This is a genomic window from Stenotrophomonas geniculata ATCC 19374 = JCM 13324 (assembly GCF_001431625.1).
GTDB lineage: Bacteria > Pseudomonadota > Gammaproteobacteria > Xanthomonadales > Xanthomonadaceae > Stenotrophomonas > Stenotrophomonas geniculata.
In genome coordinates this window covers 1-56,756 of the sequence record NZ_LLXT01000086.1, presented here as the reverse complement: position 1 = coordinate 56,756, position 56,756 = coordinate 1, and the positions used below count along the sequence as shown (strand labels likewise).

General features: G+C 61.2%; 52 protein-coding genes and 1 pseudogene (1 of these 53 running past the window's edge). 27 read left to right on the top strand and 26 right to left on the bottom strand.

Going from position 1 to position 56,756, the window contains the following annotated elements; translation table 11 throughout:
• From ARC63_RS06195 to ARC63_RS06165, 7 genes are all read right to left on the bottom strand, one after another.
• Positions 1-314, bottom strand: partial view of a DUF411 domain-containing protein gene (locus tag ARC63_RS06195; protein ID WP_012480214.1) — the 5' portion only. Its footprint begins 211 nt before the window's first position; only the first 314 of its 525 coding nucleotides appear in the window; it begins with the start codon at positions 312-314; the stop codon falls past the left edge of the window.
• A gap of 14 nt (positions 315-328) precedes the next feature.
• Positions 329-874, bottom strand: coding sequence for a nuclear transport factor 2 family protein (locus tag ARC63_RS06190; protein ID WP_223224792.1), 546 nt, complete (start codon positions 872-874; stop codon positions 329-331).
• Entirely contained in the window at positions 858-1,628 is a 771-nt protein-coding gene (locus tag ARC63_RS06185) for a c-type cytochrome (RefSeq protein WP_005413420.1), read from the bottom strand. Before ARC63_RS06185 ends, ARC63_RS06190 begins: the two co-directional genes overlap by 17 nt.
• Positions 1,629-1,640: 12 nt before the next feature.
• Complete coding sequence (locus ARC63_RS06180) at positions 1,641-2,909, bottom strand: copper-binding protein CopB (RefSeq protein ID WP_005413421.1); 1,269 nt, start codon at positions 2,907-2,909, stop codon at positions 1,641-1,643.
• The gene (locus ARC63_RS06175) at positions 2,906-4,774 is read right to left on the bottom strand and encodes a copper resistance system multicopper oxidase (RefSeq protein ID WP_012480217.1); all 1,869 of its coding nucleotides are present in this window, start codon (positions 4,772-4,774) and stop codon (positions 2,906-2,908) included. Before ARC63_RS06175 ends, ARC63_RS06180 begins: the two co-directional genes overlap by 4 nt.
• A 113-nt stretch (positions 4,775-4,887) precedes the next feature.
• Positions 4,888-5,307, bottom strand: a complete 420-nt coding sequence (gene copL / locus ARC63_RS22690) for a transcriptional regulator CopL (protein WP_012480218.1) — start codon at positions 5,305-5,307, stop codon at positions 4,888-4,890.
• Positions 5,308-5,481: 174 nt separating this feature from the next.
• Positions 5,482-5,832, bottom strand: a complete 351-nt coding sequence (locus ARC63_RS06165) for a helix-turn-helix domain-containing protein (RefSeq protein ID WP_043033515.1) — start codon at positions 5,830-5,832, stop codon at positions 5,482-5,484.
• Between the two features lie 121 nt (positions 5,833-5,953).
• On the opposite strand from ARC63_RS06165, the gene ARC63_RS06160 reads away from it, so the two are divergent.
• Positions 5,954-6,712, top strand: a complete 759-nt coding sequence (locus ARC63_RS06160) for a hypothetical protein (protein WP_231298593.1) — start codon at positions 5,954-5,956, stop codon at positions 6,710-6,712.
• A 20-nt stretch (positions 6,713-6,732) separates the two neighbouring features.
• On the opposite strand, the gene ARC63_RS06155 is transcribed toward ARC63_RS06160, so the two are convergent.
• On the bottom strand, positions 6,733-7,785 hold the full coding sequence (locus ARC63_RS06155; RefSeq protein ID WP_021201903.1) for a DNA-binding protein: 1,053 nt from the start codon (positions 7,783-7,785) through the stop codon (positions 6,733-6,735).
• Between the two features lie 274 nt (positions 7,786-8,059).
• Between ARC63_RS06155 and ARC63_RS06150 the strand changes: the two genes are divergently transcribed.
• Positions 8,060-9,640: an ATP-dependent nuclease gene (locus ARC63_RS06150; RefSeq protein WP_026070029.1), complete on the top strand. Its 1,581-nt coding sequence runs from the start codon at positions 8,060-8,062 to the stop codon at positions 9,638-9,640.
• Positions 9,618-10,715, top strand: a complete 1,098-nt coding sequence (locus tag ARC63_RS06145; protein WP_043033512.1) for a UvrD-helicase domain-containing protein — start codon at positions 9,618-9,620, stop codon at positions 10,713-10,715. Before ARC63_RS06150 ends, ARC63_RS06145 begins: the two co-directional genes overlap by 23 nt.
• Positions 10,716-10,730: 15 nt before the next feature.
• Here the strand turns inward: ARC63_RS06145 and ARC63_RS06140 are convergent, their stop codons facing one another.
• The 7 genes from ARC63_RS06140 to ARC63_RS06115 are packed head-to-tail and all read right to left on the bottom strand — an operon-like array spanning position 10,731 to position 19,436.
• Positions 10,731-11,006, bottom strand: coding sequence for a hypothetical protein (locus ARC63_RS06140; RefSeq protein WP_019184735.1), 276 nt, complete (start codon positions 11,004-11,006; stop codon positions 10,731-10,733).
• Complete coding sequence (locus tag ARC63_RS06135; protein WP_049402758.1) at positions 11,003-14,194, bottom strand: efflux RND transporter permease subunit; 3,192 nt, start codon at positions 14,192-14,194, stop codon at positions 11,003-11,005. Before ARC63_RS06135 ends, ARC63_RS06140 begins: the two co-directional genes overlap by 4 nt.
• 8 nt (positions 14,195-14,202) lie before the next feature.
• Positions 14,203-15,153 carry an efflux RND transporter periplasmic adaptor subunit gene (locus ARC63_RS06130; RefSeq protein WP_021201906.1) on the bottom strand — a complete coding sequence of 317 codons (951 nt, stop codon included), beginning with the start codon at positions 15,151-15,153 and terminating at the stop codon, positions 14,203-14,205.
• Complete coding sequence (locus tag ARC63_RS06125) at positions 15,150-16,427, bottom strand: TolC family protein (RefSeq protein WP_043033510.1); 1,278 nt, start codon at positions 16,425-16,427, stop codon at positions 15,150-15,152. Before ARC63_RS06125 ends, ARC63_RS06130 begins: the two co-directional genes overlap by 4 nt.
• Before the next feature lie 55 nt (positions 16,428-16,482).
• Positions 16,483-16,839 carry a hypothetical protein gene (locus tag ARC63_RS22685; RefSeq protein ID WP_012480228.1) on the bottom strand — a complete coding sequence of 119 codons (357 nt, stop codon included), beginning with the start codon at positions 16,837-16,839 and terminating at the stop codon, positions 16,483-16,485.
• Positions 16,836-17,453 (bottom strand): cation efflux transmembrane domain-containing protein, encoded by a 618-nt coding sequence (locus ARC63_RS06120; protein WP_005413376.1) that lies wholly within the window; start codon positions 17,451-17,453, stop codon positions 16,836-16,838. Before ARC63_RS06120 ends, ARC63_RS22685 begins: the two co-directional genes overlap by 4 nt.
• A 24-nt stretch (positions 17,454-17,477) precedes the next feature.
• Complete coding sequence (locus ARC63_RS06115) at positions 17,478-19,436, bottom strand: cytochrome c/FTR1 family iron permease (protein ID WP_043033508.1); 1,959 nt, start codon at positions 19,434-19,436, stop codon at positions 17,478-17,480.
• 90 nt (positions 19,437-19,526) lie between these two features.
• Between ARC63_RS06115 and ARC63_RS06110 the strand changes: the two genes are divergently transcribed.
• The 3 genes from ARC63_RS06110 to ARC63_RS06100 are packed head-to-tail and all read left to right on the top strand — an operon-like array spanning position 19,527 to position 24,226.
• Positions 19,527-19,940, top strand: coding sequence for a MerR family transcriptional regulator (locus tag ARC63_RS06110; protein WP_012480230.1), 414 nt, complete (start codon positions 19,527-19,529; stop codon positions 19,938-19,940).
• Positions 19,937-21,208, top strand: a complete 1,272-nt coding sequence (locus ARC63_RS06105) for a site-specific integrase (protein ID WP_005413373.1) — start codon at positions 19,937-19,939, stop codon at positions 21,206-21,208. Before ARC63_RS06110 ends, ARC63_RS06105 begins: the two co-directional genes overlap by 4 nt.
• Positions 21,209-21,232: 24 nt before the next feature.
• Positions 21,233-24,226 carry a Tn3 family transposase gene (locus ARC63_RS06100; RefSeq protein WP_043033507.1) on the top strand — a complete coding sequence of 998 codons (2,994 nt, stop codon included), beginning with the start codon at positions 21,233-21,235 and terminating at the stop codon, positions 24,224-24,226.
• 43 nt (positions 24,227-24,269) lie between these two features.
• Here the strand turns inward: ARC63_RS06100 and ARC63_RS06095 are convergent, their stop codons facing one another.
• Entirely contained in the window at positions 24,270-24,548 is a 279-nt protein-coding gene (locus ARC63_RS06095) for a hypothetical protein (protein WP_033835997.1), read from the bottom strand.
• Between the two features lie 94 nt (positions 24,549-24,642).
• Between ARC63_RS06095 and ARC63_RS06090 the strand changes: the two genes are divergently transcribed.
• Positions 24,643-24,888 carry a helix-turn-helix domain-containing protein gene (locus tag ARC63_RS06090; protein WP_043033505.1) on the top strand — a complete coding sequence of 82 codons (246 nt, stop codon included), beginning with the start codon at positions 24,643-24,645 and terminating at the stop codon, positions 24,886-24,888.
• A 470-nt stretch (positions 24,889-25,358) separates the two neighbouring features.
• A complete protein-coding gene (locus ARC63_RS23910) occupies positions 25,359-25,733 on the top strand; it encodes a helix-turn-helix domain-containing protein (protein WP_080334755.1) in 375 nt (124 codons plus the stop codon).
• Positions 25,734-25,856: 123 nt separating this feature from the next.
• On the opposite strand, the gene ARC63_RS06085 is transcribed toward ARC63_RS23910, so the two are convergent.
• A complete protein-coding gene (locus ARC63_RS06085; RefSeq protein ID WP_043033504.1) occupies positions 25,857-26,765 on the bottom strand; it encodes a DMT family transporter in 909 nt (302 codons plus the stop codon).
• Positions 26,766-26,862: 97 nt separating this feature from the next.
• Between ARC63_RS06085 and ARC63_RS23835 the strand changes: the two are divergent.
• Both ARC63_RS23835 and ARC63_RS23595 read left to right on the top strand, forming a co-directional pair.
• Positions 26,863-27,084, top strand: a pseudogene (locus tag ARC63_RS23835) (cupin domain-containing protein); the annotation flags it as partial.
• A gap of 108 nt (positions 27,085-27,192) precedes the next feature.
• Positions 27,193-27,666, top strand: coding sequence for a helix-turn-helix domain-containing protein (locus ARC63_RS23595; RefSeq protein WP_231298592.1), 474 nt, complete (start codon positions 27,193-27,195; stop codon positions 27,664-27,666).
• On the opposite strand, the gene ARC63_RS23905 is transcribed toward ARC63_RS23595, so the two are convergent.
• Positions 27,626-28,534, bottom strand: coding sequence for a LysR family transcriptional regulator (locus ARC63_RS23905; RefSeq protein ID WP_033835999.1), 909 nt, complete (start codon positions 28,532-28,534; stop codon positions 27,626-27,628). The two genes, ARC63_RS23595 and ARC63_RS23905, sit on opposite strands and share 41 nt — an antisense overlap.
• A 93-nt stretch (positions 28,535-28,627) precedes the next feature.
• Between ARC63_RS23905 and ARC63_RS06070 the strand changes: the two genes are divergently transcribed.
• The 3 genes from ARC63_RS06070 (at position 28,628) to ARC63_RS06060 (ending at position 30,851) form a co-directional block, all read left to right on the top strand.
• Positions 28,628-29,137 carry a lactoylglutathione lyase family protein gene (locus ARC63_RS06070; RefSeq protein ID WP_033836000.1) on the top strand — a complete coding sequence of 170 codons (510 nt, stop codon included), beginning with the start codon at positions 28,628-28,630 and terminating at the stop codon, positions 29,135-29,137.
• A 177-nt stretch (positions 29,138-29,314) separates the two neighbouring features.
• On the top strand, positions 29,315-29,842 hold the full coding sequence (locus ARC63_RS22675) for an SRPBCC family protein (protein WP_223224789.1): 528 nt from the start codon (positions 29,315-29,317) through the stop codon (positions 29,840-29,842).
• Between the two features lie 52 nt (positions 29,843-29,894).
• Entirely contained in the window at positions 29,895-30,851 is a 957-nt protein-coding gene (locus tag ARC63_RS06060; protein WP_269213927.1) for an NADH:flavin oxidoreductase/NADH oxidase, read from the top strand.
• Positions 30,852-31,228: 377 nt separating this feature from the next.
• Here the strand turns inward: ARC63_RS06060 and ARC63_RS06055 are convergent, their stop codons facing one another.
• Positions 31,229-31,582 carry a hypothetical protein gene (locus ARC63_RS06055; protein WP_043033501.1) on the bottom strand — a complete coding sequence of 118 codons (354 nt, stop codon included), beginning with the start codon at positions 31,580-31,582 and terminating at the stop codon, positions 31,229-31,231.
• Between the two features lie 26 nt (positions 31,583-31,608).
• On the opposite strand from ARC63_RS06055, the gene ARC63_RS06050 reads away from it, so the two are divergent.
• The gene (locus ARC63_RS06050; RefSeq protein WP_043033500.1) at positions 31,609-31,944 is read left to right on the top strand and encodes a hypothetical protein; all 336 of its coding nucleotides are present in this window, start codon (positions 31,609-31,611) and stop codon (positions 31,942-31,944) included.
• A 5-nt stretch (positions 31,945-31,949) separates the two neighbouring features.
• Positions 31,950-32,573: a TetR/AcrR family transcriptional regulator gene (locus ARC63_RS06045; protein ID WP_043033616.1), complete on the top strand. Its 624-nt coding sequence runs from the start codon at positions 31,950-31,952 to the stop codon at positions 32,571-32,573.
• A gap of 589 nt (positions 32,574-33,162) precedes the next feature.
• Here ARC63_RS06045 and ARC63_RS06035 read toward each other — a convergent pair.
• The 3 genes from ARC63_RS06035 to ARC63_RS06025 all read right to left on the bottom strand — a co-directional run bounded on the left by ARC63_RS06035 (position 33,163) and on the right by ARC63_RS06025 (position 36,154).
• A complete protein-coding gene (locus ARC63_RS06035) occupies positions 33,163-34,191 on the bottom strand; it encodes a hypothetical protein (RefSeq protein WP_049402763.1) in 1,029 nt (342 codons plus the stop codon).
• A gap of 234 nt (positions 34,192-34,425) precedes the next feature.
• Positions 34,426-35,031 (bottom strand): hypothetical protein, encoded by a 606-nt coding sequence (locus ARC63_RS06030; protein WP_033836002.1) that lies wholly within the window; start codon positions 35,029-35,031, stop codon positions 34,426-34,428.
• A 148-nt stretch (positions 35,032-35,179) separates the two neighbouring features.
• Entirely contained in the window at positions 35,180-36,154 is a 975-nt protein-coding gene (locus tag ARC63_RS06025) for a DNA-binding protein (protein ID WP_049402764.1), read from the bottom strand.
• Between the two features lie 104 nt (positions 36,155-36,258).
• On the opposite strand from ARC63_RS06025, the gene ARC63_RS06020 reads away from it, so the two are divergent.
• Positions 36,259-37,335 (top strand): site-specific integrase, encoded by a 1,077-nt coding sequence (locus ARC63_RS06020; RefSeq protein WP_043033496.1) that lies wholly within the window; start codon positions 36,259-36,261, stop codon positions 37,333-37,335.
• Between the two features lie 101 nt (positions 37,336-37,436).
• The gene (locus tag ARC63_RS06015) at positions 37,437-39,401 is read left to right on the top strand and encodes an AAA family ATPase (RefSeq protein ID WP_024956865.1); all 1,965 of its coding nucleotides are present in this window, start codon (positions 37,437-37,439) and stop codon (positions 39,399-39,401) included.
• A gap of 168 nt (positions 39,402-39,569) precedes the next feature.
• On the opposite strand, the gene ARC63_RS06010 is transcribed toward ARC63_RS06015, so the two are convergent.
• Complete coding sequence (locus tag ARC63_RS06010) at positions 39,570-40,271, bottom strand: adenylate/guanylate cyclase domain-containing protein (RefSeq protein WP_197621874.1); 702 nt, start codon at positions 40,269-40,271, stop codon at positions 39,570-39,572.
• 2 nt (positions 40,272-40,273) lie between these two features.
• Positions 40,274-41,194, bottom strand: coding sequence for a TIR domain-containing protein (locus ARC63_RS06005; protein ID WP_088428977.1), 921 nt, complete (start codon positions 41,192-41,194; stop codon positions 40,274-40,276).
• 133 nt (positions 41,195-41,327) lie between these two features.
• Here ARC63_RS06005 and ARC63_RS06000 point away from each other — a divergent pair, with 133 nt between their 5' ends.
• From ARC63_RS06000 to ARC63_RS05960, 9 genes are all read left to right on the top strand, one after another.
• Positions 41,328-42,860 (top strand): adenylate/guanylate cyclase domain-containing protein, encoded by a 1,533-nt coding sequence (locus tag ARC63_RS06000; RefSeq protein ID WP_043033494.1) that lies wholly within the window; start codon positions 41,328-41,330, stop codon positions 42,858-42,860.
• The gene (locus tag ARC63_RS23900) at positions 42,857-43,735 is read left to right on the top strand and encodes an E2 domain-containing protein (RefSeq protein WP_353949944.1); all 879 of its coding nucleotides are present in this window, start codon (positions 42,857-42,859) and stop codon (positions 43,733-43,735) included. The genes ARC63_RS06000 and ARC63_RS23900 overlap by 4 nt, the downstream gene beginning before the upstream one ends.
• Entirely contained in the window at positions 43,680-44,204 is a 525-nt protein-coding gene (locus tag ARC63_RS23895) for a Pycsar system effector family protein (RefSeq protein WP_474752781.1), read from the top strand. The genes ARC63_RS23900 and ARC63_RS23895 overlap by 56 nt, the downstream gene beginning before the upstream one ends.
• 916 nt (positions 44,205-45,120) lie before the next feature.
• Entirely contained in the window at positions 45,121-45,360 is a 240-nt protein-coding gene (locus ARC63_RS23135) for a hypothetical protein (RefSeq protein WP_126412177.1), read from the top strand.
• Positions 45,361-46,080: 720 nt separating this feature from the next.
• Positions 46,081-46,404 (top strand): hypothetical protein, encoded by a 324-nt coding sequence (locus ARC63_RS05980; RefSeq protein WP_024956858.1) that lies wholly within the window; start codon positions 46,081-46,083, stop codon positions 46,402-46,404.
• A 375-nt stretch (positions 46,405-46,779) separates the two neighbouring features.
• Entirely contained in the window at positions 46,780-47,496 is a 717-nt protein-coding gene (locus tag ARC63_RS05975) for a hypothetical protein (RefSeq protein WP_049401583.1), read from the top strand.
• Entirely contained in the window at positions 47,489-49,339 is a 1,851-nt protein-coding gene (locus ARC63_RS05970) for a hypothetical protein (RefSeq protein ID WP_024956856.1), read from the top strand. The genes ARC63_RS05975 and ARC63_RS05970 overlap by 8 nt, the downstream gene beginning before the upstream one ends.
• A 22-nt stretch (positions 49,340-49,361) precedes the next feature.
• Positions 49,362-50,408 carry an ATP-binding protein gene (locus tag ARC63_RS05965; RefSeq protein WP_158003723.1) on the top strand — a complete coding sequence of 349 codons (1,047 nt, stop codon included), beginning with the start codon at positions 49,362-49,364 and terminating at the stop codon, positions 50,406-50,408.
• An 826-nt stretch (positions 50,409-51,234) separates the two neighbouring features.
• A complete protein-coding gene (locus ARC63_RS05960) occupies positions 51,235-51,780 on the top strand; it encodes a hypothetical protein (RefSeq protein ID WP_126412179.1) in 546 nt (181 codons plus the stop codon).
• A 599-nt stretch (positions 51,781-52,379) separates the two neighbouring features.
• Here ARC63_RS05960 and ARC63_RS23130 read toward each other — a convergent pair.
• Together ARC63_RS23130 and ARC63_RS05945 are read right to left on the bottom strand one after the other, a co-directional pair.
• Positions 52,380-53,162 (bottom strand): DUF4145 domain-containing protein, encoded by a 783-nt coding sequence (locus tag ARC63_RS23130; protein ID WP_139042388.1) that lies wholly within the window; start codon positions 53,160-53,162, stop codon positions 52,380-52,382.
• A gap of 379 nt (positions 53,163-53,541) precedes the next feature.
• Complete coding sequence (locus ARC63_RS05945; protein WP_082587819.1) at positions 53,542-54,651, bottom strand: DUF4062 domain-containing protein; 1,110 nt, start codon at positions 54,649-54,651, stop codon at positions 53,542-53,544.
• Between the two features lie 992 nt (positions 54,652-55,643).
• On the opposite strand from ARC63_RS05945, the gene ARC63_RS05940 reads away from it, so the two are divergent.
• Positions 55,644-56,399, top strand: coding sequence for a tetratricopeptide repeat protein (locus ARC63_RS05940; protein WP_057502808.1), 756 nt, complete (start codon positions 55,644-55,646; stop codon positions 56,397-56,399).
• The last annotated feature ends 357 nt before the right edge of the window (positions 56,400-56,756 follow it).

Genomic DNA, 56,756 nt, shown 5'->3' with positions numbered 1-56,756 from the left:
GTGTGGCAGGAGCCCTTTGCATAGGGGACACCCAACCGCTCCTTGACCAGACCCAGGTCATCCATGTCGTGCACATCCACGGTGAATCCCGCCTTCTGCACGTGGTCGATCCAGACACCGCAGCACCCGCAGGTCGGGGTCTTGTGGACGGTCATGCGTGGCAGGGCTGCTGGAGTCGCGTCGGCTGATTGGACGACAACCTGTGCGGAGGGCGAGGTTGTGGGTTGCGCGGATGAAGCATCCTGGGTGCAAGCACCCAGACCAGCCACGGCAAGGACCACAAAAGTCAGACGGTGCAATGTGAGCGTAGTCATTTCAATCTCTCGACTCAGCGCTTGGTCCGCGAGGACCAGTGGATGTGGACGATCCGCCAGCCGTCCGCGGTCTCCTTCAGCACCATCGTCTCGTCGCTCTGGACGGTCAGTGGCTGGCCGTCCTTCTGGGCATGCAACTCGCTTTCGGTTCCGACCCACGCGAACTCGCCAGCGGCTCGTGCGCGCTGACGGAGCAGCTGGCGATGGGCGCCCTTGAGGAACGCCGCATCGCTGACTGCGTGATGGCCCATGTATTCCTCGCGGCTGCGTTCGGCGCCCCCGGACTCGAGGATGAGAACGTCGGCAGCGAGCAGGGCTTCGACCGTGGCCAGATCGCCGCTAGACAGGGCCCTGTTGAAACGCTCCGCTACGGCGACCGCGGCCTCTGCAGTGACTGGGACGTCGACGTCCGCAGATGCCGCGGCAGCGGGGTGATGTGCGTGCGGCTGTGTCGCCTGCGCCATTGCGGGGGACACGACGGCCAGTGCCAGTGCGAGGGTGAACGAGATTGCTGTTGCGTTCATTGCGTGGGCTCCAAGAAGATCAATGGGGGTGCGCATGGCCGTCATCGGCCACGGGCGTGTGTGGTGCAGGGTGCGACTCCACCTTGCCGTCGGGATGGCCGTGGCTCACCAACCCGACTTCCGTGTCGCTGGGTGTCGGGCCGTGGTGATCGTCGTCCACGCCCGGCGGGTGCGCATGCGGCATGGAGTTGTTGCCCGGCTCGAATAAGGCAGGGTGATCCTCGGCCTTTTCGTCGTCATGGTGGCCTTGCGTCTCGCCGCCGCCATGCGAATGGCCCTCGCTGCTGTCGACAAGTTCCTTGTACGCAGTCGCGTCCAGCGTGGGCAACTTCTGCAGGAAGGCCGACATGTTCCATATGAACTCATCGTCCATGCTGCCGCCCCAAGCGGGCATGCCGCTGGCCTTGATGCCGTGCTTGATCACCCAGAACGCCTCAGCTGGAGCGACCGGCTGTTTGCTTAGGTTCGGTGGCGCGGGGTACAGGCCCTTGCTCATCTCGGTGGCCGCCGCGTCTGGTGAAAGATGGCAGGTCACGCACATGGCGTTGTAGTTGCCCGCACCCTGGCGGATACGCTCAGGATCATCAAGGTTCGTGGGTAGCTGAAGCTTGGCGGCGCGCACCTCAATGGAACGCTCGCGCGCCGTTTCAAGTAGCGCATACACCGGGCGACTATGCGGATCGTCGGCGGCCACGTTGTACACGCCCAGAGAGAGCGTGGCGGTTGCGACCACCGCAACCAATGCCACGCCGGCACCGAGCCATACCCACATCTTTTTGTTGGATTTCATTGTCAGTTCCCCTTAGAACCAGGTACGAAGGCCGATGACCAAGCGCGTGTCTTCAAAGGACTCGCCATGCTCGCGTCGCATGTCTGCGGTATTGCCAAACGCGCGCTCGTACACCACGCCGATGTAGGGAGCGAACTTTCGGGTGAACTCATAGCGAAGTCGTAGCCCCGCCTCAGCGGCACTCAGACCCGAACCTATCCCGCGCAATGGATCGTTCTTGCCATAGGCGGTGACTTCCACCAGCGGCTGCAAGATCAGCCGGTTGGTTAGCAGCAATTCGTACTCGGCCTCGACATTGGCGGCAGTCTGGCCCCCTTCGCCGAGATAGGCTGTGGCGGACACTTCGAACTTCATCGGCGCCAAGCCCTGTACACCGATAGCGGCGAAGTTCTGCGATGCCCCAGGCTTGAAGTCATGACGCACACCGGCCACCACATCCCACCACGTGGAGATACTGCGGCCGTAAAGCACTTCCAGATCAGCCGACTCGGTCTGACCATCCGTGCGTTCGCCTTCACTGCGGAGCCAGACGCGATTGAGGTCCGTACCGATCCAGCCCTGGCCCTCCCAGCCCAGCCCGGTGCCCGGATCGGCATCCCAGGTTTCCAGGCGATTGAGCAGCACGTAGCTCTTGATCGAGTTGTCATGCACCGGATGCGCGTGTTCCGGCGCGATGGCCGCCTTGCGATCCGCGTCCGTCACCGCGGGAATCGGGGTGCGCGGCTGCGTTGGCGCTGCAGGCCCGTGTCCCATCTGACTGTGGTCCATGCCCTCCATCGATTGCATTCCCGCTTCTGGTGTAGCGGGCGCGGGCGAATCATGGCCCATCTGCGAATGGTCCATCCCCTGCATCGCAGGCGTGGCCGTGCCGGAGGTGTCGGCTGCAGCGGGCTGTGCCATCTGACTGTGATCCATGCCCTGCATCGACTGCGCCTGCGCTGTGGGCGCCGCAGGTGTGCTCGCGGGCGAGCCGTGCCCCATCTGCGAATGGTCCATGCCCTGCATGGCAGGCTCGGCTGCGTTAGCCTGCGGCTCGGCGTGGCCCATCGCCGCATGATCGATCGTCGCTTCGCTCGTCTTGGCCGGTGTTGCAGGCTTTTGGGCTGGCGCAGGTTTTGATGTCGGTGCCTGATGTGCAGAGTGATCCTGAGTCTGGGTCTGCGCGCCCTGCTCCATCTGCATGGAGCCGTGCTGCATAGATTGGGCGCTGGCCGCATTGGCCAGGGCCAGCGAGATAGCCGTCAGCGCAGTCAGGGTGGTATCGCGTCTATTGATGTTCATTCGTCGACCCTCACCGTGCGCATCATTCCGGCTTCCATGTGATAAAGCAGGTGGCAATGGAACGCCCAGCTGCCCAACGCATCGGCACGCACGCGATACGTGCGTCGGCTACCTGGCGGCATATCCACCGTGTGCTTGCGCACCATGAAGTTGCCGTTGTCGTCCTCCACGTCACTCCACATGCCGTGCAAATGGATGGGATGGGTCATCATCGTGTCGTTAACCAATACGATGCGCATACGCTCGCCGTAGTTCAGCCGCAGCGGCTCGACATCGGAAAACTTCTGACCGTTGAAGCCCCAGGAGAATTTCTCCATGTGTCCGGTCAGATGCAGCTCGATCTCGCGACCGGGGTCGCGTCCGTCAGGGTCTTCAAAGGTGCTCTTGAGCATGGAATACGTCAGCACATGACGGCCGTTATCGCGCAGGCCATTGCCCGGATCATCCAAGCGCGAACTCACGCTCATGGCTTGGTTGTCCAACAGGGGATTGTTGGTCTCGCTAGCAGGGTGTGATTGCATGCCCCCGTGCTGCATGCCTGCCATGGCACCATCGCCGGCGGCGGGCATCGCATGGCCTGCATGGGCCGAGGTCGCGTTACCGCTGACAGGTGGGGTCATGCCAGGCATGCCCATGGCCGCACCACAGCCGCCTTCCATGCCCTTGCTGCCGCCAGACATATCCATCGACCCATGATCCATGCCCATGTCTGCCATCGTCAGCAGCGGCCGGGGATCCACAGACGGAACGGGCGCGCGTAATCCTTCGCGCACAGCGAGCGTGCCGCTGATGTAGCCGGTGCGACCGGAGTCTTGGGCAAAGATGGTGAATGCGTCCTGCCCGGAGGGCTCCACGATCACATCGAAGGTTTCTGCTACCGCGATGCGGAACTCGTCGACGGAAACCGGATGGACATACAAGCCATCTGCCGCCACCACGGTCATCTTCAGCCCCGGAATACGCACATCGAAGTACGTCATGGCAGAGCCATTGATGAAACGCAGGCGCACCTTCTCGCCACTGCGGAACAAACCGGTCCAGTTGCCCAGTGAGGTCGTGCCGTTCATCAGGTAGGTGTAGGTGTTGGCGTTGACGTCGGACAGGTCCGTGGGCGTCATCCGCATCACGCCCCACATCTTGCGATCTTCCAACGTGGCCGACAGGCCGTTGCGCTTCACATCGCGCGCAAAATCGCCGACCGTGCGCTTGTAGTAATTGTCATGGCCCGGCATCTTCTTCAAACGATCGAACAGGGCCGTCGGGTCCAGGTCTGTCCAATCGCTCAGCATCACGACGTAGTCGCGATCGAAACTGAAGGGCTCCGGCTCCAATGGGTCGATGACGATCGGGCCATAGAGCCCGGCTTGTTCCTGGAACCCTGAGTGGCTGTGGTACCAGTAGGTTCCGCCCTGATGCAGGGTGAACCGGTAGTGGTAGGTCTCACCACGTCCGATACCGTCAAAGCTCAGACCCGGCACGCCGTCCATGTTGGCCGGCAAAATGATGCCGTGCCAATGGATGGAGGTGTCCGCGCCATGGATGGAGTTAGCGGGCAATGCATTAGAGACGCGCAAGTTGACCGTGGTGCCTTCCCGCCACCGCAGCAACGGCGCCGGAACGGACCCGTTGACCGTGATCGCGGTGCGGGTCTTGCCGGTGAAGTTCATCGGCGTCTCGCCAATGGTCAGGTCAAACTCAGTGCCCGATAGTACGTTGGGTTGTCCCGGCCCCTTGAGCGCCCAACTGGCTTTGGGCCAGAAACCTAATCCTGCGACTGCGCCTCCCAAGGCCAAGCCTTGGACAAATCGCCGCCGCGAAGGCAGCAGCGGTCCACCGCGTGGACCACGAAAATCATCATGCGACATGAAAATGCTCCAAGCGTCGTGTTGCCACCGGCGGGCGGTGGTACAGAGCGGGCGGCTGGCCTAAACAGGCATGCAAGCCACACCAACGGCGCCATTGCGGCGCCTAGGGACGCTTAGCCGATCGGTGGTCGGATCAGATGAGGCAAGGCAGGTGCCGCATGCCCTAGGGGCAGCGGCATGACATCCAGGCCCAAGGCCAGTTGCACCGAAACATGCAGGCGCGCAGGAAGTGCGCTCGCGCAAGCGTGTACGCAGGCGCACCGGCACGCAGAAGACTTGCAACAGTCGGGACCGGCATGGTCGCCATGCCCAGTGCCAGCCTTTTCAATCGATGTGGCATCGGGATGATGCTCAGCACTGTGATGGGCGAAGCAGTCTTCGTCGACTTGCACCGCGGCAGCCACTTCGCTGGCCTGCTCTTCCATGACCGGGTTCATACTGACGGACGCAAACGCCGACCACGCGCCGTTAAGCACGAGCATGGCGATCAGGAACAGTCGCAGTAGAAGTGAGGAGGCTGACACGGGCGACATGGTATATCACTTTAGACAAGGCGCGTGTGTATCGGTCGTGAACAAAATCTCAAGTAAGCCTGAGATGTCGCGACTTGTCAGTCGCACTAGCCGCGGACACTGCAGCTCCCTCCAGAAGCGCCCAAAGGGCGGGTTGAGGCGAAGAGTTGCCCATAGGGCGAGCGCTTGTTCGGTTTACTTCTCGGGCGTGGCCTCGATCAGCTTCACCAACTCGCGCTTCTGCTGCTTGCTTAGCGAGCCCCAGCGCAGGAGCAACTTGGCCAGCAGATCATCGTCGGTGTAAAGGAAGGCGGCGGGGATCCCCAACGCTTGGGCCAACCGCTCAGCAATCTCCAGCATGGGCTCGTGCTTGCCACGCTCGTACTGGTTGATTCGGGGGCTGGCCACGTGAGGATCCAGACCGGCCCGGATGCCCAACTCCTTCTGCGACAAACCCGTGTGCAGGCGGGCTTGTTTGAGGCGTCGAGCGAAGGTCGGTGTTGAGTCGACGGACAAAGTCACGCGCGCACCCCATGGAGACCCCATAAGGATGGCGGATGTACCCAGCCTTGCATACTAAGATATTCTTAGCTTTGAGGCAACCGGCGACACCGGTAGCGCCGCCCCCCCCCAGGAGCCACGCCGCTCCCTCATCCCCGGAAACCGCATGCCCGGAACCTCGTCAATGACGCCATCTGGGGTCGCCAGCATCGAGGAGTTGGGCCTTCGTGGCACCCTTTTCCTAGCCGCACTGTTAGCCGCGCAGCTACGACGCCTACCGGTGGCGCCCACACGCCGCTCCACCTTGCTGGTGCTGGACACGCTGCGAGACTTGGCCTTGATCCAAGTTCCCTGGCCAGCGGATCGATGGCAGATCCGCCCCGATGCCGAGGTCACGCCCATCGAAGATCCGCAATGTGCTTTCGCCTGGTCTACCCACGAGCGCAGGCACCTGCTCCCGGTGCTGGAAGACCAACTCGGCGATATGGCACACGATGTAGACTTGGCGGACGCGAAACTGGAGCTGTGGGATGAACTTGCACTCTGGGAGACCGAGCAGTTTCTGGAGCAGCAATTGCTCAAACATCACTTCGACCCAGGCTGGGCACGTGATGTGGGGTTCGTCTTTCAATCCGGACCGCGGGGCTTGCCGATCGCGCGGTGGCGTTACTGCTGCTGGGCGGCGGTACGCCAAGGTGCCTCGGTGGCGATGCGTCTTGGCGTGCACGACAGCGCCCATGTGCGGGAAGCCATCTTTCAGGAGGTCCAGAAGCGCCTGCGCTACCTGATGACCAGTTCGCCCGAGCAAGGCATGTTCAAGCCCTATCATTTGGCACCGGAGTCCTCAGTAGCCAAACTGTTTGTAGATTGGGTCGTCCCTATGGAATGGGCGTACTGGACAGGTGAGCGCCACCCCAGCCGCTAGCAGACAAACGAGCAGCCTCGTCAGTCGGCTCCCCCATCTTGCGCATGGCCGCGCCGAGTTTTCTTCACCGCATTTTGTGCTGGCGTCAGTTGATTCAGTAGAGGCTCTAGCGCTTCAAGACGTGCATTGGCACGCAACGCATCGGCTTCAGCGCTCTCGCGGCGCTCACGCTCCCGCGCAAGGGTGTCTTGAACTTGAGCTAGCTCGTTGCGCATGGTATCCAAGGTCTTGGCGTCAGTCTTCCAGCGCTCCTGCAGTGCCAAATAGTCCGTCGCGGTCTGGCGCAACGCCACGACCTCGCTGTGTTGGCCTTCGTGGGCCTGTCGTAGCTGGGCAAGCTCACGCTCAATCCGCCCGTGGCGCTCCAGCCATTGACCATTGTCGCGGTTCAGCACCAACAGCTCCTGATTCTTCGCGCCCAAGGCTTCATTGGCCTGACGTAAGGCTACTTGCAGCTCTTGGACCTGATGCTCGTGACGGCGAAGCTCTTGCTCACGCTGCTCTTTGGTTGAAGTGCGGTAGTGCTCAAGCGCTTCCCGGGCATGGGCATGCTTGTCCTCCAGAGAACGCGTATGCGCCTCATGATCAGCCAGCCGCACCGTCATGCCAGCGATGCGCTCGTTCAACTGGGCGATTTCCGCGATCCTGTCACCTAGATTCTGTTGAAGGAGGGCGTGAGCAGCTTGCTCTTGGTGCAGGCTTGCTTCGGTGCGCTGCAGCCGACTGCTCAAGGCGGCAGCCTCCTCTTGGGCACCGGAAAGCGCCTGTTGCCGACTGTGGAGCTCAGCCTGATGGCGCTCACGCTCCTGGGTGAGGATGGCCTCTGCTTCCTCCTGGAGCCGCGAGGCCAAGCGCGCAACCAAGTCCTGCAAAGCATCACTAACGGCTACCGTCCTCGCCGGACCGCCGCCTTCCTCTCCTTCCAGTTCACGCAAGTAGCGGTGGATCGTGGTCTTGGAGCCCGTGTTGCCCAAGGCCACTCGCACCGCGTCGACTGACGGCTTCTTGCGTTGGGCCAGCAGCGCGTCGCGCGCCTTCTGGACGTCACTCTTATAGAGTCCTGCGCGCGCCATCGTGCCACCTCACTTTATTTCGTAATGTATTACATACCATGTAATTACATACTATTAAAGCAGGTAGACGACCGCTCGTCGGCGAAAATAGTTATACGGGATAATATTGAATTATCCCGCGTAAGGCGGATTCTGACCCTTCCCGGCGTCCCAAGCAGTACGAAACCGCCCAGGGCCGGCGATCGCTGGGTAGTATGGCCCAGAGCGGAAAGGAGGCCAGCCAGGGTGCAGGCAGGCTCCGCCACCGAGCCCGTTGGCCATCATAGGACTGTGCATGCCGATCGAACGTATCGTCATCGACAACTTCAAGTCGTTTCGCCATCTGGACCTGCCCCTCAATGCCCACATGAACCTGGTGGTGGGCGACAACGAGGTCGGTAAATCCACCCTGCTGGAGGCCATCCACGCGGTGGTCACCGGCCAGCTGCATGGGCGCAATCTTGCCTACGAGCTCACGCCCTACCTGTTCCACCAGCCCACGGTGCAGGAGTACTTGGGAGCGCTTGCCACGGGCACGCCGGCCTCGCCGCCACGGATCTCCATCGAAGCCTATCTGGGCGCCGACGCCGCGCTGGCGTCGTTACGCGGCACCAACAACTCCCTGCGTCTGGATACCGCCGGCATCCGGCTGCTGGTCGAGCTCAACGACGACTACCGCGAGGAGTTCAACGCCTACCTGCAGCAGCACCAGGGCGCGGTCAGCCTGCCGGTGGAGTACTACACGGTGCGCTGGTACTCCTTCGCCAACAATGGCGTCACCGCCCGTAGTATTCCGTTCGACTCGACCATCATCGACACGCACGGCATCAAGACCTTGTCCGGTGCCGATCGCTATATCGCCGGCATCATCGAGCAGGCACTGACGCCTGCGCAGCGCGTCTCGCTGTCGCTGAGCTTCCGCCGCATGCGGCAGAGCTTTTCCGAAGAAGCGGATGTGGCAGCGATCAATGCCTACTTGACCGAGCACACCGGGGACATCAGCCACAGGGCATTGACGGTAGGCGTGGACACATCGCCGCGCTCAACGTGGGAAACCAGCCTGTCACCCTACCTGGATGAGCTCCCGTTCACCCAGGCCGGCAAGGGCGAGCAAAGCGCGGTGAAGATGAAGCTGGCGATGCACGCGGCCGGCGCGGCTCACGTGCTGCTGATCGAGGAGCCGGAGAACCATCTGTCCTATTCCAGCATGACCCAGCTGATCGACAAGATTGCGGCCCTCTCCACCGCCCAGCAGGTGATCATCGCCACCCACAGCAGCTTCGTGTTGAACAAGCTGGGCGTGGACAACGTGATCCTGTTCAGCGCGCAAGGCCAGATGAAGCTGGACCAGCTGCCCAGCGATACCCACGACTATTTCATGAAGCTGCCGGGCCACGACACGCTGCGGTTGATCCTGGCCAAGCAGGCGATCCTGGTGGAAGGCCCTTCCGACGAACTGATCGTGCAGCGTGCCTACAGTGACCATCACGGCGTGGCGCCGATGGCTCACGGCGTAGACATCATTTCGGTCAAGTCGTTGGCATTCAAACGCTTCTTGCAGATTGCCGATCGACTGAGGATTCAGGCCAAGGTGATCACCGACAACGACGGTGATATCGCAGTTGTGCAAGAGCGCTATGCCGAGCACATCAACGCGATCTATTACGATTCCGACGAGAGCGCCCCTTCGCTGGAAGAGCAGCTGATCAAAGCCAACTCGCTGGCCGAACTCAATACCGTGCTGGGCAAGGCCTTTGCCGATGAGGTGGCGCTGCTCAAGTACATGAAGGGCCATAAGACCGATACGGCCTTGGCGATTTTCAATAGCCCGCACTCGATCAGGTTCCCGGACTATGTCCAGCGTGCCATCACCTAACCGGGTCCTGCTCTCGGCAGCCGGCTCGGGCAAGACCACGTTGCTGGTCCGGCAGGCCTTGGAGCGACCTGAGCGCCGCATCGCGATTGTCACCTACACGCTGGAAAACCTGGAAGAGATCCGGCGCTCGTTTGAGGCCCACGCAGGCGCGGTCCCCGCGCATGTCACCTTGCACAGCTGGTATGGCTTTCTGCTGCGCCAGTGCATTCGCCCGTACCAGGCTGCGCTTTGCCCTGAGCCTCGCATCGAGACCATCCTGTTCGTAGAAGGTGTCACCAACAACCGCGCCCCACGCACCCAGGTGGCGCGCCACTACCTGGCGGGCAACCGGATGTATTCGGACCGAGCGGCCGATTTCGCTGTGCGCTGCGATGAGCTGACCCAAGGCCAGGTCGTGGCGCGATTGGCGGCGATGTACGACGAGCTCTACATCGACGAAGTCCAGGATCTGGCCGGCTTTGATCTGGATCTGGTCGAACGGCTGTTGAAGAGCGAGATTGCCATCACGTTGGTAGGCGATACGCGCCAAGCCACGTATGCGACCAACTATGCGCAAAGGTACAGCCAATACCGTGGTCCGAATCTGGCAGCGCTGTTTCAGATTTGGGAGGCCGACGGCTTATGCCGGCTGGATCACCGCCTCACCAGTCTGCGCTGCGTCCAGGCCCTGTGCGATATGGCTGACACGCTCTATCCGCAGATGCCGCGGACCCAATCAGGCAATGGCGAGGTCACCGGACACGATGGCATCTACCTCGTCGCTCCAGGGGATGTGGCCGCGTACATGCAGGAGTTCGCCCCCACCGTGCTCCGGCATGACCGGCGGCAGGCGTGCGACGGACTGCCGGCGGTGAACTTTGGGCAGTGCAAGGGCCGCACCTACAGTCGGGTCCTCATCTTTCCGAACGGGCCGTTGACGCAGTACCTGCGCACGGCCGATGCAGCGCGTATCACCGCGCCGCCGAAATACTACGTGGCCTTCACCCGGGCGCGGCAAAGCGTGGCCTTTGTGTATGCCGGCGCGTGCGCGTTGCCGGGTCATCAGCTCTATGCGCCTGCCAGCGCAGACGCATAGAGCCAGGGGCTGCGATCACATCTTCTTTAACGGCGCCGCGGTGGGCGGCGGCGGTACCGGGCCCGGGTCGTTGAAACACAGCATGATCTGATCGATGCCGAATTGATCGGCCAGGACCTGGGCAATCACAGCATGCACCAGGTCCAGGTCGACCGAGGGCGCCGCGACCGTGATGGTGGCCGCGATCGCACGGCCATGCTCACCGGCGACCAGGCGCAGGTCGTCCACCGCTTTCACGCCCGGGTCGGTAAACATCGCCGCACGGACCTGTTCCAGGTTGAGCTCGTTCATGGGGACTCCAAAGCAGTGCTACCGGCGCGGGGAGCTCGGTCGCGATGCAGCCAACGATAGAGCACCGGCAGCACCAACAAGGTCAATGCGGTGGATGAGACGATGCCGCCGATGACGACAGTGGCCAGCGGCCGCTGCACTTCCGAGCCAGCACCGACATTCAAGGCCATGGGTAGGAAGCCCAGCGAGGCTACCAGGGCGGTCATCAACACCGGTCGCAGGCGTCCAAGGGCGCCGTCGCGCACAGCGTCGTCTAGCGGATCGCCCTGTTCGCGCAGACGGCGGATGAAGGCGATCATGACCAGCCCGTTGAGTACGGCCACGCCCGACAGCGCGATGAAGCCCACGCCGGCAGAGATCGACAACGGAATCCCGCGCAGAGCCAGTGCCAGCACACCGCCGGTCAGCGCCAGCGGCACGCCACTGAACACAATGGCCGCATCCTTGGCCGAGCCGAAGGCCATGAATAGCAGAGCGAAGATCAACGCCAGTGTCACCGGAACGACCACGCCCAGGCGTTGGGTGGCCGAGATCAGCTGCTCGAAGGTGCCGCCGTAATCGATCCAGTAGCCCTCTGGAAGCGCGACATCCTGGCCGATGCGTGTGCGCAACTCGCCGACGAACCCGCCCAGATCGCGCTCGCGCACGTTGGCGGTGATCACCACGCGGCGCTTGCCGTTCTCGCGGTTGATCTGATTGGGCCCGCGCTCTACCTGGATCTTCGCCACTTCCCGCAGCGGCACCGTGCGAGGCCCCCCATTGGCGCCGGCGGCCAGACGGCTGGACTCATCGACACTGGTGCTTGCCGGCAGCGGAATGGGCAGATCTGCCAGCACAGCGGGGTCTTGGCGCTGCGCTTCGGGCAGGCGCACGACCAGGTCGAAGCGGCGGTCGCCCTCGATCAACTGGCCGGCAACACTGCCCCCAATGGCGGTGGCCACCGTTTCCTGCACATCGCCCGGGTTCAGGCCATACCGTGCCAATGCCGCCGGATCTGGCGTGATGGTCAGCAGCGGCAGGCCGGAGACCTGCTCGGCCTTGACGTCTTCGGCGCCGGGGACGCTACGCATGACCCGCTCGACCCGGCTGGCCAGGCGCGTCAACTGGTCAAGGTTGTCGCCGTAGACCTTGACCGCCACGTCCGAACGGACGCCGGAGATCAACTCGTTGGTGCGCATCTGGATGGGCTGGGTGAACTCGTAGTTGCTGCCCGGGATTTCCTTGGCCGCCGCCTCCAGCTCTTCCACCAGCTCGGCCTTGGGCTTGCGCGGGTCGGGCCACTGGTCGCGGGGCTTGAGCATCAGGAAGGTGTCGGCCATCGACGGCGGCATAGGATCGGTGGCCACCTCGGCGGTGCCGATCTTTGAGAAGATGTTGGCCACCTCCGGGAACTGGGCCAGGCGCTTCTCCAGCGTTTCCTGCATGGCCACCGACTGCTCCAAGCTGGTGCCGGGAATACGCATGGGCTGCAAGGTGATGTCGCCCTCATCCAGGCTCGGCACGAACTCCGAACCCAAGCGGGTGGCCAGCACGCCACAGCCCACCACCAGCACGGCCGCGCCGGCCAGCACCACCACGCGCCGACGCAGGGCCCAATCCAGCAGCGGCGTATAACGGGCACGCGACCAGCGCATCAGGCGGTTGTCGTGCTCAGCCACACGGCCGCGCAGGAAGCTGGCGATCGCCGCCGGCACGAAGGTCAGCGACAACACCATGGCGCCGGTCAGGGCCAGCACCACCGTGATCGCCATCGGGTGGAACATTTTTCCTTCTACCCCGGACAGCGAGAAGATCGGCAGGTAGACCGCGGCGATGATGCCCAGGCCAAACAGGCTGGGACGGATCACCTCGGCGGTGGCCGAGGCGGTCAGGTCATAGCGCTCTTCATCGTTGAGCTGGCGGCCTAGCGCGTGCTGCGCCTCGCCGAACCGGCGCAGACAGTTCTCGATGATGATCACCGCCCCGTCCACGATCAGGCCGAAGTCCAGCGCGCCCAGGCTCATCAGGTTGCCCGACACGCCGCCACGCACCATGCCGATGATGGTGAACAGCATCGCCAACGGGATCACCGCCGCGGTGATCAACGAGGCGCGCACATTGCCCAGCAGCAGGAACAGCACCACCACCACCAGCAGCGCGCCCTCGATCAGGTTCTTGGACACCGTGCCGATGGTGCGATCCACCAGCGCGGTGCGGTCATAGACGGCCTTGGCATGGACGCCGGCAGGCAGGCTGGCGTTGGCGGCATCCAGCTTGGCCGCGGCCGCCTGGGAGACTTCCCGGCTGTTGGCGCCGAACAACATGAAGGCGGTACCGACCACGACCTCGTGGCCATTCTGGGTGGCCGCGCCCGTGCGCAGCTCCTTGCCTTCGCCCACGCTAGCGACGTCGCGCACCCGAATGGGCACGCCATCGCGCCGGTCCAGCACGATGTTGCCGATTGCCTCCAGATTGGCTAGCTGGCCCGGCACGCGCACCAGGAACTGCTGTCCGTTGCGCTCGATGTAGCCGGCGCCGATGTTCTGGTTGTTGCGCATGACCGCGGCGACCACGTCGTTCAACGTGAAGCCCAGCGCCACCAACTGAGCTGGATCGGGAGTGATGTGGATCTGCCGCTCGAAGCCGCCGATGGTGTTGACCTCGGTGACGCCGGGCGTGGTGCGCAGCTGCGGCCGGATCACCCAGTCCTGCAGGGTGCGCAGGTCCGTGGCCGTGTACGGGGTGCCGTCGGGCTTGCGAGCGTTGGGCTCGGCCTCCACGGTGTACATGAAGATCTCGCCCAACCCGGTGGAGATCGGCCCCATTTCCGGGTCCAACCCTTCGGGAAGCTGGGAGGCGATCTGCTGCAGGCGCTCGGCGACCTGCTGGCGGGCAAAGTACAGGTCGGTGCCGTCCTTGAAGACGACGGTGACCTGCGAAAGCCCGTAGCGCGACAGCGAGCGGCTGTAGTCCAGCTTGGGCAGACCGGCCATGGCCGTTTCGATGGCAAAGGTGACCCGTTGTTCGGCCTCCAGCGGCGAGTAACCCGGGGCCTGGGTGTTGATCTGGACCTGGACGTTGGTGATGTCGGGTGTGGCGTCAATGGAAAGGTGACGGTAGCTCCACACGCCCAGCGCAACCAGCGCAGCGGTGAGCACTAGCGTCAGCCAGCGATGGCGGATGGACAGCCCAATGAGGCGTTCGAGCATGGCGGGCCTCATTCTTCTTCCACGGTGGACTTTTCGATGTCGGCCTTGATCAGGAAGCTTTGGGCCACCACCACCTGTTCACCGGCCTTGAGGCCTTCCAGCACTTCGGCGCGTTCGGCGTCGCGGCGCCCCAGCTTCACCGGCCGGGTGTGGTAGGTTTCGCCCTGCTGCACGTAGACCACGTCCTGGTCTTCTGCGGTCTGCAGCGCCGTGATCGGCACCACCAACGCTGCCGATTGGCGATCCACGGTGACCCGCGCCTTGACCGCCGACCCCGGCCGCCACAGGCCATCGGTGTTGGCCACCGTGCCGCGCGCAATGGTGCTTTGGCTGGCGGTGGCGGTGCCGGGCAGGACGCGCTCCAAGGTGGTCTGTGCGGTGACGCCATCGCTCAAGCGGGTAACCGTCACCGGCACGCCAGCACCGATGTGCTGGGCGTCGGCGCCGAAGATGTGCAGGTCCACCCACAGCGTGGACAGGTCGGCGACCTCAAACAGCGGCGCGCCCTCAGCGGCGGCCATGCCTACGGCGGCCGTGCGCGCCATGACCACGCCACTGATCGGCGCGGTGACGGTATAGGTGGTCAGGCTCAGGTTGCTCTCTACCGTGGCCAGTGCCTGGCCGGCCCGTACCTGATCACCCACGCCCGCACGCACGGAGCGGACCGGTCCGGGGAAGCGTGCCGTGACCTGCGCGATGCGACCGTCAATCGGGGTCAACAGCCCTTGCACCTCATGCTCGTCAGCAATCTCACCGGGGCCTGCCGGTGCGACCTGGATACCCGCTGCCTGCGCAGCTTTGGCGGCAATCTTGGTTTCCAGCGGCGCTTCCTCGTGCTCGCCGTGCTCTTCGCCCTCAGCGGCGGCGCCGCCTTCGGACGCTTCGTTGGGGGCCGACGCGTTGCAGGCGGCCAGCATCATCAGGGCCATGCCCAGTGCGGTCCAAGAAAAGCGATTCATGGGGTCTCTCCGGTGGAAGCAGCCGCCGGCGGCGCGACAAGCGCTTGGCCGGTCAGGCGTTGAATTTCGATCAGGGCGCGCTGCGCATCGAGCGCCACGTCCAGCTGCTGCTGGGCCATGGCCGTGCGTTCGGACTGCAGCTGTGCCCATTCCAGGTAGCTGATCGCGCCGGCGCGATAGGCGCGCTCGGCGGCCTTCTCAGCCCGGGCCAACTTCGGCAGCACCTCGCCTTGCAGCCGTGCCACCTCGGCCTGCGCCACGGTGTAGCGACCATGGGCTTCGACCAGCGTGGAATACAGCGACAGGCCCTTGGCCTCGCGCTCGATCGTCAGAACCTCCAGCTCGGCTTCGCCGGCGCGGATCTCCGGCTGCGCGCGGCTGCGGCTGCCCAGTGGCATGGACAGGCTGGCCACCAGCGCGGTGTCGTCAGTCTCCTGCAGGCGGCGCACGCCCAGCTGCCACGACAAGTCCGGCGAGGCCGCCGAACGCGCCAGCTGCAGTCGTGCCTGCGCGATCCGGCGGGCATCGGCAAACTGCGCCAACTCGGGAGTGCGCTCCAATTCCTCGGCCAGCGACTGCATGGACGCGATCGCCGGCAGGGTCATGGGATCCGCCGCGGCCACCTCGAAGCTCGGAGCACGTTCGCCCCAGAGGGCAGCAAGGTGCTGCCGGGCGGCAATGCGCTGCTGCTCGGCCCGATCACGGGTCAACTCTGCTCTCGCCAGTGCTGCTTGTGCGGTGAGCATCACCGATTCGGGAGACGCGCCAGCCTGCAGGCGCTGCCGGGCAGCGGCGACGGTCCGCTGGCGCTGGCCGACATCCATGTTCGTCAGGCTGCGTTGCCGGTCGGCACCGACAACGGCCAAATAGCGCTGCGCCGTCTCGGCGAGCAGGTCCAGCCGCCTGGTCTCGCGCTGCACGGCCAGTGCATCAATCCGGCTTTGGGCCAAGGTGCGGCGGGCGTCGAGCTTGCCGCCGCGCTCCAGGACCGAGCTCAGGCTCAAGGTCAACTCCGCGCTGTCCAGGCCACGGGCCGCGCCCGTGCCCAGCGCATTTTCAACCTCCGCCCCCAACGTCCACGGTGGCCGCTGCACGGCCTGGTCGCGCTCGGCAGCGAGCACCGTGGCTCGCGCATCGACCAGGCGCAGCTCGGGGTGGGTTTGGGCCACGCGTGCAAACGCGTCGTCCAAGGTCATCAGCTCTTCTGCTGTCGCCGGCGTTGCCGCCGCGCTCAACAGTAGCCACGCGGCCAGGGCCGCCAATCGCACATGCATGAAGTACTCCAGAATTTTCGATAGCCAACAGGGATCCGGCGCACGCCGGCGCGCATCACCCTGCGATCGGCGGCCGGAACGGCGCGAGCAGGTGCTCATGCCGATATCTGTCCGCATGGGCTGTCGCCGACGGCCAATGCCGGCCGATATGAGCAATGGCCAACACTATTTCTGGAGCCGGCGCGGCCTGGCTACAGCACAGCACCAGCTGCTGTAGCCGGTGCAGCGCGGCGTCTACGCCACGCTCGGAAGCTGGTGATGCCACTGCCGGGTCATGGTCGGCCGCGGCCAGATGGGTTTGAGCATGGAGCTCGCCAACCACTGCCAGCACCGGCTGCGTCACAAGGCCCACGGCCAAGTGCGCCAGCAGCAGCCAGCGCAGGCCACAGCTCAGCCGGCCAAGCGCTGTCATGCAGGCGTTTTGCGCGCGTCGGCACGCGCCCGGCGAGCATCACCCAAGATCTCGAAAGCCTCCTTGATCACATACAGGCCGATCAGGGCGCCGATCACGAAATCCGGGTAGGGGCTGGCCAGCCACCACACCAACAGGCCGGCCAGAATCACCCCAACGTTGGCCACCACATCGGCGCGGGTAAACAGCCAGGTCGCTCGCAGATGCACTTCGCCAGACTTCAAGGGGGCGAGCATACGGAGCACCTTCAGGTTCACGGCCAGCGAGACCAGAGCGGTACCGATCATCCAACCGCTGACCGGCTCGGCGCCGTACATCACCCGGCGGCCGACTTCGACCAGCACGCCTACGCCCAGCACCAGCAGCACGCTGCCACTGACCCACGCGGCGTTGGCCTTGAAGCGCGCCGTGCGCCCGATAGCGACCAGGCCAATGGCATAGGCGGTGGCGTCAGACAGCATGTCCAGCGCGTCAGCCAGCAGCCCGGTGGAATGGGCAATCCAGCCGGCAATGCCGCCGATCACGGCCATCGCTGCATTCAGGACCAAGGCGATCCAGAGGATGCGTCGCTCCTCCTTGTTCTTGGCTTCGTGGTGGCACCCGCAATCACTCATGTCTTGGTCCTCTGCTGTGTTGTTTCATTGCTTGTTTGCGCCTGGCTGTCTACGCACACCGGAACGGGCATTGGCGAGGAACCCCACGATGGCGGCGGTGCCTACCAATACCTGCGCCAGCAGCGACTGCCAGGTGGGATACAGGCCGATCCACTCGATGCGCGGCAACGCGAGCGGTGTTTGAGAGATCCAGCCCGCTTCCTGCAACGCGGCCACGCCTTTACCGATCAGGATGACCGCCATCACCGCGATGAGAATCGAGCTGATCGAAAAGAACCGGCCAATCGGCAGCCGCCTGCTCATGCGCAGCATCCAGTACGCCACCGCAGCCAACACCGCGATTCCCGCCGCCAGGCCTGCGAGGATGGCGGTGGACGCCTGATCGCTCCACATCGCGATGTAGAACAAGATCGTCTCAAACACCTCGCGGTACACCGCGACAAAGGCCAGCATGAACAGGAAAACAGCCGAGCGCCGTGTCAGCGCAGTCGTCAGCTTGGCGTGCAGGTACTCCTGCCACCGCCCTGCAAGGCTCTTTTGGTGCATCCAGATGCCTACGCTGAGCAGGACAGCGGCAGCGAACAAGGCCGAGACGCCCTCAGTGACTTCCCGGTTCGCACCGCTGATATCAACAAAGTAAGTGGCCACCGCCCAGGTAGCTGCGCCTGCCAACAACGCGCAGATCCAACCCGCATGCACATACGGCAACACATCAGACCGCTCGGCTTTACGCAAGAACGCCACGATACCAATCACGATCAGCAGCGCTTCCAGTCCTTCGCGTACCAAGATGGTAAAGCTGCCTAGAAACGCGGTGCTGGCGCCTATTCGGGTGTCCTGCAGCGCCACGTCCGCGCGATCAAACAGCTGGGCAATTTGCGCTGCCTGCCCGGCAACGTCAGCCGCGGGCGCATGCTGATCCAGCTGCGCGCGGTAGCCTGCCATGGCCGTCTCGATCTCTCGCAGCAATGACGGATTGCGCGTGGCCAGCGTGGGTTCAAGCGGCTCTACACCATCCAGATAGGACGAGAGCGCAAGCTTTTTGGCTTGAGCCAGGTCCTCATCAGCGTAAGCGCGCTGGCTGGCGGCCAGTCGCTGCCGCGCCACCGCAAAGCGATCGGCTCCTGGTACCGCTTCGTTTACTACCTGTGGCTGCGAACGCAGGTAGGCGATGATCGCGTTTGCCTGATCGGCGGGCATCGTGGTGGCAAGATCGGCCTCTCGCGTGCGTGTCAGCGCTTCGAGCGAGGGAATGTGCGTATGGGCCTCGGCACTGGTGCGCCATAACGCCTCACCTTGAGCCTTGGCTTGCGAGGAGTACCCCAAGCTGCCCACATAGAATGCCAACGCCCAGCGATCACTTTCTGACAGCCCAGAGAAGCTGACCATGCCGGTACCCGGCACACCCTGGGAAATGACCTCGTACAACGACAGCGGCGTTCGCTGCGCGGCGCGAGTGGCATCGGTGAACGCGATCGGCGGCGGACTTAACGCTTGCGCGGCGGGGCCATCACCGTGACCTGTGGGGCCGTGACAGGCCGCGCACTGCTGGCTGTAGATGGACGCGGCCTGGGAGGTCTTCGGCGCGCTCGCCGGAACAGCGCCGATCGGGTAGCGGGCCAACAGCGTCGTGCCGAGCCCGCGCGCCAACGTTGCCACTTGCGCCGGGTCGGCCTTCTCTGCCACCGCCTGGACCAGGCGGTCGGCCTGGGCCGTCAGCTCCTGCTGGTTCTGGCCACTGGGCAATGCTGCCAGCTGACTGCGCACGGCGCCGGCAAACTCGCTCATTTCGGCGTATTCGTTGGGGGCAATTACGCGACCGGCCTGGACCGCGCCGGGGTAGTCGACCGCGATGTAATCGAGCATCTGCCAGGTTTGGCGCAGGTCTGCTGCGGCAGGCTCCGCCTGAGCAGAAGCGGGCAGAACCCAGCCGATCAGCAAGGCAATCAGGCAGTAGCGAATCAAGGCGATGGGCAGTGGCATGGTCGTCACATGCAGCGCCGCGGCCGGAGTGGCGGCGGATACGGGTTCAGCGTAAAGTCCGTAGCTACTACGGAGTCAAGCGTACTACGAATGAAAATCAGTGAGGCTGCCGACGCCAGCGGATGCCACTTGGAGACGATTCGCTATTACGAGCGGATCGGGTTGCTGCCGCGCCCGGGGCGCACGGGCAACGGCTACCGGGTCTATGGCCCGGCCGACATCGAGCGGCTGCGCTTCATTGCGCGTGGCCGGGACCTGGGCTTCAGCCTGGAGGAGGTCCGCAGCCTGCTGCAGCTGGCCGGCGATGAGGAGCTTTCGTGCGGGGACGTGGACCGGTTGGCCCGCAGCCATCTGGCCGACGTGCGCGCCCGCATGGCCGACCTGCAGCGCATGGCCAGCGAGCTGGAACGGGTGATTGCCAGTTGCCATGGCGGGCAGCGGGCGGAATGCACCATCCTGTCGACGCTGCGCCAGACGACCTCGGTGGAGGCCACGCGCCAGTGACCGAACTGGACCGCTACCTCGATGCGGCCACGCGCCAGAACACGGTGCGCAGCTATGCGTCGGCGCTGCGGCACTTCGAGGTTGAATGGCAAGGCCACCTCCCAGCGACACCTGACAGCGTGGCCCGGTACCTGGCCGCTTATGCGCAGACCTTGGCGACCAGCACCCTCCGCCAACGTCTGGCGGCCATCGCCTCTTGGCACCGCGACCACGGCTTTGTCGACCCGACCCGATCGCCGCTGGTGCGCAAGGTGCTCAAAGGCATCCAGACCCTGCACCCGGGCCAGGTCAAGCAAGCCGCGCCGCTCCAGATTCGGCGGCTGGTCGAGCTCGATGACTGGCTGGCCGCGGCGATCGCTGCGGCACATGCCCGGGGCGATGGGCCGGCGGCGCTGCGCCATCAACGAGACCGAGCGCTGGTGCTGCTCGGGTTCTGGCGGGGATTCCGTGGCGATGAACTGCTGCGTCTGGACGTGGCCCATCTCACGCTGGTGCCGGGACAGGGGATGACCTGCTTCTTGCCACGCAGCAAGGGTGATCGCCAAGCAGCCGGCGTCACCTACAAGGTGCCGGCGCTGTCGCGGTTATGTCCGGTGGAGGCGACCCAGGCGTGGCTGCAGGCGGCCGACCTGCAAGAAGGGCCGGTGTTTCGGGCAGTCAACCAATGGGGCCAGGTGAGCGCCGAAGGCCTGCATCCCAACAGCTTGGTGCGCCTGCTGCGCGAGTTGCTGACCAGTGCAGGCTTTGCCGATGCGGGGCTCCACAGCAGCCATTCGTTGCGCCGCGGCTTTGCCAGCTGGGCCAACGACCAAGGCTGGGACATGAAGGCCTTGATGGAGTACGTGGGCTGGCGCGATGTGCAGTCGGCCATGCGTTACCTGGACGGGCGTGACCCGTTTGCCCGGGACCGCATTGAAGCAAGCCTGCCCAGTCCAACCGTGCCGGTACCGGCGATGGCACTGCCGGCGCCGGAGGGCAAATCGGCCCTGCAGCTGCGCCTGCGCATGGTGCTGACCCCGTTTGCCCGCACGGGCCGCGGCGCGGCCAAGGCCCGAGGCCGAATTGAAGAGATCTGCTTGGCCCCGTTCCAGGCTGTGCGCCTGAACACCGCCAGCAGCGAGTACCAGTTGACTGCTCCCACCGATCCCGAAAGGGATCTGGATGAAATCCTGGCCACGTTGCTCGATGACATGCACCGCATGGCCGATACGCACCAGTGCTTCCTGGAAGCGTCGCTCAGTACAGACGACGGCCGGCACTGGGACTGATCCCCCTCACACCCTCCGGATCCAATGGCTACCCTTCACGAGACCGCCTACCCGCGACTGAAGCCTGATCCCACCGCCAAGGAACTGGAGGAGATCTATACCCCGACCGCCGCTGAGATTGCATTCGCCAAGCAGCTGACCACCCAGCCGGGTCCGCAGCTGGCGGTACTGATTCATCTCAAGCTCTTCCAACGCTTGGGCTACTTCACGCTGTTGGCCGACGTACCCGAGCGGATCCGGAAGCACATCGCCAAGGCCGCCCGACTCGGGCGCGTATTGGACACCGACCAGCTCGAACGCTACGACGCTTCCGGCAGCCAGCGCCGGCATATGCCGCAGCTTCGGCAATTCATCGGGGTACGTCCCCTGGATAAATCGGGCTTGGCTTGGCTGGACACAGTGGCCACCGGAGCAGCCCAGACCAAGCACACCATCCCGGACATCGTGAACGTCCTGCTCGAAGAGCTGGTGCACCATCGCTACGAACTGCCCGGTTTCCGCACTCTGGAGCTGGCCGCCATCGGCGCCCGTGAGCGGGTCAATCTGGGCTACTACCGCAGCATCAGCCACGCGCTGACGCCTGCCACGCGCACGCTCATCGACGAACTGCTGCGCGCACCGGAAGGGTCCAGGTTCACCGGCTGGCAATCACTCAAGCGCGAGCCCGGCCGGCCCACCAACAAGGAAGTTCGGTTCTACCTGCAGCACATCCGCATGCTGCAGCAGTTGGCCGACCAGCTGCCTCCCATCGATGTGCCGGTGCCCAAGCTCAAGCAGTTCCGTGCAATGGCTCGGGCCTATGACGCCAGCGAGCTGGCCGAACTGGCTCCGGACAAGCGCTATGCGCTGGCCACCATCTTCATTCGCGCCCAGCATGCCAAGACACTGGATGATGCAGCCGAGTTGTTCATCAAGCAGGTGCGCGGGCTGGAGAACACGGCCCAGCAGAAATTGCTGGCCTACCAGCTCGAACATGCCAAACGGGCCGACTTCCTCATCGGCCAGCTCAAGGAAATCCTGCAGGCCTATCAGCTAGACGGCAGCGATAGTCAGCGCGTGGATGCCATCGACAACAGCCTGGAAGCGGAAGTGTCGACCTTGCTGGCCGAATGCGAAGAACATATGGCCTACGCCGGGAAGAACTACCTGCCTTTCATGCTGCAGCCCTATGGCGCGGTCAGGCCGCTGCTGTTCAATGGGCTGGAGCTGATGAAACTTCGGGCGACCAGCCACGACGCCGGCATGGAGCCGCTGATCGCAGCGGTGCTCTCGCTGCGCAACCAGCGCCGTGAGCTGATCGAGGTCGCCTCCCTCGGTTTGGACCCGGAAAAGGACTTTGACTGGATGTCCAAGCTCTGGTGTCAGCACGTGTTCGGCAAGCGGGCCAGTGCAGCCGGCGCCGGCTGGATGCACCGTAAGTACTTCGAGCTGGCCGTGCTGGTGCAGGTCAAGGACGAACTGAAGTCCGGAGATCTCTTCATTCCCAGCAGCGAACGGTTTGATGACTACCGTGAGCAGCTGGTCGATGAAGCCACCTTGGCCCAGGAACTGGAAGCCTACGGCCAGGTGTCAGGCCTGCCCACCGACGCCGAGTCTTTCGTGGCGGGATTACGTGCACAACTGACCTCCCTGGCCGATGAGGTCGACGCGCGTTTCCCGGAGAACGTACATGCGGACATCCTGGATGGGCGCCTGGTGCTGCGGAAGGGGCAACGCGCCGAAGTCTCCAGCGCGATTACCACGGTGGATCGCCTCATCGCCGAACGGCTTCCAGAATCCAGCATCGTCGATGTCCTGATCGATGCCAGCCAATGGCTGGATCTGCACCGTTTCTTCCGCCCGATCGCCGGCACCGAGAGCCAGGTCGAAGATCTGCCCCGACGTGTGATCACCACGCTATTCTGCTATGGCTGCAACCTGGGGCCGACGCAGACGGCGCGGTCGATCAAGGGCTTCAGCCGGCGCCAAGTCGCTTGGCTCAACCTGAAATACGTGACCGAGGATGTGCTTGAGAAGGCCATCGTGGAGGTCATCAATACCTACAACAGATTCGACCTGCCTGGCTATTGGGGCAGCGGCAAGAGCGCATCAGCTGATGGCACGAAGTGGAGCGTCTACGAGGACAACCTGCTGTCGGAGTATCACATCCGCTACGGCGGCTACGGTGGCATCGGCTACTGCCACGTGTCCGACAAATACGTAGCGCCGTTCAGCCACTTCATTCCCTGTGGCGTGCACGAGGGCATCTACATCCTCGACGGTCTGTTGGCCAACACTTCCGACATCCAGCCTGAGATCGTCCATGGCGACACGCAGGCCCAAAGCTATCCGGTCTTCGGCCTGGCCCACATGCTGGGCATCCAGCTGATGCCCCGGATCCGGAACATCAAGGACCTGACATTCTTTCGGCCCGAACCGGGTAGGGCTTATAAGAACATCCAGGCACTGTTCGGGGACAGCATCGACTGGCAACTGATCGCCACCCATCTCCACGACATGCTGCGGGTGGTGATCTCAATCCGATTGGGCAAGATCACCGCGTCCTCGATCCTGCGCCGGCTGGGCACCTACAGCCGGAAGAACAAGCTGTACTTCGCCTTCCGGGAACTTGGCAAGGCCGTTCGAACGCTGTTCTTGCTGCGCTACATTGATGACAATGAGATCCGCAAAACGATCCATGCTGCCACCAACAAGAGCGAGGAATACAACGGCTTCGTGAAATGGGTGTTCTTTGGCAGCCAGGGGATCATTGCTGAGAACGTCCAACACGAGCAGCGCAAGATCATCAAGTACAGCCAGCTGGTGGCCAACATGATCATCCTCCACAACGTGGAAGGCATGAGCCGGACCTTGGCCGAGATGAGGAAGGAGGGGATTGAACTGACGCCCGAGATCCTGGCCGGCCTGTCGCCTTATCGGACCAGCCACATCAATCGCTTCGGCGACTACCACCTGGATCTTGAAAGGGAAGTGGCGCCGCTGAGCTACACAGCCAAGGTGCTTGAACAGACCCCATAGATGGGGAGAACCTGATCGAGAGACGAGCAATCAACTTTGAAATTCAGTCGCTTAGGCAGCTTTTGGCCCTGTACGTAATGATTCCCTGCCGACCCTCTTCAAGGTTCATCCCAGCGACTGCCCAGTTGAAGGCCGCTCTTTCGTGGGCATTGAGTTCCGCGTCGATAGCGTCAATTGACTGCCGGTATTGCTGCTGGGTTCCATTCGTAACCATCTTCTTGTCTGTCGGACCGCTGCAGGCAGCTAGCAGTGCTGATGCTGCCAGGATCAGTGTTGCTCTGCTTCTGGCCGCGGTGATGAAGCGGTATGGCTGTTCGCTCATGCGTCCCCCTGTCAATGAAGAAGACAGAATATCTGGTTTTTAGATATCGGAGAACTGGATATAGCTTTCTAGGCCGCTCAGCCAAGGCGCGGTCGTGTCGAAGTCCATCCATCGAAAAGAGTACGCTGCCCTCATTGAGGCTGTTCGCGAGGCGCGGCTAGCTGCCGGTCTGACCCAGGCCCAGGTGTCCAGCATGCTGGGCCGCAGCCAGTCATTCATCAGCGACGTCGAAACAGGCAAGAGAAGGGTTGATGTGGTGGAGCTGAGAGATATCGCCCGCCTGACAGGCCTTTCGCTGGGCAAGTTGATCACAAACTTTGAGAAGCGAATCAAAGACTAAAGCCCCTTAGGGTGTAGCGGTAGGTTCGCGCTTCTTGCCGGCCGGTCGGGACCAGGCGCACACGCCAGTGACAGACGGCCAACCGGATGGAAGGGGCACGCCCTGCCGGAAATCCGTGACGTAGATCGGCCTCGGCGTGCCGGGTCGAAACTTTAGGCTGTTTTGTGGAACCGTGGGGTCTGAACCCTCGTGTAGATCCGGGTGAAGCGACGTCTTTACAGTTGTTGATGTGAAGACATTTCTCCGGCCCACTCCACAGCAGCTCCACAGGTCGCTAAAGCGAACCCCTAAATGCCTCCGATGGGCTTGTCGCGGGGCCTATACCCTTTCGGCGCGACTGTCTGACGTGGAGGATTGCGCCCTACACAAGCTTCGAGACGCAAAGGCTATCGCTTGGCGGCGGCAGCGCAAGATGCGCAGCTGGGCCGCGAAGCATCCCCGGTTCCTACTGTTAGCCTTTCCGCTTTGGGGTGATCCCCGGTCATTCGCTGAGTTACCGGAACAGAAGCTTTGGCCGCGCATTCTTGGCGTTTTCGCGCTTGTTAGCCCCCATCATCGATGCGCTACAAGCCGATCCAGGAAGTGGCCAGTCACTAGTTCAATGGGCAGAAGTTGCTGGCGTATCCTCTCGGACTCCTGCAAGACGCTGGGTTGCCGCTACTGGCCTGGGATGTTGTGAGTGGCGCCAGAGGCTGAAGCTTGCTGCGTCCCTCCCTCTCCTCCAGAGCGACTGCAAAGTTGGTGATGTTGCCAAGCGGCTGGGCTATAGCGGCCCCTCCCCTTTTATTGCAATGTTTCGCCGACTAACCGGCATGTGCCCAACTCAGCTGAAGAGCGCTGTCTAGATGCAACTTCACCTTGAGGAGAGGGCCCTTTGAACCTGGCTAGCCGAAGAAGCGTTCCCCGAACAAGGAGAACGGGCCTCAAGCGGCCCGTTTTCATTTGAACTGCAGCTATGCAATTGTCTTTCAGCGCTTGGTCGAGGTGTCATCCACGACCATGACCTCGTCAGGCTTCTTGCGAGCTGCGTACTCCGCCAGTACCACACCAAATACTGCCATCAAACCGCCACCCACGACCCAGGTGCTCAGAGACTCTTTGAGGACCACCACCGCAAGCAATGCAGTGACGATCGGGACGAGATTGAAGAACCCGGCCACGCGAGCAGAGCCCAGCCGATGCAGGCCGGTCATCCATGCCAACGGTGCCATGATCGAAGCGCCGATTGCTGCGAATGCAATGCAGCCGATGGCTGCGCCACCCTGGACGCCAGTGCCTGCGACAAGGAAAAGAGGTAGCAGCAGGATCGTTGCAGACATGGCTTGAAGAAACAGGGATTCGATCAGCGTTACGGGAATGCGCCACTTGTGCATCAGCAAATTGTAGGTGGCAAAAGCCAAAGCGCCCAGCAGCATCAGGGCGTCACCTTTGTTGATTCCATGGGAAACCAAGGCTTCAAAGTCACCATGGGACACTACCGCTATCACCCCAACCAAGGAGATGATCGAACCAATCACTGCGCCACCGCGGACTGCGTGACCCATGAAGATGCGCGACAAGGCAAGAGCGATCAACGGGATGAGTGCCTGGATAACGCCCATGTTGGTCGCAGAAGTGAAATGTGCGGCGTAGTACGCCAGGCATTGGAACATGACACCGCCCAAAGCACCGAGCACGAGGAAGCGTGCCCAATTGGCTTTCAGGACCGCTAGGTTCGACTTCAGGCGCGGCAGGGCGAATGGGAGCAAGATGATGGCCGCAGCAAGCCATCGCCAGAAGCTAATATCGACCGGGCCGACGGTCCCTGCAGCGAGCTTTGTAACGATGGTGTTGGCGCCCCAGAGAAGGCAGGCCAGGAGGGGGAGCAGGTAGTACATGGCATCCTCAGATACTGGATATCAACAGCCAGTAGCGTAGACTTGGCGGAATTTCGTTACATCCATAATTTGCGCCAATCTTCATCTTGAATGCGACATGGCAATGGACCCCGTCCCCTCGTTCAGCTCCATCCCTGGAGACATCTACGTTCGGCAAGGGACTTTGCCTCCCTCCGACTGGGATGCTCGTGTGCATCCGTGGGGGCAGTTCAACTATGTTGCGCAGGGTGTCATGGAGTTACAGGTAGGCGAGGACTGGATGGTGTCCCCTACCCACTATGCGATATGGATTCCGCCTGGTGTTCACCACTCATCCCGAAACCGTGGTGCGGTTGCTTATCGATCCGCATACCTTTCGGTCGGCGCGTCGGCGCAGATGCCCAGCATTCCGACTGCGTTAGCGGTTAGCTCGTTGCTTAGGGAGATCTTGGACGAACTGGCCCGTCGTGACATCGGCGAGGCCGTTAAGCCAGAAGACCGGCGACTCTCCGCGGTCGCCCTTGACCTGATTCTGGCCGCGCCGGTGATGTCGAGCTTCCTGCCGCTGGCCAGCGGTGACGTGCTAAAGCGGATTCTGAGCTATGCCGAGACCTCCCTTCAGGACTCTCCGTCGGCACTTGAGGTCGCAGAGCGCCACCACATTAGTGTTCGATCACTTGAGCGCTTGGCAAAGCGCGAGCTAGGGATGGGGTTCGGAGAGTGGCGCAGTCGGCTTCGTTTTCTGAGGGCAATTGATGCCTTGGGTTCAGACCGATCAATTACGCAGATTGCAGACGATCTGGGCTATGCAAACTCAACGTCTTTCAGTGAGATGTTCAAGCGACACTCTGGCCGGACCCCAGACCAGTATAGAAGGGGCCTCAGTCCGCTCCAGCGAGAGGTGGAGCCCTCCTCCCGCTGAATCGAGGCAGGCCTCGAAGCTGTTGGGTCAACCATTTAGCTGGCCCAGACAGTGGCCATTCGGATCGATGGATCATCCAGAGGGTGTCAACCACCGGAGATCCACAGTCAACCACCTCAATTGCGTCTTGCCGAGCGAAGGATTCACGGGCGTGTCGCGGAATGACAGTGAATCCCAGCCCGAGCGATACCGGCTCAAGGATGAGCGCAACCTGATTGGTGAAGCCGTGTATAGGAAGCGCGCGTACGCCTGGATTTCCTGGGAACTTGCGGGCGAGAAGGCGGGTGGCCATAGCCTGGCCATCTGGATGATCAACGAAACCCAACTTTTGAAGATCCGCCCAGCTGTCCGCGCAGGCACCTCTCGGAACTACCAGCTCAAGCGCCTCCTCGGTGAAGGGCTCAGCCCGCAGCCGAGGGTCATCCGGCCGAAGTGCAAGTAGACCCACCTCGTACTTCTTCTCCAGTACCGCCGATAGGATTTCTGGGTCCGGCGAGAAGCGATGACGAATGATCAAGCCGGGATGGGTGCGCTGGAAGTCCAGCAACACCGGGTAAAGAGCAAGGCCAACACTCCCGGGGGTTATCAGCGCAAACTCCCCCTGATCGCTGTCCGCGCTCGCGAGCTTGGCTTGAAGCCGGCGATCGGCCGAATCCATCTCTTGGCAGTACTGCAATAGAGCCATTCCCGCCGGCGTCAGCTCAATAAATCGTGGTCTGCGCAGAAACAGGGCACCCAGCTGTTGCTCAAGATGACGTACATGCTGACTGACCGCAGCCTGGGTGAGCTGCAGCTGGCCTGCGGCCCTGGTAAAGCTCCCGACCTCTGCGATAGCCCGAAAGGATCGGAGCCAATGCTCATTCAGCATAAGAATATTTTATCAATCTGATAAAAATGGATCAGATCATGGTTGAGTTGCAGGGTCTAATCTTGCGGCTACCCCTCTCTTCAGTGGTGTGCCGTGCCTGCCCTACCCCCTCCCTACCCTCGCGCCTTCTCCCACATCGGCCTGTCTGTTACCGATCTCGATGCCGCGGTTTCCTTCTATACAGAAGTCTTGGGCTGGTACCTCGTCATGCCGCCGACCAGGATTGCTGAAGACGAAAGCGCAATTGGCGTGATGTGCACGGATGTGTTTGGGCCTGGATGGGGCAGCTTCCGCATTGCACATCTATCCACTGGTGACCGGGTTGGAGTCGAAATCTTCCAGTTCAATAACGCCGAGCGTCCCGCGAACAACTTCGAGTACTGGAAGTCGGGCGTCTTCCACTTCTGTATTCAGGATCCGGACGTTGAAGGCCTGGCCGCTCGGATTGTGGCAGCTGGTGGAAAGCAGCGAATGCCGGTTCGAGAGTACTTCCCAGGGGAGAAGCCCTATCGGATGGTTTACATGGAGGATCCGCTGGGCAACATCCTGGAGATCTACAGCCACAGCTACGAGCTTACGTATTCAGCTGGCGCGTACGTCTAGCTCCACGCACACCCTCAGCCAGCTTTCGACTGCCAGGCAGTCCTCGCCAAACTGAGACACGACGGTACGGAGCAAGTGTCTCGGCTGTAGAAGTCAGAGGTCTGCAAGTTAGAAGCTGGCGAACGTAATTTTAACGATTCATCGGCGAGCCGCGCCGCTAGCCCTAAGGAGCATATGATGAAAATGAACGGCATTCGTTGGCCGGAAGGCTACCTTCCTGGTTACACCGAAAACTTTGTCTCGAATGAGCTGATCGTCCTCGGCCTTGCCGCAGCTGATGTTTGGCCGTTGCTTGAAGAGCCACGTCTGTGGCCGACCTACTACGGAAATTCAGCCAATGTGCGCTTCCACGATGGCGCCGGCCCTCTGTTGCGAAACGGGGATCGATTCTACTTTGAAACCTTTGGCTTCCCCGTGGAGGCTCAATGCGTCGAGCATGAGGCTCCTACCTCCGAGGGTCCGGGCCGGATCGCTTGGCATGGCTGGGCCGGTGAGCCCGGGTCTGCCGATCGACTTGACGTTCATCATGCGTGGATTGTCGAAGACCTTGATGGTGGCCGAGTGCGGATCCTCACGCAGGAGACGCAGAAGGGACAGCCTGCAGAAGCCCTGCGTCTGGCCAAGCCGAATCCAATGATCAATGGTCACCAGGATTGGCTGGACGGCCTGGTGGAAGCAGCTCGAGCCGCCAAGTCAACGTCCTAAGCCGGAGTAAATCCCCGTGCTTGCTCCTCTTGCTCTCCCCAAAGCCCCGTTTATGTCTGCCCTGTTTAGCCCATTCGAGCTCAAAGGTGTCACTCTTAAGAATCGTATCGCGGTGCCGCCCATGTGCCAGTACAGTGCGGAGGACGGCCGTATCAACGATTGGCATCTCAGCCACTATGCCGCGCTTGCGCGCGGAGGCGCTGGGCTCGTGATTGTCGAGGCTACCGCCGTGTCTCCGGAAGGACGCATCACCCCGGGATGTGCTGGCCTGTGGGGTGATGAGCAAATTCCAGGAATGGCAGCCATCGCTTCTGCCATCAAGCAAGGCGGTGCCGTAGCTGGCATCCAGATCGGCCACGCAGGGCGCAAGGCTAGTGCAAATCGGCCATGGCAAGGCGATGACCACATCGCAGCCGATGATCCCGCAGGATGGGCGATCCTTGGTCCCTCGCCGATCGCCTTTGGCGGCTCGCTCGATAGAGTTCCCAACGAGATGACGGTTGAGGACATTCATCGCGTTCAAGCGGATTTCGTCGCTGCAGCCAAGCGTGCGCTTGCTGCAGGATTTGAATGGCTGGAGCTTCACTTCGCTCATGGCTATCTGGCGCAGAGCTTCTTCAGCCCCGACAGCAACAAGCGGGAGGATCGCTACGGTGGCAGTGCGGAGAACAGAGCACGCTTCCTGCTGGAGACATTGGCGGCCGTCCGTAAGGTTTGGCCCGAGCATCTGCCGCTGACCGCGCGCTTTGGAGTTGTGGAGTACAACTCGCGCGATGGCCAAGCACTGGTCGACTCCATTGAGATTGGCAAAGAAATGCGAGAGTTGGGGCTTGATCTGCTCAACGTGAGCATTGGCTTCAGTGCTCTTGGTGGCCGCGTCCCATGGGGTACACAGGCGTTCCTGGCACCCCTTGCTGAGCGATTTGCTAATGAAACTGGGCTTCCGGTGGCCACAGGTTGGTGCATCGATGATCCACAGACTGCCGAGCGCGTTGTAGCGGACTGTTAGGTTGACCTAGTGATGATCGGGCGGGCCCACCTATCCAATCCGCACTATCCGTACCAAATGGCCATTGCGCTTGGCCAGGAGCTCCCAGCCAGCGTGCTACCCACGCCTTACAGCTATTGGCTGAGCAGATACAAAGGCCCGGGCAAGGCGTCGGCTCAATAGGAGCGAGCCAGCCCCCTCCTCCATCGAGCAATAGGGGCAAATGATCTGGCTCCCATCGAGAATCCCTAACGCCATTGCAAGCTGCTACCCCGCCTCAACACAGGCGGGGACAGGCACCATTAAAGTTGCTCCGCCTTGTCCGCCAGGGGTCACCGAAGCGGCTGCGTGAGCGAGACGGGATGGGAGGTCTGACTAGGCGCCGAAGAAGACTCGAGCTAGCGAGAGGCACTTGGCCGACGCTGCCTTGCCGGCATGCTCAAGCGCGAGCGCTCCGCCGCCGACAAGATGACCATCAGCACAAAGGGGTTGGCTACCTGAATCATGACTACGGACGTCTCTGAGATTGCACCTTGCAGCAGGAGAATCATCGGAATAGTGAGTAGGGCATGGAACAACACTCCCGCACCAACCAAAAGGGCTAGTGCTCGATAGCTCATACGACCCGCGCCAAAGGATGTGTAGATCATCCAAGCGCAGAGGGGGATGAAGATGATGATCGCAGTTAGCGTTCCCGCGCCGTAGCCGACCCCGAGAATCAGCGGGATCACGTGGAAGACAACGTTGATCATGATGATGCTGTAGATCGCATAGCCCCTTGAGCCAGGGCAAGGCTGGAAAGATTGAAGGCGGCGATCGCCTGCCCTGGGTGAAGACGCGTGGTGAGGACAACTACGCGATCTCAGAGCAAATCGGCTGGCAGGTCCATGTCTATGGACGAGCCAGTACTGAACTAAAGGGCTGGTGCGACAGCCGCGGCATGGCTCTTCGCGAGTTTACCTGGCACGAAGAACATGGCCGCGCTGGACGTCAGCAGGACGCTGTCTACGTTCTGCGGCCTGACACTTGGGTGGGATTGGCACAGCCAACGCAGTCCCTAGACGAGCTGCAGCGCTATTGGGATTCCCGCATGGGCAAGAGATTGAGCACGTGAGCGAGATGCAACCTAAGTGGAGTCGTCGCAAGGAGGCGCGGCCGCTCGAGATTGTAGACGCTGCGGTAGATGTTTTCCTTGAGAACGGCTTTGCTGCCGCAAAGCTCTCTGATATCGCGAAGCGCGCACGAGTCGCGAAGGGCACGATCTACCTCTACTTTGAAACCAAGGAAGAGCTGTTTCGAGCCGCAGCGCGCCAGTTGATCTCCACAAATCTGGAAGGCCTTGAGACGGCACAGGCGACCTTCGACGGGTCGATTGAGGAGCTAATCCCGACGCTCCTCCAGCGAGCGGTCTCATCAGGTGGCGATGCCCGCTTGTCTGCAGCATTGCGAATGGTGCTATCGGAGAGCCGAATGTTTCCTGAGCTTGCGAGGATCTGGCATGACGAAGTTGCATCTCGCATGATCCGGCTGGTGGCAAGCGCTGTCGAGCGGGCGCAGGCCAAGGGGACCGTCCGCGCCGGCGACTCAAATCTCATGGCCTTTTCAATCATGGCTCCGATCGTAATGGGTGTGCTGTTCCACGAGCTGTTCGGGACCTCGAGTCCGCATGCACCTGCGCTGGACAAACTTGCGTCCCAGCATGCTTCAATGATCCTTCATGGCATCACTGTGGATGCGATGTAAGCCGCCCTCACGGAGTTGTTAAGGGTTAGGCCACATCTATCCCTCCATGATTGAGATCAGTTGTCCTAGCCCTGCGACTTCGAGGGTGATCGTCTGCCGGCCAGAAGCAGATTCAGCGCGGCACAATCCTAGCCAGCGCATGCGCCCAAGGCATTGCTACTTGAAGGATGGGCAGCCATTGGCAAGCCACCAGCAGGCTACCGTCCTTCGTCGCCCCATGCGCACCGTCACGCAGTTCGAGCAGGGCATCCGGCCCGGGTTAGTCGTCCATCCCGCTGCAGACGATCAGGTCGAAACGACCCGTCGGCCACTCCTGCAGTTTCTGGGCGCAGGCCGCCGGAAGCGATAGAACGTTGAGTGTCGGTCCGAGGGCTGGCGCACCTCGTAGCCGCTGCCTCGATATCCCCCCGAGAACCGCTGGCCGAACGCAAGCGTCAGCGCCTCCACGCTCAGCACCACGTTCCAGATCCTTCGTGGCCCCACTTGCCGCTTCGCTTCCTGCGTTACGACGGCCAGCGCAACGGCCCCGATGACCGCGGACTGGTACCGGAGTTCAGGCACCACTCGCCGAGCTCCCGCGCGCCTGCGATCAGACGAAGACCTCATCGAGCAGGTCCCGCAGCGCGCCGTTCAGCCTCGGGTCGCCCTGTCCCTGCAAGGACAGGTACAGCGACAACGGGTCCACGACGGTGCCCGCGCCACCCAGGCGGGTGGAGTACGCCCAATGCTGCACGTCTGCATAGCCCTCGCCGGCCACGGGAAACCATTCCGGCTCCGGATGCCGACGGAAGCAGTCTCGTCCGATCGCAGCGATCGGACGCGATGGCGCCGCCAGTTCGGTGAGAACGGACAGGCCGGTTTCTCCCGCAGCACGACAATGATCGGCCAGCAGCATGTCCAAGCCACTTTTGCCGATGCAAGTGGTGCGCAGCACCGGCGAGCGCAGCCGCGGCAGCGCGACCGCCCACAAGGAGCGGCGCGCTTTCAAGAACCGTAGCTTCGTCTCCCGCCCCTCGCGCTGGGCGCTGACGAGGTTAGCCGCCACCAGTTCACGGGCGACCCGCGAGGCAGTCATGCGTGAGTAGCCTGCCTCGCGCGCCAGGTCGAGCGGCACCCACGGGACGCTGCCAGGGATGCCGCGCTCCTCCAAGTCGGGCCGCAACAGGGCCGCGATCAGAACCGCTTGTGCCGGATGGCTCAACCGCTCCCCAGCGGATGTGAGCACCCTTGGAGACGAATCGCGCTCGCGTAAGCTCATCAGGAAGCTCGGAGCGAACAGTTGGCTACCAGGCACAACGAAATCCACCCGAGACTCGATGAGCTTGGAGCGAATGTAGGGCGAAACGCCGGAGAGCACGAGAATGACCCTCAAGCCGGCCTTTTCCGCCAATCGATGCACCTGCGCGATCAGCCGCAAAGGTGGCAACGGTTCCGTCTGCGCCGGGACGGTGGCCAGCAGCACCCTGTGGCCGAGCAGGTCAAGCTCGGCCAGGCCGAATAGGGTGGCGAGGAAGTGGGGTAAGCCGCGCGTCTTGGAGCTGGGCCAGGGCTCGAGCTCACCGACCATGTCGGGTAGTAGACCCTGAAGATAGCGGGCTGCGGCGTCGAGGTCGTTCATAGCAGCGAATGTAACGGAGGTTCTTTACCGTAACAAGGCGCGGTGACAGTGAAACTGCTCTGTTACAGTCCAGTGCACCAGGCCCCTGCTACATCGCCAGGCGAGTTCCCCCGTTCAGACGCCAGCTACTCCCTCCGACTCCGCACGATTTGCCGGATAGCCCTCGGCAGTGGATTACTAGAGAGAGGTTTGTGACTATTACCGCGTAGTTGTAACGAACAGCATTTGCATGGGCTATTCATTAGGCAGCACGATTGTGTCGTAGTTGAAGTCTCGAGGCCGCTGACCGGTTGCCTTGATTGCTTCTTCGACGGCTCTATCGAGCATGAGCAGGTACTTTTTAACGATCTCGCTCCCCCGCCCCTTTTTCATCTCTTCTTTTCTCAGAAAGAGTTCCTGGATCTCCTTAAGTGCACTCACAGCCGTTGCTGATTGCTGCAGCGCAATCGCCAAGGATCGGTTCGGCACGTCAACATAGTTGACTGAATCGAAAGCCTTATGAAGCTGGGTCAGATGCGCCAAGATCAGCCGGGGGCCGCCGAATCCTCCCTCGAACTGCGCCAGCATCAGTGTCGCTGGAAATCGCGCATAGGAAATCAGCTCTATGAGGGACTGTGTGACCTCCCGTCTCCTGACTCTGGCGTGCCAAAGGGGGATCAGTCCCGCGGCGATGATGGCTGCGATGCTGCCGATCGCTTGCACCCACGCCGGCCAGTCAAGCGCTAACGTGGCGGATTTGGGACTCGGCTTGCTCATGAGTGCCCAAGTCAAGACGGCTCCTGCGGCAAAGGTCATCACAGCGACCACCGCCCAATCTCTGTCAGTTCTTCCCTGCTTCATGGCGTTCCTCCTCCGGCGTGCTGGTTTCTACCGTTCGTACGGGGCCTGTCGCGCCGTGCTCTCGGGCGCGGTCGAGGATGAACTTTGGGGGGGGCGTGTACGTCCTCCAAGTCTTTCGGGGAAAGAAGCCTTGATCGAATGGATGGCCTCAAGTCTTAGATTTCCTGCTATTGGGTTCTTGTGTCGGCTCGCCCACTCTTCTGGGCGCGGTGCGGCGTGGCTTGCTTTGCCTGCTTGGCGTTGCCGTGTTCGCTCTCCCTTGTCGGAGTGCCTCGGTAACTTGCCGAGTGGTTTCCTTCAGTGACGTCAGCTGCGCCTCCAAGCCATCAGCCCGCGCGTTCACGCCTTCCAGTCGGCGCAATGCCTGTTGCTCGCGGTTGGCAGCAGCAATGGCTTGTTGCTCGCTCTCTCGCAATGAGGTGGCCAAGGCCATGCGCTCCCGCCCCCACTCCTGCTCGGCTGACCGCAACGCCTGGCGATGCCGGTCAACCTCCGTATGGGCACGATCCTCCACTGCCCTGACGTGCGCCTGGAGCGCCCTCCTCTCTTCTTCGTGAGCGGCCGCGGCCTCGCCCAGACTGCGGCGTACGGCATCCAGTTCCTGCTCGAGTCGCTCCGCCCGTCCATAGGCTCCATCGCGTTGGCGCAGCAGGTCTTGTACTTGTGCCGTCATCTGGGAGACCTGTGCCGCCAACTGCTCCGCGGTGGTGGCGGCGGCCTGAGTCTGGACCTGAGCCTCCCTTTCGCGCTTCTGGCTGGCCTCAATCGCCAGCGTCAGGGCCACCCGGTCCTCCTCCAGCAGGCGCTCGCGTTCCTCCAGTGCGTGCCTGGTCGACTCCAGCTGGGTCTGAGCGAGCTCGCCGGCATCCTGCAGCGCGGCCTGCCACAAACGCTGGCTCAGGTGAGCTACCCGCTCTGGGATGCCTGGAACCGCCGCCTCAATGGCGCGCTGGCGCAGGCGAAAGCCTACGGTCTGCCACCAGGTCTCCAGCCAACGCGTGACGGTGTTGGGCGAGCCGGTGCCCAAGTGGGCTCGGATTCGCTCGACGGTGGGACGTTCGCCGGCGGCGATGATGTCGTCCGCTGCCTGGTGCACATCCAGTTCGCTGATGCCCTTGGCCATTGGGTGTCCTTCTGCGGAACGGTGAGAATTGGCAGGCCATGTCTGATAAGGCATATTTATCAGATGTAGCTCAACCTAATCATAGTGCACAATACATAGTACATATGAATAATATCACTGCTGCGTCAGGGGAACTCGTTTCGGGGCTGGTTCCGGAGCGGCTGGCCACTTCCGCCGCAGAAGCGGTGCGAGACATCCTGCAGGAGGCCGAAGCGCCTAACACCATTCGCAGCTACGCCGGCGCCCTGCGCTATTGGGCGGGCTGGTTCGAAGGGCGCTATGGCAGGCCCATCGCCCTACCCGTCCCCCCGGCGGCAGTGGTTCAGTTCATCGTGGATCACATGGGGCGCTCAGGCGATTTGGGGCTTCGTTGGGATCTGCCTGCAGACTTGGATAGTGCCTTGGTGCATGCGGGCCTGAAGAAGAAGCCTGGGCCGCTGGCGTTCTCCAGCCTGGTCCACCGGGTGGCGGTCTTGTCGGCGGCCCACAAGCAGGCCCGCCAAGACAACCCTTGCGAGAATCGCGCCGTGAGGACCCTACTGTCCAAGGGGCGCAGGGCTTCTCACAAACGAGGCGAGCGCCCGGCCAAGAAGACCGCGCTGTCAGCCGCAGATCTGCGCGCAATGGCGGCCACCTGCGACACCTCGCTCAAGGGGAAGCGCGATCGCGCCCTGCTCTACTTTGCCTTTGCTAGCGGCGGGCGCCGCCGCAGCGAAGTCGCCGAGGCGACGGTGAATCACCTCACCCGACTGCCCGAAGGCGGCTACACCTATCGCTTGGATCACGGAAAAACCTTGCAGTCCGGGCCAGTGGTTGGCAGCAGCCCCGACAAGCCCATCCTGGGAGAGGCAGCCACCGCACTGCAGGACTGGCTGGACGTGGCCGAGATTACCGACGGCCCCCTGTTCCGGCGCGTCTGGCCACGGTCATTGGGCGGCGCGCTCAGCGGCAAGGCGGTCGCCGCCATCGTTAAGGACCGGGCGCGGTTGGCCGGTCTGGACGGGGACTTTGCCGGCCACAGCCTGCGCTCGGGCTTTGTTACCGAAGGTGCGCGGCGTGGGGTGGCCCTGCCGGCGCTGATGGCGATGACCGATCACCGCTCCGTGGCCAGCGTGATCGGATATTTCCAGCAGGGCGGCGTCGGCAGCAACCCCGCCGCGCGCCTGATGGATGAGGACTGAGCCTCCGGCCCGAGCGGCCAGCAGTGCGCGTTGAATGTGCCCCGCTCGGGCCCTATCCTGCACAAGACGCGCACCATCCACGGCAGGAATCAGGGGGCAGCATGAAGCTAGTCAAGGCACGGATCCGAAACTTCCGTTCTGCAGAGGATTCCGGAACGTTCGATGTCGGAGAGCTGACCTGCTTGGTCGGTAAGAACGAGGCGGGCAAGACTGCAATTCTGACGGCGTTGTTTGGTACCCGTCCCATCGCCGACCAGTTTGCTTACGACACGGTGCGCGATTACCCCCGCCGCTTCCTCACGCGGTATGAGGAACGCCACGACGACGAACCCGCACCGGTTGCCACCCTGACCTGGGAGCTCAGCCACGAAGACCAAAAGGCGGTCGCCGACGTCCTGGGTGCCGGCGCGTTAAGTAGTACGACCGTTGACGTAACGACAGATTACAGTGGCCACAGCACTTGGAGCATTCACGTCGATCCCAACGTGGTGCGCGCGTTTCTGCTCGACCAGCACGGTGTGGCAGGCGAAGAGCGGGAGAAGTTTTCCAAGATATTGCTGGATCGACTCGTGGTCGAGATAGATGCGCACCCCGAGCCGTCTGACCAATTGCAGGCGGTCAAGCGGTCCATCAGCGGCTTCCGCAAGGGGAAACCAGTGCTGGCGGCCATCGATATCCTGCAGAAAAGGATGCCGGCGTTCTTCTATACCTCTCACTTTGATCGCATGTCCGGGGAGATATCGCTGGACAAGCTGTCTCGTGACACCCAAAGCGGCGCGACGATCTCCCCGGGTGACCAGATTTTCCTCGACTTCCTCGAGTACGCCGGGACGTCGGTCAGCGAATTGCAGTCCAGCACACGCCTGGAAGAGCTCAACGCACGTTGCCAAGCCGCCTCCAATGAAATTACCGATGAGATCTTCGAGTTTTGGAGTCAGAACGACGCGCTCAGTGTAGAGATAGCGCTTGCCCAAGGCCTCTCCGAGGATCCCGCCCCCTTCAATAGCGGGACTGTTGCCAAAATCCGCATTCGGAATGACAACCACAAGGTTTCGGTGCCCCTGTCTGAGCGCAGCGCCGGATTCGTCTGGTTCTTCTCCTTCCTGTCGCAGTTCAAGCAGATGCGAAAGAGGAACCCCGGTGCGATCATCCTTCTGGATGAGCCTGGATTGACGCTACATGGAAAGGCGCAAGCTGATCTGCTCCGCTACATCATTGAGCGTCTACTCCCCGACCACCAGGTCATCTACAGCACCCACTCGCCCTTTATGGTGCCGGCCGATCGTCTTGCGGACGTTCGCGTCGTCGAGGACGTTGTCACCTACGACCAGCGTCGCCGCCCCACCGTTAAGGGCACACAGGTCTCCGCGGACGTCCTGAGCGTCGATCAGGACACGCTGTTCCCCCTTCAGGCCCATCTCGGTTACGAGGTTACCCAAAGCCTGTTTGTGGGAGCGCATACCCTGTTGGTCGAAGGACCTTCGGATGTGCTCTATCTTCAGGCGGCATCGCACGCGCTCAAGCAACGCAAGCGCCAAGGCTTGGACAGCCGGTGGGTGATCTGCCCCACAGGCGGCATAGACAAAGTGCAATCGTTCGCCTCGCTCTTCTCTGGCAAGGGCATCCACATGGTCGCCTTGTGTGACTACGGCAATGGCGATAAAGGCAAGGTGCAGCGGCTGAGGGAGTCTCAGATCATGAAGACTTCCGGCGTCTTGGTAGCCACGGATTTCACCGGAAAGGCGGAGAGCGACATTGAGGACTTCTTCGCACCCGCCGTCTTCGCCGACATCCTCAACGGTGCCTACGGTCTGAAGGGAAAAGGGCAAATTTCCGCCCGGCAGTTCAGCCAAGACGGTGCCCTGACGCGCCAGGTCAAACAGGCCGAAGCACTGTTTAATGTCATGGGGGCTTCCGTTCCGCCCCTGGATCATTTCACTCCCGCCAACTGGCTCATCCAGAATCAGCACGTGCTGGCCGCGGAAACTACGGCCATCAATGAAACGCTGGAGCGCTTTGAGAAGGCCTTCGCTGAGATCAATGCGGCGCTAGGGGCCGGTGCGTAGATGAACCTCTGCCAGAGCTCCGCAATGGCAGCGGGTTCCTCTCCCGGCGCGCACTCATCGGAGGGCAGGACTCGGCTGCCTGACTCCCGCGCCATGAAATCGGCCTCTAACAGTGCGCCCTTTCCCTGCCATGCTGGCCCTGCGAATGCCGGGTCCGCAGAGGGCGCTTTAGACGCGCCAAGCCCAGTCTGATCCGTGAATGCGGCGACCACCCTGCCGGTTCCAGCGGAACGCCTCCCACATCAGAGTCGGCGGCGTTCCACCGTACTTCAACTCATCAGCCAACCGGATGAACACCTCATCGGTAATCCAGGTTGACGGGGCAAGGTCCAGGTCCGTGAGCTTGGCCGCATGATTGGCCGCGCGTCCAACCCAGACGATGTCGTTGCCGCCTCGAATACCCGTGCGAGCAGCTCGGATTGGGCTGCTGTCGATTCCGACGACATGCCTCACGGTACCTGTCCAGTCGGGGTACTGCTTTTTCAACGCTGGCATGACGATCATCTTGACCGCATAGTTGATTTTCAACCCGGCCTTAGCCGCCGGCGTGGCTTGCCGGTCACCCACCCAGATGCCCATGACACGATCTCCGTCGTAGGAGGTGATCTTGCCGCCCTCTTTCCTGATGATCGTCGCTGCACAGTGCAGGAACGCTTTGTAGATCTCTGCACTCAACTGCCAGGCTTCGGTGTCGACCATATTCGTTGAGCCGTTCAGGTCCGCGTACAAAACAGTGGCACGATCAAACTCCACTGCGTCATTGCCCAATCGCAGATCTTCTGGATCGGGTACAACTTGACCTCTCCGTGTAGACCATCGGGTTTGTGCTATCGCCTGCACGGCGGCCGTCATCTCTTCCAGCAGTGCCACCGTCAGTCCCTCGGCCCAGCTTCGAGAATGCGGGAGCGAATTTGTTCGCATGCCGGTGCAATCAAAGCCCGGGCGTCCGGGCCAGGGGTGTATCGGTAGGGGACGGTCGTGAGCCCCGTGAGATCACTGGGAAGCTTCAGCTTGTCTTCGCGCGGCTCCATCAAGAAGGCGCGCCGACGCCCCAGGAATCCAATGAACATACCCAGTTCAAAGACGACGTTGTCGCGCATGACAGGCCACTCGTCACCGCGGCTGATGACCATGTCATCCGCGTGGGCCACGGCAATGGCAAAGTCTGCCTGTTCCAGCTGGCGCTCGAGCTCGTCAAGTGTGTAGTTGGCGGCGCGGAACACCCCGTGGTCCCATACCACCGTCAGGAACGGGTCGTGCTCGAAGTGCTGTACCAGCAACCGCGTGACAGGGAGCGCCTCCACCGACGACATCACAAAGACCCGGACCTGTCCGCGAGGTTGGGTAATCATGTGATTGCGCTCTTTTAGACGGCGCGAAAGGGTCGCGGCCAGCCGCCGCCAGATGACGGGGTGTGAATCCGCAATCCTGCTGAAATCGATTTCCGGCACCTTTAGCACTACGGTCGGCTCGCGTGCAGTAACAGTTGCCGCCCGCAGTTGCGCCGGTTCGATGGCTGCCATTTCGCCGACGTGGTCCCCAGCCCTTCGGGTATTAACCACTTTGCCGTTGACCAGCACGTCCACGGAGCCGGAGACAATGAAGAAAACGTCGGTCTCTGGGGCGCCCTGAGTGATAAAGGCCTGCCCTGTCCCCACGTCGAGCAATTCCCCGGCCTGTGCCAGCTGGGCTGCGGCCGCGTCCAAGCCGGCCAGCAGGCGGAACTCAGCCAAGGCGGCGATCAGTCGCCTGCCATCATCCGCCGCGAGGCGCTCGACGATCCCAGTCCCCATACTGCCCCCTTGAAAGTGTGAACTGGGTCCCAATATACGCCCAAAGGAGCTGGAATGAATCCGGCTGCCAGCCACGCCGTAGGCGACGCGACCCGCCCGGCCTGGCCTCCTCTTGGGCGCAGGGAGTAGCACGATGGGACACAGCTGGAAAAAAGATCGCACCAAGAAGCGCATTGCCACCCGTTACGCCGAAGTCCGCGACGTGGACATCCGCGATTACAAGCGGGAAACCTCGCTGGTGGATATTCCAGTCAATCGCGCCTATCGCGTCCAAGGGGCGCATGTCTACATCGACATCGTCAATCTGGCGGACATGCTTAGCTGCACTGACATCGAAGGCGAAACCTGCCACAAGCGGGCCCTTCGATTCCTGAATCAGCACTACCGCGCCGTCCATCGCATCCTCGTTGAAAGTGATGCCATCCGTGTGGACTTTCACAACCAGCGGCTGCATGCGGTTGTGACCAAGCCGTACGGCGATGCCAACGAACGCGCCCGGATCGAGCGCGCGGTTGCGATCGCCCAGCTCGCCATCGATGTGCTGGCTGAAACGGGCGACTCGGACGCGCACATCCCCAATGCCCAGGTTCGTGTCGGCATTGACAGCGGGATGGCGTTGGCCGTCAACAATGGTCGTCGCGCCAGCCGAGAACCTCTTTTCTTAGGCTCCCCAGCCAATCAGGCGGCCAAGTGTGCCGGGCATGGAGGGGCTGAAGGCATCTACCTGACGCACGGCGCACGTGCCGTGCTTGAACTGCCTACCTTGACCGGCAACAAGGACCGCACCACTTCGCTGACCGATGCTCAGATTTCCGCATGCGTCGAGGCCGCTGCACTCGGCATTTCCAAGTCGCGCATCATCGAACTCTGGAAAGATGAACAGGCCGAGCTCCCTATCGGCGAATTCAAGTTCAGTCGACCGACGCCTCCGCTTTCTGATCTGGACTTCTCCCTGCTCAGCGCGGCGAACTCAAGGCGATTTGATGGCGTTTCGATCTATGCCGACATTGACGGATTCACCGACTTCGTGGACAAGCACTTAGAGGAGGATCCCGAACATCTGGTTCGAACACTGCACGTATTGCGCTCTGAGCTGGATGCGGTCGTACACGAGGATTTTGGAGGGCGTCGTGTCCGTTTTATTGGCGACTGCCTTCATGGGGTGCTGCTGGAGGGCACGTCACAGACGACAGATGCGCAGGACACGGTCAGCACCGCTGCCCAGTGCGCGGGTGCATTGCGCAGCAGTTTCTCCACTGCCCTGGAGCAACTGAGCGCCGAAGGCGCGGAAGTGGCAGAGCTGGGATTGGCCATTGGCTTCGAACTTGGCCCCCTTGCCATTTCCCGCCTGGGCATGAAGGGGAGCCTTCTGCGGTGTGCCACGGGGCGAGCGGTGTTGGAATCTGAAGCCCAACAACGACTCTGCGACGGTGTGGAGACGGCCATTGGTGAAAATGCCTACAAGGCCGCCAGCGCCGCGATACGGACCGTCTTTACCGACAAGCGAAAGGCGGCGAACCTAGACTATGCCGCAGCGGTGGAGGAACTCGCCGCATCCGGGGACCGCGTGGCGAAGGCAACACTGGAGGCACACTACGCTGAAGTGGCACCCGCAGTGGCTCCTGCGCTCGCGCAGCCGATCCGTCCTCATGTGGCCGCGACGTGACGCCAAGGCCTTTGGAGCTGCTGCAGCGCGTGGCACCGGACTACGGTGCCACGTTGATCGTAGACCCTGTCGGGGGGCTGGTTGGGATCACAGTGGTTCGGGCCGGCGGAGCCGAGTACGCATTTAGATTGCTCGTCTCCGTTGCAGGCGAGCACGTCTCAGTGCGCGAGATCGCCGACCCCGGCATGCTGCCGGGGTTCTGTCCCGATCGGCATATCAACGGTGACCGTAGCTTCTGCCTCGGCTGGGGAGAAGACAATCCGAGCCGGATCCAAGACGAAGCAGCAGCGAGGCATTGGTGGGCCACGGTCTACCAGTACCTGACCTACCAGATCGGCGCGAACGCCCGCCGGGTCTTTCCTGGAGCGGAGAACGGCCGCGCGCACGGTCGTGCTGCGCAGCATCAGGCCAATGCTGAGCAGGCAGCCGAACGACTGGGTCCGGCATTCAAGGCAGATGTGCTCGCGGGGCAGTTCATGGTCCGCAAGGATTCGCGCCCTCAGAAGCGGAGGCTCGAGCTCTGGCACGGCAAACTACTCCTTGCTCGGGTGTCGACGCGCACTGAAACCTTGGTCGGGAGACCCCCAGTCTGCCCATGTGGCCGCGATCCTGACGGTGCGATCACTGCATGTGGCGACCACGCTGCGGCCCTGGTCACTTTCATCTTGGAACAGCACCGATGTGCGCTGGCCGACACAGCTTTCCTTGAGGATTGTGCGGCTGCAGGAGCGCGCTGCTGCGGAACGCTGGACATCTGCGGTCTTCGATCTGCCATCAAACGAACACAAACCGTATCCCTCAAGACAGAGAACTCACCCCGTGCAAGAACCTCAAAATTCTGGCGGCCACCCGCCAAATCAAAGCGACCGCGTTAGTGCCGCTTGGCAGCAGCTGAATTTGGTCTTGGGCTTCTTCTCCCGTGTAGACACAAAACTCTCGGTCGGCCTGGGTATCAACCTGGGCATGCTTGCCATGATCGCGACGCGGCTGCCGAAACTTGATGAACTAACGGCCCTGATCTCGGTTGTGGGCGTTTTGTTCCTTACACCGCTTACTGTTAGCTTCTGGCACCTGTGGTACGGATATTTTCCGGAACTGCGAGGCGGGTCAAATTCGCTCATCTTCTTTGAACGGGTGTCGAGCATGGCCGAGCACGAGTTCTTGCAGAAGTGCGCGGAGCGTACGCTGATGGAGTTCGAGGAAGACCTCCTGGGTCAATGTTGGCGCAATTCCAAGATTCTCTCGTCAAAATTCAGCTGTTTGAAGTACGCGTACATTGCCACTGTTCTGGCAATCGCCCCATGGATGGCACTCATCGTTGTGCTGCCTCCGCCGGCAAAGTGACACACAAGTGGCTTCTGCTCATCCAGTTGTTGAGCCGGAGCCCCGGGCAGCGCTGACAGGGCCGGGCCTTCCGGCCCAAGTCGGCCCAAGGTGAGAAACGGTGCTGGCCATTGCCGGAGTTTGGCCATCGGCTATCACACGCACGTCGCAGTTAGCTCCCTTTCGGAAGGGGATGCCAGCCTAGACGTGCAGCAAACTCACGACGATAGACGGTGTCAATCTGGGGCGGGGCTCGCCGGACGTACTCTTCTGCGAGCGTCGCAGTTTGCCCTGAGAGGCTTGCGAGGTAGGCAACTGCTTCTTCCACTGATGGGACGCGTTGATTTTCCCCGTTGAACTTCGGTGGCAGCGCCGTCCATAGCACAGTGGTAATCCCGCGAGCAGCGGCCCAGTCAGCGAGCCCAGGAATACTCGCCGGTGCTGGACAGCCATGTGTCCAGACCCCCAAGTGTCGCTCCATGTTCTTTGAGGGAATGGCTTCCCGCTCACGCAAGGCTCGCTTGGCGTCGCCCTCGTCGTCGGTACCAGCCTCAACCCAGAAGGAGGTGACAGCAGACGCGGCCGCATGCATGACCAACGTAAGCCGTCCATTGCCGGATTGCCTTAAAAACTCTACGCAAACCGTTGGCCCGTCTGCCAGCCACTGTCCACGAACCGGTAGACCGTCGGGTTGCCATACCAGCGACCCCCAACCAAGATAGGCAATCATCTTGAGCCTCTACTCGACTGCGACAGCCGTGCCGCCCACCACAAGCGGCTCATTTCGTAATCGGTCGAGCCTTTAGTCTCTGCGCTCACCATCCTGGATGCCTCCTCGTCTCAACAAGACTCTGTATTGATAGCGCTACCGCGCCATCTGCCGCGATGTTGCGCTGCAGGGTCCGACGCCGGGCGAGAAGAAGCGCAAAGACGGAGCATGCTGCTGATTGCGGACTACCCGCAAGAGCGGGTGACGCATGCCTGGGAGATAGTCGAACCCGCTGTCTTCAAGCTCAAGTACGAGGCGGGAGAGAACCTCATGCTGCAGGAGCAAGCGGCGTCGCGACGATGCAATCCGAACACCCCGGCACCCTGTGAAAGGAAGCACGAAATGGCTGAAGTACCAGAACAGCTCTTCGGCAATAAGCTGGATGGGACTATCCTGCCCCACCAGTAGCAGGCAATCGTGCAGTGCACGCCCCAAGGCAAAGCAGTCATGCCGTCTGCCCTGCTCATGGGCGACCCTCAACATCACCACTAGTGCCGCCAGGCTATCCAGAGTGCCCAGCCCGCACAAGCCCTCGGTGATCTCTCGTAACCGACGGTCTCGGCGGACAAACATGCCGGCTCGCAAGCTCGCTCCGCTGAACACTTCCAGTTGCACAGGTGCACTGAGCGACATGAGTATTGATTCTCCACAACCGCCAAGTGCCTCGTGGACATTCAGAGCGGCCCAGACCGGTGAACATAGAACCATGCGGGAGCCGGGATAGCGCGCCTCGGCTGCTGCCTGCGTCGCCTGGGACGGGACGTGTTCCGCATGGGCATATTTCACCCACACATTGGAGTGGCAGCCGGGACGCTCCGGGGATATCGACTGTCCGAGCGCGTATGCGCTGGATAGGCCCATTCGGCTTCGCAAGCATTCAAACCACAATCCGACACTGAGTGATCGCAGGCAGTACGGCACGGCTCGGTTGGCGGGAAGTATGCTCGTGCTTGCACGCATGCGGGCAAGTCGCGCCTCGCCGTAAAAGGGTATCTCTTTGAGCGCCATGGCCGTGCCCCTCCCCATTCACCTTTGATGGGTAACGAAACGCGAGTTTGTTACTCCTTCCACCATCCGTATTAGAGGGGCAGAATCAGGAGGACACAAGCGACGGGGTGTGACCACGCCATGACGGAGCGGACCAACGAATCAATCCTGGCCCCGGAACGCCGTGAGATCGAAAGAGAATTGACCTTTCATTTCGGGCCTCTCATCGGCTATGAAAACTTGCCGCGAGCTCTTGGCTATCGCTCCAGCCACGCGCTCCGCCAAGCAGAGGCACGCGGAACCTTGCCCGTGAAGATATTCAAAGTGCCCGGCCGCCGCGGCAAATTTGCCTTTGCGATGGACATCGCCGACTGGATGGTTGGGCTGAGGGCCGCAATCAGTCCGCCGGCAGTATCTGGCACCCCGCAAGATGAAGCGGCTGCTCTGAAGCCCAACCAGGAATGACGCCCCACAACCCAAACTCAAGGGGCCGGGCTTGTAGCGTTTCAAGAACAGACTCAAGACGTCCCCGAAGATGCGCTCGCCGAGCGCCGAGGAGAGTACCAAGAGCCGGAAACTAACATCTCCGAACCCTGGAAATGACTTGCCCCCGTTGGCGCGGGGGCAAGTGACATCTGTTGGAGCAGATGGTGGTGAAACTCAGCCTGTACCCTGAGGCTCACCCTTTTCCTTGACAAAGTCAAGCGACTTCCCGTTCGCGCGGAGGGGTGCGCCCATTTCCTCCCCATCTCATATGGCGGAGGCGAACCTGAATGGGCACCTTGTTCCAATCTCGAGACCGGGCAGACGTTCGCAAGCCGACGGCTGAGGAGCAGGATGATGACCGCAGGAAAAAGCGCGACCGCCAAACCGACGGACGAAGACCGCCGTGAGGGGCATCTGCCCCATTCCCCTCTCGAGCTAGCACGCGGCAAGCGCGACCGCCGCGAAATCTTTGTATTTCAGTCCCCGAAGAATGGGCGGACCGTAACGGTGGCCGACCTGGTCAACTTTTGCCAGGCGCTGATGCTCGAATTTGACCCCCAGGTGGAGATGTATGTTGAGAGGCCGCGTCGAATCACGGTAGGCGAGAAGCGCGACCTTGAGTTGAGCTTCTGGGTCGGGCGGAGGGATGGCACCCAGCACTACCAGTTTGTAATCCCTACAAAACGGGTGGCTTCACTGAGCGTTGGCTTAGTCAAGCTTCCCGCAGATGACGAGCTCATCCACATGGCCTTGAATCAAGGGCTCGTATTGCGACTTGTCCACGAAAACTCTCTGGCATCTCGCGCCAGCGAGGTCGCTGTTGCCTACGAACTACTTCCGCTTGTCTGGGCCAATGCAAAGATCGCGGGGGCCAGGCAGTTGGAAGTGAGGATTGAGGACATGCTCCAGAACGTTGAGCGCCTCACCATGAGCGCATTACAACTGCAGACGGGCCAGGCCCGGTTCGCAGTGGCTTGCGCAGTGGCAAGCCTCGTCTACACCGGCCGCGTACAACTCGTGGACTATCGCCCAGGGGATCCGGATGCCCTCGTGGAGGTGCGTCATGGCTAGGTACGAAATCTATGATCAGGCGACACTCGACGAGTGGTACTCCCCACATCCGGTTGATATTGCACCAGATCATCTCTCCAAGTTCCGCGTGGCCAAGGAAGCACTCACCGCCTTGCTTCTGGGCCGTTCCACCATCACCGCTATATCCCGGAGATATGGAATCTGCCACAAACGCCTGAAGCGCATGGCAATGAAAGCGCCCACGATAGCCCACGATGGCATGCCGCACGGATTTCGCGTATGCATTCCATGGGGCAGTTACTCGACTGAGCTTTCCTTCGAACCCGCGGAATTGCCGCTGGTTCCAGGAAGATTTGCGTGGCACAAAGTCTCCGAAGCTGTGCCGAGTGTTAAAGCCTTGATCGATGGCTTTGCAACCCATCTGCCGCCGGGCCGCCCTCCAAGCGCGTTCGTAAAATTGCACCAACGAGTCCTTGCGGAGCTGAAGCAGCACAACCTGGAGGACAAATTCCCCCTGAACGATCCTGGCAAGGGGAAGCGCTCGCTGCTTGCTTTGCTCAAGCGGCGGCAGTCGGCAGTAGCCGACGTGGACCTTTATGAACCTCAATCGGCATCGAACGCTCCTGTCGCTTTGGAGCAAGCAGTACGGATGGGCCTGTTCGCCAGAACGGAGTTTGACGCGCACCAAATCGATGTTGAATGCAAGATCTCCATCGATATGCCCAATGGCGCGCGTGTTACGCGCAAAGTGTCACGGCTATGGCTTCTCATCGAAATAGAGACTGAATCCAGGGCGGTAACGGGATGGCTTCTCTGTGTCGGCCAGAGCTATGACAATCTTGATGTAGCGCTCTGCTTGTCCAAGTCAATGGAACCCTGGGCTCCCAGGGACCTGACGATCCCGGACCTCTTCTACGCACCTGGCGCTGGAATGCCCGTCTATCAGGCAGCAACGCCGATAGTCACGCGCTCGGCCGCTGTCGCACTGGACAACTTCCTTGCGCACTCGGCCCATGCACTCGAAGCAGCATTCTGCAGGGCTCGGGGAGGTGTGATGATCTTCGGAAAGTCGCACACACCGCGCTCACGACCCATTGTAGAGCAATTCTTCTCGCGCTTGGAACGTGGTGCGCTGCGTAAGATCCCCGGCGGTTTTGAGCCCGCCAAACGGCTGGGGGAAAACAAGATCAGGATCAGCAACTTCTCTCCGGATGCCCATCCCATCCAGATGCACCTTCTCGAGGAGCTCCTGGACGTCATCATAGCCAACTACAACGCGACGCCTCACTCCGCACTCGGACAGATGACGCCGCTAGCGTATCTCACGAATCGCAAAGAGTCAGCGTTTGCGTTTGCGCCGGAAACCTGTGGCCTGGATGCTGCAGATATGGCTTCGACAATCGTAAGCCTGCCCGTAAAAGGCAACAAGGATAATGGGGAGTTGCCCCATGTCACCTACTTGTATGCGGACTACCGATCCCCTTCCCTTAACGATAAATGGGGACTGATTGGCACCAGGATTCTTGCGCGCGTGAATAGGCGCGATCTTCGTTCAATCGTGCTACTTCAAAGTGCCACCGTGCCATTCGGAGTGGCTACCGCGCGAGCGCCTTGGTCGCGCGCGCCGCATGACGAGAGGACGCGAAGGATCATCTGTCGTTGGTCCAAACAGCGCAGTGATTTCTCAATCGCTGGCGTGGAGTGTGCAATTGAAGCCTTCATAGCGCATCTTCGATCTACTGCAGACACGTCCCAACCCGCAGTCGACCAACTTGCGCGCTTGCAGCAGTTGCACTTCGGCCGTCTGCCCGACATTCGGTCCCAGCCAGCTCACATCCCGGTAAGAGTCCCCCGGGGAGGCAAGGTGAATCTTGATGACTAGATCGGACCTTGCGGAGGCCATCATGGCCGTCCGTCGCCTTGACCCCGACCATCCACTTTTCATTGAGTCTGGCTACCGTATCAACACGAAGCCTGTCGAACGCATGGCGGATTTCGTTCTGTACAACATTCAGCAGGGTCATCATGGGTGCTCTCTTTACTCAGAGAGCGGGGTTGGCAAATCCACGGCGCAAGACTATCTAGTCGAAACCGACTGGCGCTGGCTCGTGGAGGACGGACGCCGCGCAGGTGTGGCCAGGGCAATCGTCGCAACCTCAGATGCATGCAGGAGCCCGCTGAGCTTCTGGCACGCGCTTTCACATCAACTGGGAATGCCGCGCTGGTCATCGGCCAGGCCTCACGAGCTGAGGGCACGAATACACAATCACATGCGCGCCGCGTGTGGGCACGCCGACGTACGCAGGTACGTATTGTTCATCGACAGTGCTCAACGGCTCACCAATCTTGAGTTTCAGTGCTTAGAAGATCTTGATAACTTGATGAGCAAGGACAGGCTTACTCTCTTTTTGGTCTTTGTGTACCAAAGTGACCAGCAGGGCATCGAGCTTGGCGACATGTGGCAGCACCATCCGTCACATGTTGTTCGCCGGTGGTTTCTGGACTCAGCCCCATTTCTTCCTCTTGCGGCGCGAGATGAGGTCAGGCATGCCCTGTCGCGCTACGACGGCGCAGCATGGTGGCCGACAGAGGACATGCCATTTTCTAGATACTTCGCCACCGACGCATTTGATCGCGGATGGCGGCTGGAATCTGAAACGGAGATGATTTGCGATGCTGTGTCCGCCCTCCGGAGGGAGGTGGGACTTCCCGAACATAGTGGCTGGCCGATGTGCTCCTTCACATCGACCGTGCGGAATCTGCTAACGAACGCTTGGTTTCAGCAGAGTTTCGAACGCTTCACTCCATCTGACGTCCGTGCTGCGCTTGTGCATGTCGGGTACCTGCGAACCGAGTTCATTCGCATGCGCGAGAAGATGTCCGACAAGGCAATCGCCATCATTGAGAAGATACAGAATACGGCAAACCAGGTAGCGGGAAGCAATGAATAGCTCTCGCGCCGTAAATCCTTCTACGCCTCGGATTGTCGGCGCAGAGCATGAGTTCTATCCATACATATCGGGCTACGGCGTGCTGCAGCGGATCGTTGCACTGGGCATGCCAACAAGTGAGCAACTCATGATCATGGGGGTGAGGCGTAAGACTGGGCGCTCCATGCTCCGCCCTTTGCTTCTGCCGGGCCGGGTGCAGGATACTTTTGCGTCAGCCATCGAAGTCCGTGACGTCACAACGAAGAATCTATGGAATCCGGCCGCGTGGCTTCCAGTTCAATCACTTCGACTTCTCGCGGGTAGTGAGCTTCCATATATGCGGTGCCCCGCATGCGCACTTCACGGCTACCATTGTTCACTATTTCTCCTTCCTTCCATCTCTGCGTGCCCTTGGCATGGCGAGAAGCTCATCAGCCACTGCGAGGCATGCGGAAGGACGCTGGGCACCAGTTTTGACCACTCCGGTGGTCTCGGGACTTGTACTTGTGGATTTCAGCCAATCGACGCCCACACAGCGCTACTGGACGTCAGGCAATTTCCCGCTCGTGAAGTGTCGCAGTGGGTGGATGACTACCTTCATTGGGCATCACGCCAGCGGGCAGGCCGAGTGATTCACTTCCCCAGTGATGCGCAAAGCTGGCCTTCAGCTCTGGCGCGCCTGATTGATAGAACGACTCCTATGCCGCCCGTCCACCAGGACGATGGCAATGCTCACGTAAGGTATGAGGCTTTCCAGCCATCCGCTGACGATCCGGAGCCAGGGGCGTTCTGGGGCTGGGCAATGATTGGCGGCAACTCGGGCCTCATGTGCGCTCCGCTCCCATTGATGGCCTACGATGCTTTGACGCGGGCCACTGCAGCGGCATGCGCCAGGGTCGGACTTGAAGGCCTATCTGTCCTGAGCTTCCGCTCAACGCACTACGACACCCAAGGACCCACTGAGGTAGAGCGGCACGAGTCGTTCCTAGCTCCCTATGGTGTTTCTGCCAGCGGCGCGACTTGGCTCAATCTCTCGGTTGTCGACCCGATGGTAACGTTAGCGTGCGGCACAGCGCTGGAGCTGGCCGCTGCGGCCTTTGGTATCGCGAACGACAAGCCGGATAGGTCCCCTTCCGTAATCGTCGCTTCGGTATTGGACAGCATTAAGGGAAGATCCGCCTTGGTCGACGCGCTTGTGTGGGTTCTGGCAACCGCTTATGAGGAAGGCTTGGCGTTGACGCTTGCAAGGGTGTTCAAGCTGAATCCGAAGGATGTACTGCCTTCAGGTGGGTATCCGGTCATCGAGCTTCAGGGTTCCGCCCGTTCCTTGAGAGAAGTCCGGGTCGCCTGGGTGACACCTCGAAAAACAGCTAGAATCCAGCAGAAATCCTAAGGCAGGCAGTTCTTAGCAATTTTTGCCATCATTGGGGCAACGGCACTGTCTCGTGCCGGACTGCGAACGGCAGTAGCCTTCATGCGAGTACGCAACACAAGGGGAGGCTTTGCCGCCGCGTGGGCTAATTGGCAATTCTAATGAACCCCCGGCAGTCGTGGGCGTGTTTTATGGGCTTCCGGAACTGTTGGGCGTTATTTATGTACTTCTGGAAATGCCGGGCGTCTTTGGTGAACTTCCGGGAATATCGGGCATCTTTGGTGGACTTCCGGAAATATCGGGCATCTTTGGTGGACGGAAGCTGCCAGGAAGAGGCTAAGCTCACCCCATCCATATCTTCTAAAATCAATGCGTTAGAGGCCGGGCGTTTTCGGTGCGGCAGACAAAGGCCTCGACCACGGCGAAATCCAGCGTGATCTACCTAGCCGAAGCGCTCAGAATTCGCCGAGAACGACGGTTCGGCGTGCGTGATCCCGACCCCGACGCCGAGGCGTCCAATGTGGTCTAGTCCAATGTGGTCTACATGAGTCGTGGGCCGAAACCGTATCAGCGCGTGTGAGGCGTTGTTCGTAGGGGCGCCGCCCCTACTCCCGCCCCGACTAAGCTTGTTGGTGACGCGCCGCGCGCCGTTCGGCTGCCCCTTGAAGTCGCGCCTTTCGCGTGTAGTGGGACTCCAGAAGCTCGATGGTGAAGTCGAGTAGGTCGTCTGCGTCGGCTTGGGACAACGTGCCTCTGTGAGCTCCGTCGTTTCCATCATCCTTGATGCAGGCGGACAGCTCGTGAAGCTCCGGCAAAATTCGGTTCTCATCGTAGAGCCACTGAAGAAGCAGGCCCAGAGATCGCTTTGTTCTGGCGTCTGGCTGTTTATCCCTGTTGGCATTGACAAGGTCAGTGGCAACGAAGTCAACGCACAATCGAAACATGGTGCCTGCGGCATTGATACAGCCAACCGCAAGACATGTCGCGCCCTCCTGGAATGCGGCCTTCACCTTTTCGGGCAGGTGCTCTGGTGGCGCAACTCCGGCAGCGTCCTTGCAGCTTACATGCCCGTCTACCTTCATAATATGGTTGAGGCAAACTGGTACGCCACCAGAAACTGCTTCGTCCTCATCCTTACTATCTACTTCCGAGCTTTTGAGAACAAGGATGCTCATCAGGCTACATTTTCGGCAGACGGCTGAAGCCTCATATATCTTTTGCCAACGATAGGCGATTCCAACCTTGTGAATCGAGTGGACATCAAAAGTAATCTGATTCGCCCGGCAGCGCGGGCAGTTATAGACAGCCTCGACAGATCTCAACATGCTTCCCTCAAGCTCTTTTGTAGGTCTGCAATTCTCTGTTTCGCTCGGAATTTTCATCGGAAGCGCGTTGGCGGACAACCTGCAATCCGCCCTCCGGGGTGGCGAAAGTTGTTCCTCCAATGCATCCGGATCGAATCTCTATAGCCGTTGCAGAGGCGTGGGGGCATGTTAACCGATGGGTTTCTCGACGTGACACGCCGCAGCACTCAGAAGCTGGCCGGATATGGCGGCGCCTCGGGGAATGTACCCAGTGGGCGTTTACCAACTGGGATCAGGGTGCTCCCGTTCGCCGCGGCGGTGGTCGGCTGTGTCTTGCTCGCGCTCGTCACAGGCGACCCCGCCGCAGCCCTTATGCGCTCGGTGGTCGAATTCGCCGACAGCAGTACGCCGAACTTTGTCCGTTTCACGGGCCGGCCCATAGTGGCTTAGATTTGAGCGCACAGCAGTAGGCATCATGTTAATGAGGCCTGGCCTTTCGAGGTTTGCTAGAAGATGCCTTGGGTTCTGCCGGCTTGCGCGCTGCCGGGGGTTTGCGCGCCACGATTTCCTCAGGCGCCTTCCTAGTCAACTTTCTAGGGCTGCGAATCTGCTCTCGAATCGCATCGAGGTCTGCCTCAGGAAATGGGGGCAAGTCAAGGAATAGACGTGCCTCATTTAGCTGCGAAAAGGCCTTACCCATGCCCAGGCACGAGGGCCCTCCCTTCGGAAAGAGAACCTCGACAAACCTCGAATACTTATCGCTCTGCCGTAATGCACTGCGAATGGACTCCAGGTCGACGCCATGCGCGACATTTATATGTTTGACGTAACCAAAACTCAACAGCTCTGCGTCGCGCCTTGCCTCCACCAAGCGTGCGTTTTCCTGCTTAATCATTTCAAGAGCATCAGGCTTCTTCGGAGATACACTCTCGACAATTTGCTCCAGGTACCTTTTCAAGGTCTCTGTGGTTTGTCCAAGCTCTTCGATCTTCGTGCTAAGATCATGAATTTGCTGGGCGGCCGATAGGCGGTGTATGAATTCCTGAAACAGGCCGGCCCACTGCTCGCGAAGCCAGTTTTCGATCTCCGCATATCGAGAGAACAGTTTTATCGGGTTGTTTTGCTTCCTTTGCCGAATCTCTTCAATCAGGATGAAGACGTTTATCGAATCGACATGTGCGTACTGTATGTCTTTACTGCTTTTGTTTTTCAAATAAGTCTGGTATTCAGCATCAACGGCAGAATCGATAAGAATGTAGATAGGAATATTGCGCTCTAGCGCATTGATGTACTCATATTTCGTAACTGATTCGTATCGATCAAAGAACTCTCTTTGATTGCCTTCGCTGGTTCGCGAGCTACTTACTTCAGATCCATAACGCCCGCCAATGATGAGCACATACACATCACTGTTCCGGGCCTCGCGGGAGCAAGACTCATCCAATGGCGAGTCTGGTGAGTAGGCGATATTGTCCTTCTCGGCCAGTACGGGCTCATAGCCCATGCTCTCGATAAAATTTTCCAGTGATGACCGAAGGTGCTTTAAGTCATAGTACGTAGAGCTTACAAAAACGCGAGGCCTGGCCATAAATCTCCCTTGTTTGCATAGCGACAGACCGCCGGGTCCGGTTGTGAGGCTTCTCAATGGGCGGTCGTTCTATGAACCATGTCCCTGATGAAGCGAAATAATAGGATGGATGGACTTCGCCAGCAAGAATTTTAGGCGTGGATGCGAGCTTTTCGCCGCTCAAAAGTCCAGGTCTAACGAAAAACGGAGGCCCGAGTTGTGTCATTACACGTCATTAAGTGCGTAGTTCTGAAGTCCCGGGGTGATCAAGCGACTTCATGTTCCCTCAGTGGCGGAGTTTCATCGAGCTGCTTGGAGGCCGCCAGTCAGAAAAATCGTCCTTCTCATACCCCCAGCAAGTCATCCTTATAGCCACAAGACAGGTAATTCATAGGCATTTCTAGAGCGCTTCAGTCGCCGGGCTCTCTCGATCTACAGAGAACTGCCCCCCTTCCGAATAATCCCCCTCCCAACCTCACTCACAGGCGCAGGCGCAGCAGTCTTCCTCGCCTGATCCCAGAGTGCGCAGCTGTAACCAAGCCACCCAATCAGATTCAGAGCACTCTGCTGCGTGCCCATCGACATGCACGATCACATTGTACTTGCTACTTCCAGATGAAATCGCCCTGGCACGTTCGAAACCCAGCCAACTCGAAGCAATCGAGACATAAGCCAGCATCACTAGGGCGTAGATCAGCCAGGGAGAGCCCTTGACGGTCGATAGAACAATCGGTGAATGGCGCACGGCCAGGGCGCGAACGCTAGCTAGAAGTATCCCTATCAGAAAGCGCCGAGCCCCATCCCGCAACGTCGGCCATCCTTGGCGTCTTCTGCATACGTACGTTGTATCCCACTTCCATCGATGCAGCTCCGCCACATAGTGACATGCAGCGCTCCGCCTCGCAGAATCCAACCCAATTAACGTGACGCGTCACACCCAGCCGCCACACCCCATTGGCGCCCTACCCCTCCCCCACTATAGTGCCAACCCTCACAAGGACGAGGCGGCGCACATGCCCTATATCGGAATCGGACTCCACGTACTGGCAGCCATCTACTTCGCGGTGCACGCCATCCGCTCGGGCCAGAGCCTCTACTGGCTTATCCTGCTCTTCTCGTTCCCGCTGCTCGGCAGCGTCGTCTACTTCCTGGCGATCTACTTTCCGGAAGCCCGCCATTCGCGCGGCGCCCGGCAGGTCGTCCGTTCCGCCAAGCAGCTCATGGACCCGGGCCAGGACCTTCGCAACGCCCGTACCGAACTGGCGCGCACGCCCACCGTGCAGAATCGGGTTCGCCTGGGCATGACGCTGCTGGATGCCGGCCAGGCCGAGGAAGCCAGGACCCTGCTTGAACAGGCAGCCAGCTCGCCGCTGGGCGACGATCCCTACATCCTGACCGGCCTTGCCCGTGCCCGCCTCGAGTCCGGGCACGCGGCGCTTGCGGTGGAGGCGCTGGACGGCCTGTTCGCACGCCACCCGGACGTGCGCCGCAAGCCGGAACAGACCCTGCTGTACGCGCAGGCATTGGCAACCGCCCAAGCCCCCGGCGCCCGCGCCGCGTTCGAGCGCGCCGTGGAATGCGGGAACGATGCGGCCGCTCGCTGCCTCTACGCCGAATGGCTGATGGCACAGCCGCAGCCCGACGATCGTGAGCAGGCCCGCACCTTGTTCGCCAGCATCATCGACGATGCCCAGCATTGGTCGCGCCATGCACGGAGCCACAATGCCGCATGGCTGGAGCGAACCAAGGCGGCGCTGAAGGGTTACTGACGCCAGGCAGCCTTTGGCAATTCTGTCGTATCCGCCTCGTTCACGACCTCGCCGGGCGGATGCCGACACTCTGCCGGCTTGCACCACTGACACCGACGACAGCCTTGCAGCACAAGGCTCCCGCCTCATTGCGCCGCATGCAACGATTCTGAAAATGTTGAATGTGGTGACGGCATCGGCCTTACTGCATTGGCATCGCGCACAGCCGGGCGTATTCCTTTCCGTGCCACCGAGAACAGGTGGCCGGGATTCGAAACCCCGGTTCTACGCTGAAGTAAACGCTTGCCAGCCGGCATCACCCCTCAGGTGGTGCCGGCTGGCAATCCGTCGGCCGGCTATGGCGGGCGGTGCGCGGAG

Bases quoted from the DNA above. Each gene is read 5' to 3' on its own strand.
- ARC63_RS06015 (WP_024956865.1), top strand. From the start codon at position 37,437: ATGAAGCTAGTCAAGGCACGGATCCGAAACTTCCGTTCTGCAGAGGAT.
- ARC63_RS06100 (WP_043033507.1), top strand. From the start codon at position 21,233: ATGGCTACCCTTCACGAGACCGCCTACCCGCGACTGAAGCCTGATCCC.
- copL (WP_012480218.1), bottom strand. From the start codon at position 5,307: ATGTCGCCCGTGTCAGCCTCCTCACTTCTACTGCGACTGTTCCTGATC.
- ARC63_RS06115 (WP_043033508.1), bottom strand. From the start codon at position 19,436: ATGCCACTGCCCATCGCCTTGATTCGCTACTGCCTGATTGCCTTGCTG.
- ARC63_RS06030 (WP_033836002.1), bottom strand. From the start codon at position 35,031: ATGAAGCAGGGAAGAACTGACAGAGATTGGGCGGTGGTCGCTGTGATG.
- ARC63_RS06185 (WP_005413420.1), bottom strand. From the start codon at position 1,628: ATGAAATCCAACAAAAAGATGTGGGTATGGCTCGGTGCCGGCGTGGCA.
- ARC63_RS06165 (WP_043033515.1), bottom strand. From the start codon at position 5,832: ATGGGGTCTCCATGGGGTGCGCGCGTGACTTTGTCCGTCGACTCAACA.
- ARC63_RS22685 (WP_012480228.1), bottom strand. From the start codon at position 16,839: ATGACAGCGCTTGGCCGGCTGAGCTGTGGCCTGCGCTGGCTGCTGCTG.
- ARC63_RS23135 (WP_126412177.1), top strand. From the start codon at position 45,121: ATGCTGCTGATTGCGGACTACCCGCAAGAGCGGGTGACGCATGCCTGG.
- ARC63_RS06190 (WP_223224792.1), bottom strand. From the start codon at position 874: ATGCGCACCCCCATTGATCTTCTTGGAGCCCACGCAATGAACGCAACA.
- ARC63_RS06045 (WP_043033616.1), top strand. From the start codon at position 31,950: ATGCAACCTAAGTGGAGTCGTCGCAAGGAGGCGCGGCCGCTCGAGATT.
- ARC63_RS06095 (WP_033835997.1), bottom strand. From the start codon at position 24,548: ATGAGCGAACAGCCATACCGCTTCATCACCGCGGCCAGAAGCAGAGCA.
- ARC63_RS06125 (WP_043033510.1), bottom strand. From the start codon at position 16,427: ATGCATGTGCGATTGGCGGCCCTGGCCGCGTGGCTACTGTTGAGCGCG.
- ARC63_RS06155 (WP_021201903.1), bottom strand. From the start codon at position 7,785: ATGGCGCGCGCAGGACTCTATAAGAGTGACGTCCAGAAGGCGCGCGAC.
- ARC63_RS05965 (WP_158003723.1), top strand. From the start codon at position 49,362: ATGGCCGTCCGTCGCCTTGACCCCGACCATCCACTTTTCATTGAGTCT.
- ARC63_RS06160 (WP_231298593.1), top strand. From the start codon at position 5,954: ATGCCCGGAACCTCGTCAATGACGCCATCTGGGGTCGCCAGCATCGAG.
- ARC63_RS05960 (WP_126412179.1), top strand. From the start codon at position 51,235: ATGGCCTACGATGCTTTGACGCGGGCCACTGCAGCGGCATGCGCCAGG.
- ARC63_RS06180 (WP_005413421.1), bottom strand. From the start codon at position 2,909: ATGAACATCAATAGACGCGATACCACCCTGACTGCGCTGACGGCTATC.
- ARC63_RS05980 (WP_024956858.1), top strand. From the start codon at position 46,081: ATGACGGAGCGGACCAACGAATCAATCCTGGCCCCGGAACGCCGTGAG.
- ARC63_RS06135 (WP_049402758.1), bottom strand. From the start codon at position 14,194: ATGCTCGAACGCCTCATTGGGCTGTCCATCCGCCATCGCTGGCTGACG.
- ARC63_RS06140 (WP_019184735.1), bottom strand. From the start codon at position 11,006: ATGAACGAGCTCAACCTGGAACAGGTCCGTGCGGCGATGTTTACCGAC.
- ARC63_RS06025 (WP_049402764.1), bottom strand. From the start codon at position 36,154: ATGGCCAAGGGCATCAGCGAACTGGATGTGCACCAGGCAGCGGACGAC.
- ARC63_RS06020 (WP_043033496.1), top strand. From the start codon at position 36,259: ATGAATAATATCACTGCTGCGTCAGGGGAACTCGTTTCGGGGCTGGTT.
- ARC63_RS06005 (WP_088428977.1), bottom strand. From the start codon at position 41,194: ATGGGGACTGGGATCGTCGAGCGCCTCGCGGCGGATGATGGCAGGCGA.
- ARC63_RS05945 (WP_082587819.1), bottom strand. From the start codon at position 54,651: ATGGCCAGGCCTCGCGTTTTTGTAAGCTCTACGTACTATGACTTAAAG.
- ARC63_RS06035 (WP_049402763.1), bottom strand. From the start codon at position 34,191: ATGAACGACCTCGACGCCGCAGCCCGCTATCTTCAGGGTCTACTACCC.
- ARC63_RS23905 (WP_033835999.1), bottom strand. From the start codon at position 28,534: ATGCTGAATGAGCATTGGCTCCGATCCTTTCGGGCTATCGCAGAGGTC.
- ARC63_RS06085 (WP_043033504.1), bottom strand. From the start codon at position 26,765: ATGTACTACCTGCTCCCCCTCCTGGCCTGCCTTCTCTGGGGCGCCAAC.
- ARC63_RS22675 (WP_223224789.1), top strand. From the start codon at position 29,315: ATGAAAATGAACGGCATTCGTTGGCCGGAAGGCTACCTTCCTGGTTAC.
- ARC63_RS06110 (WP_012480230.1), top strand. From the start codon at position 19,527: ATGAAAATCAGTGAGGCTGCCGACGCCAGCGGATGCCACTTGGAGACG.
- ARC63_RS06130 (WP_021201906.1), bottom strand. From the start codon at position 15,153: ATGAATCGCTTTTCTTGGACCGCACTGGGCATGGCCCTGATGATGCTG.
- ARC63_RS05940 (WP_057502808.1), top strand. From the start codon at position 55,644: ATGCCCTATATCGGAATCGGACTCCACGTACTGGCAGCCATCTACTTC.
- ARC63_RS06060 (WP_269213927.1), top strand. From the start codon at position 29,895: ATGTCTGCCCTGTTTAGCCCATTCGAGCTCAAAGGTGTCACTCTTAAG.
- ARC63_RS06000 (WP_043033494.1), top strand. From the start codon at position 41,328: ATGGGACACAGCTGGAAAAAAGATCGCACCAAGAAGCGCATTGCCACC.
- ARC63_RS06145 (WP_043033512.1), top strand. From the start codon at position 9,618: ATGTCCAGCGTGCCATCACCTAACCGGGTCCTGCTCTCGGCAGCCGGC.
- ARC63_RS05975 (WP_049401583.1), top strand. From the start codon at position 46,780: ATGACCGCAGGAAAAAGCGCGACCGCCAAACCGACGGACGAAGACCGC.
- ARC63_RS06120 (WP_005413376.1), bottom strand. From the start codon at position 17,453: ATGAGTGATTGCGGGTGCCACCACGAAGCCAAGAACAAGGAGGAGCGA.
- ARC63_RS06055 (WP_043033501.1), bottom strand. From the start codon at position 31,582: ATGATCAACGTTGTCTTCCACGTGATCCCGCTGATTCTCGGGGTCGGC.
- ARC63_RS06175 (WP_012480217.1), bottom strand. From the start codon at position 4,774: ATGTCGCATGATGATTTTCGTGGTCCACGCGGTGGACCGCTGCTGCCT.
- ARC63_RS06150 (WP_026070029.1), top strand. From the start codon at position 8,060: ATGCCGATCGAACGTATCGTCATCGACAACTTCAAGTCGTTTCGCCAT.
- ARC63_RS05970 (WP_024956856.1), top strand. From the start codon at position 47,489: ATGGCTAGGTACGAAATCTATGATCAGGCGACACTCGACGAGTGGTAC.